The sequence below is a fragment of the Dehalobacter restrictus DSM 9455 genome, from assembly GCF_000512895.1.
Taxonomy (GTDB): domain Bacteria; phylum Bacillota; class Desulfitobacteriia; order Desulfitobacteriales; family Syntrophobotulaceae; genus Dehalobacter; species Dehalobacter restrictus.
Window position 1 is genome coordinate 799,400 of record NZ_CP007033.1, and the last position, 57,671, is coordinate 857,070.

At 43.0% G+C, this 57,671-nt stretch carries 53 protein-coding genes and 1 pseudogene (1 of these 54 cut by a window edge); 42 read left to right on the forward strand and 12 right to left on the reverse strand.

The genetic code is table 11. The features are described from left to right. Nucleotides 1–134 precede the first annotated feature (134 nt). From DEHRE_RS03860 to DEHRE_RS03885, 6 genes are all read left to right on the forward strand, one after another. Complete coding sequence (locus DEHRE_RS03860) at nt 135–446, forward strand: hypothetical protein (protein ID WP_025205291.1); 312 nt, start codon at nt 135–137, stop codon at nt 444–446. A gap of 45 nt (nt 447–491) precedes the next feature. Next, nucleotides 492–1,844, forward strand: coding sequence for a reductive dehalogenase (locus DEHRE_RS03865; RefSeq protein ID WP_038603121.1), 1,353 nt, complete (start codon nt 492–494; stop codon nt 1,842–1,844). Between the two features lie 334 nt (nt 1,845–2,178). Further along, a complete protein-coding gene (gene sppA, locus DEHRE_RS03870) occupies nt 2,179–3,159 on the forward strand; it encodes a signal peptide peptidase SppA (RefSeq protein ID WP_025205292.1) in 981 nt (326 codons plus the stop codon). A 17-nt stretch (nt 3,160–3,176) separates the two neighbouring features. Next, a complete protein-coding gene (locus tag DEHRE_RS03875) occupies nt 3,177–3,731 on the forward strand; it encodes an RDD family protein (RefSeq protein ID WP_025205293.1) in 555 nt (184 codons plus the stop codon). Further along, nucleotides 3,721–4,179, forward strand: a complete 459-nt coding sequence (locus tag DEHRE_RS03880; RefSeq protein WP_025205294.1) for a pentapeptide repeat-containing protein — start codon at nt 3,721–3,723, stop codon at nt 4,177–4,179. The genes DEHRE_RS03875 and DEHRE_RS03880 overlap by 11 nt, the downstream gene beginning before the upstream one ends. After that, complete coding sequence (locus DEHRE_RS03885) at nt 4,176–4,544, forward strand: YccF domain-containing protein (RefSeq protein WP_019226941.1); 369 nt, start codon at nt 4,176–4,178, stop codon at nt 4,542–4,544. The genes DEHRE_RS03880 and DEHRE_RS03885 overlap by 4 nt, the downstream gene beginning before the upstream one ends. A 184-nt stretch (nt 4,545–4,728) precedes the next feature. On the opposite strand, the gene DEHRE_RS03890 is transcribed toward DEHRE_RS03885, so the two are convergent. Both DEHRE_RS03890 and DEHRE_RS03895 read right to left on the reverse strand, forming a co-directional pair. Further along, a complete protein-coding gene (locus DEHRE_RS03890; RefSeq protein ID WP_025205295.1) occupies nt 4,729–6,198 on the reverse strand; it encodes an IS1182 family transposase in 1,470 nt (489 codons plus the stop codon). Nucleotides 6,199–6,489: 291 nt separating this feature from the next. Further along, nucleotides 6,490–7,182 (reverse strand): Crp/Fnr family transcriptional regulator, encoded by a 693-nt coding sequence (locus DEHRE_RS03895; RefSeq protein WP_025205296.1) that lies wholly within the window; start codon nt 7,180–7,182, stop codon nt 6,490–6,492. A 237-nt stretch (nt 7,183–7,419) separates the two neighbouring features. Here DEHRE_RS03895 and DEHRE_RS03900 point away from each other — a divergent pair, with 237 nt between their 5' ends. Genes DEHRE_RS03900 through DEHRE_RS03910 form a run of 3 tightly spaced genes read left to right on the forward strand, consistent with a single transcriptional unit; the run spans nt 7,420 to nt 10,259 of the window. After that, on the forward strand, nt 7,420–8,694 hold the full coding sequence (locus tag DEHRE_RS03900) for a reductive dehalogenase (RefSeq protein ID WP_038603124.1): 1,275 nt from the start codon (nt 7,420–7,422) through the stop codon (nt 8,692–8,694). Nucleotides 8,695–8,728: 34 nt separating this feature from the next. Beyond that, on the forward strand, nt 8,729–9,031 hold the full coding sequence (locus tag DEHRE_RS03905; RefSeq protein WP_025205298.1) for a hypothetical protein: 303 nt from the start codon (nt 8,729–8,731) through the stop codon (nt 9,029–9,031). Nucleotides 9,032–9,062: 31 nt separating this feature from the next. Then, nucleotides 9,063–10,259 carry a 4Fe-4S binding protein gene (locus tag DEHRE_RS03910; protein WP_025205299.1) on the forward strand — a complete coding sequence of 399 codons (1,197 nt, stop codon included), beginning with the start codon at nt 9,063–9,065 and terminating at the stop codon, nt 10,257–10,259. Between the two features lie 309 nt (nt 10,260–10,568). Here the strand turns inward: DEHRE_RS03910 and DEHRE_RS03915 are convergent, their stop codons facing one another. Continuing rightward, entirely contained in the window at nt 10,569–11,294 is a 726-nt protein-coding gene (locus tag DEHRE_RS03915) for a Crp/Fnr family transcriptional regulator (protein WP_038603126.1), read from the reverse strand. Nucleotides 11,295–11,617: 323 nt separating this feature from the next. Between DEHRE_RS03915 and DEHRE_RS03920 the strand changes: the two genes are divergently transcribed. The 3 genes from DEHRE_RS03920 to DEHRE_RS03930 are packed head-to-tail and all read left to right on the forward strand — an operon-like array spanning nt 11,618 to nt 14,520. Beyond that, nucleotides 11,618–12,910 (forward strand): reductive dehalogenase, encoded by a 1,293-nt coding sequence (locus DEHRE_RS03920; RefSeq protein WP_025205300.1) that lies wholly within the window; start codon nt 11,618–11,620, stop codon nt 12,908–12,910. Nucleotides 12,911–12,928: 18 nt separating this feature from the next. Continuing rightward, the gene (locus DEHRE_RS03925; RefSeq protein ID WP_025205301.1) at nt 12,929–13,231 is read left to right on the forward strand and encodes a hypothetical protein; all 303 of its coding nucleotides are present in this window, start codon (nt 12,929–12,931) and stop codon (nt 13,229–13,231) included. Nucleotides 13,232–13,254: 23 nt separating this feature from the next. Further along, nucleotides 13,255–14,520, forward strand: coding sequence for an FMN-binding protein (locus DEHRE_RS03930; RefSeq protein ID WP_025205302.1), 1,266 nt, complete (start codon nt 13,255–13,257; stop codon nt 14,518–14,520). Nucleotides 14,521–14,827: 307 nt separating this feature from the next. Here DEHRE_RS03930 and DEHRE_RS03935 read toward each other — a convergent pair whose 3' ends face one another. After that, nucleotides 14,828–15,517, reverse strand: a complete 690-nt coding sequence (locus DEHRE_RS03935; protein ID WP_025205303.1) for a Crp/Fnr family transcriptional regulator — start codon at nt 15,515–15,517, stop codon at nt 14,828–14,830. A gap of 253 nt (nt 15,518–15,770) precedes the next feature. Between DEHRE_RS03935 and DEHRE_RS03940 the strand changes: the two genes are divergently transcribed. From DEHRE_RS03940 to DEHRE_RS04020, 18 genes and pseudogenes are all read left to right on the forward strand, one after another. Further along, nucleotides 15,771–16,079 carry a hypothetical protein gene (locus DEHRE_RS03940; protein ID WP_025205304.1) on the forward strand — a complete coding sequence of 103 codons (309 nt, stop codon included), beginning with the start codon at nt 15,771–15,773 and terminating at the stop codon, nt 16,077–16,079. A gap of 13 nt (nt 16,080–16,092) precedes the next feature. Continuing rightward, nucleotides 16,093–17,487: a reductive dehalogenase gene (locus tag DEHRE_RS03945; RefSeq protein WP_025205305.1), complete on the forward strand. Its 1,395-nt coding sequence runs from the start codon at nt 16,093–16,095 to the stop codon at nt 17,485–17,487. Between the two features lie 520 nt (nt 17,488–18,007). Next, on the forward strand, nt 18,008–18,694 hold the full coding sequence (locus DEHRE_RS03950) for a Crp/Fnr family transcriptional regulator (RefSeq protein WP_025205306.1): 687 nt from the start codon (nt 18,008–18,010) through the stop codon (nt 18,692–18,694). Between the two features lie 205 nt (nt 18,695–18,899). Beyond that, on the forward strand, nt 18,900–19,601 hold the full coding sequence (locus DEHRE_RS03955) for a Crp/Fnr family transcriptional regulator (protein ID WP_025205307.1): 702 nt from the start codon (nt 18,900–18,902) through the stop codon (nt 19,599–19,601). Nucleotides 19,602–19,785: 184 nt separating this feature from the next. Next, complete coding sequence (locus tag DEHRE_RS03960; protein ID WP_025205308.1) at nt 19,786–20,094, forward strand: hypothetical protein; 309 nt, start codon at nt 19,786–19,788, stop codon at nt 20,092–20,094. Nucleotides 20,095–20,107: 13 nt separating this feature from the next. Continuing rightward, complete coding sequence (locus DEHRE_RS03965) at nt 20,108–21,529, forward strand: reductive dehalogenase (RefSeq protein ID WP_025205309.1); 1,422 nt, start codon at nt 20,108–20,110, stop codon at nt 21,527–21,529. A gap of 273 nt (nt 21,530–21,802) precedes the next feature. Continuing rightward, nucleotides 21,803–22,110, forward strand: a pseudogene (locus DEHRE_RS15190) (dehalogenase). A gap of 14 nt (nt 22,111–22,124) precedes the next feature. After that, a complete protein-coding gene (locus DEHRE_RS03970; RefSeq protein ID WP_019225050.1) occupies nt 22,125–23,501 on the forward strand; it encodes a reductive dehalogenase in 1,377 nt (458 codons plus the stop codon). A 427-nt stretch (nt 23,502–23,928) separates the two neighbouring features. Continuing rightward, nucleotides 23,929–24,642, forward strand: a complete 714-nt coding sequence (locus tag DEHRE_RS03975; protein WP_019225051.1) for a Crp/Fnr family transcriptional regulator — start codon at nt 23,929–23,931, stop codon at nt 24,640–24,642. Nucleotides 24,643–24,890: 248 nt separating this feature from the next. Further along, nucleotides 24,891–25,205, forward strand: coding sequence for a hypothetical protein (locus tag DEHRE_RS03980; protein WP_019225052.1), 315 nt, complete (start codon nt 24,891–24,893; stop codon nt 25,203–25,205). Between the two features lie 14 nt (nt 25,206–25,219). Further along, nucleotides 25,220–26,590 (forward strand): reductive dehalogenase, encoded by a 1,371-nt coding sequence (locus DEHRE_RS03985; protein ID WP_019225053.1) that lies wholly within the window; start codon nt 25,220–25,222, stop codon nt 26,588–26,590. 423 nt (nt 26,591–27,013) lie between these two features. Further along, on the forward strand, nt 27,014–27,196 hold the full coding sequence (locus DEHRE_RS03990; RefSeq protein WP_019225054.1) for a twin-arginine translocase TatA/TatE family subunit: 183 nt from the start codon (nt 27,014–27,016) through the stop codon (nt 27,194–27,196). Nucleotides 27,197–27,246: 50 nt separating this feature from the next. Continuing rightward, entirely contained in the window at nt 27,247–28,272 is a 1,026-nt protein-coding gene (locus DEHRE_RS03995) for an FAD:protein FMN transferase (protein WP_019225055.1), read from the forward strand. A gap of 55 nt (nt 28,273–28,327) precedes the next feature. Beyond that, nucleotides 28,328–29,101, forward strand: a complete 774-nt coding sequence (gene tatC / locus DEHRE_RS04000) for a twin-arginine translocase subunit TatC (protein WP_019225056.1) — start codon at nt 28,328–28,330, stop codon at nt 29,099–29,101. Continuing rightward, nucleotides 29,102–29,446 carry a Sec-independent protein translocase subunit TatA/TatB gene (locus DEHRE_RS04005; RefSeq protein WP_019225057.1) on the forward strand — a complete coding sequence of 115 codons (345 nt, stop codon included), beginning with the start codon at nt 29,102–29,104 and terminating at the stop codon, nt 29,444–29,446. Nucleotides 29,447–29,555: 109 nt separating this feature from the next. After that, nucleotides 29,556–30,719, forward strand: coding sequence for a DNA polymerase IV (gene dinB, locus DEHRE_RS04010; RefSeq protein WP_025205312.1), 1,164 nt, complete (start codon nt 29,556–29,558; stop codon nt 30,717–30,719). A gap of 39 nt (nt 30,720–30,758) precedes the next feature. Continuing rightward, nucleotides 30,759–31,532 (forward strand): ABC transporter ATP-binding protein, encoded by a 774-nt coding sequence (locus DEHRE_RS04015; protein WP_025205313.1) that lies wholly within the window; start codon nt 30,759–30,761, stop codon nt 31,530–31,532. 3 nt (nt 31,533–31,535) lie between these two features. Beyond that, a complete protein-coding gene (locus tag DEHRE_RS04020; protein ID WP_025205314.1) occupies nt 31,536–33,404 on the forward strand; it encodes a putative ABC transporter permease subunit in 1,869 nt (622 codons plus the stop codon). Here DEHRE_RS04020 and DEHRE_RS04025 read toward each other — a convergent pair whose 3' ends face one another. The 3 genes from DEHRE_RS04025 to DEHRE_RS04035 all read right to left on the reverse strand — a co-directional run bounded on the left by DEHRE_RS04025 (nt 33,405) and on the right by DEHRE_RS04035 (nt 36,352). Beyond that, nucleotides 33,405–34,124 carry a glycosyltransferase family 2 protein gene (locus DEHRE_RS04025; protein WP_025205315.1) on the reverse strand — a complete coding sequence of 240 codons (720 nt, stop codon included), beginning with the start codon at nt 34,122–34,124 and terminating at the stop codon, nt 33,405–33,407. A 51-nt stretch (nt 34,125–34,175) separates the two neighbouring features. Continuing rightward, complete coding sequence (locus DEHRE_RS04030) at nt 34,176–35,282, reverse strand: glycosyltransferase (protein ID WP_242837036.1); 1,107 nt, start codon at nt 35,280–35,282, stop codon at nt 34,176–34,178. A gap of 170 nt (nt 35,283–35,452) precedes the next feature. Then, a complete protein-coding gene (locus DEHRE_RS04035) occupies nt 35,453–36,352 on the reverse strand; it encodes a glycosyltransferase family A protein (protein WP_025205317.1) in 900 nt (299 codons plus the stop codon). A 289-nt stretch (nt 36,353–36,641) separates the two neighbouring features. On the opposite strand from DEHRE_RS04035, the gene DEHRE_RS04040 reads away from it, so the two are divergent. Together DEHRE_RS04040 and carB are read left to right on the forward strand one after the other, a co-directional pair. Beyond that, a complete protein-coding gene (locus DEHRE_RS04040; RefSeq protein ID WP_025205318.1) occupies nt 36,642–37,841 on the forward strand; it encodes a carbamoyl phosphate synthase small subunit in 1,200 nt (399 codons plus the stop codon). Beyond that, entirely contained in the window at nt 37,832–41,899 is a 4,068-nt protein-coding gene (carB, locus tag DEHRE_RS04045; RefSeq protein ID WP_025205319.1) for a carbamoyl-phosphate synthase large subunit, read from the forward strand. Before DEHRE_RS04040 ends, carB begins: the two co-directional genes overlap by 10 nt. Nucleotides 41,900–41,941: 42 nt before the next feature. Here the strand turns inward: carB and DEHRE_RS04050 are convergent, their stop codons facing one another. The 5 genes from DEHRE_RS04050 to DEHRE_RS04070 form a co-directional block, all read right to left on the reverse strand. After that, the gene (locus tag DEHRE_RS04050; RefSeq protein ID WP_025205320.1) at nt 41,942–42,178 is read right to left on the reverse strand and encodes a Ger(x)C family spore germination C-terminal domain-containing protein; all 237 of its coding nucleotides are present in this window, start codon (nt 42,176–42,178) and stop codon (nt 41,942–41,944) included. 140 nt (nt 42,179–42,318) lie between these two features. Further along, nucleotides 42,319–44,538, reverse strand: coding sequence for a hypothetical protein (locus DEHRE_RS04055; RefSeq protein ID WP_038603134.1), 2,220 nt, complete (start codon nt 44,536–44,538; stop codon nt 42,319–42,321). A 183-nt stretch (nt 44,539–44,721) separates the two neighbouring features. Further along, on the reverse strand, nt 44,722–45,588 hold the full coding sequence (locus tag DEHRE_RS04060) for an energy-coupling factor transporter ATPase (RefSeq protein ID WP_025205322.1): 867 nt from the start codon (nt 45,586–45,588) through the stop codon (nt 44,722–44,724). After that, nucleotides 45,573–46,412: an energy-coupling factor transporter ATPase gene (locus DEHRE_RS04065; RefSeq protein ID WP_025205323.1), complete on the reverse strand. Its 840-nt coding sequence runs from the start codon at nt 46,410–46,412 to the stop codon at nt 45,573–45,575. The genes DEHRE_RS04060 and DEHRE_RS04065 overlap by 16 nt, the downstream gene beginning before the upstream one ends. A gap of 16 nt (nt 46,413–46,428) precedes the next feature. Then, nucleotides 46,429–47,226, reverse strand: coding sequence for an energy-coupling factor transporter transmembrane component T family protein (locus DEHRE_RS04070; protein ID WP_025205324.1), 798 nt, complete (start codon nt 47,224–47,226; stop codon nt 46,429–46,431). Nucleotides 47,227–47,397: 171 nt separating this feature from the next. On the opposite strand from DEHRE_RS04070, the gene DEHRE_RS04075 reads away from it, so the two are divergent. From DEHRE_RS04075 to DEHRE_RS04125, 10 genes are all read left to right on the forward strand, one after another. Further along, nucleotides 47,398–47,946, forward strand: coding sequence for a Gx transporter family protein (locus tag DEHRE_RS04075; protein WP_025205325.1), 549 nt, complete (start codon nt 47,398–47,400; stop codon nt 47,944–47,946). 244 nt (nt 47,947–48,190) lie between these two features. Further along, entirely contained in the window at nt 48,191–48,397 is a 207-nt protein-coding gene (locus tag DEHRE_RS04085; protein WP_015044371.1) for a hypothetical protein, read from the forward strand. A 303-nt stretch (nt 48,398–48,700) separates the two neighbouring features. Beyond that, a complete protein-coding gene (locus DEHRE_RS04090; RefSeq protein ID WP_025205327.1) occupies nt 48,701–49,318 on the forward strand; it encodes a TetR/AcrR family transcriptional regulator in 618 nt (205 codons plus the stop codon). Then, nucleotides 49,311–49,676, forward strand: coding sequence for a response regulator (locus DEHRE_RS04095; RefSeq protein ID WP_025205328.1), 366 nt, complete (start codon nt 49,311–49,313; stop codon nt 49,674–49,676). The genes DEHRE_RS04090 and DEHRE_RS04095 overlap by 8 nt, the downstream gene beginning before the upstream one ends. A 30-nt stretch (nt 49,677–49,706) precedes the next feature. Continuing rightward, nucleotides 49,707–51,854: a chemotaxis protein CheA gene (locus tag DEHRE_RS04100; protein WP_025205329.1), complete on the forward strand. Its 2,148-nt coding sequence runs from the start codon at nt 49,707–49,709 to the stop codon at nt 51,852–51,854. 19 nt (nt 51,855–51,873) lie between these two features. Further along, nucleotides 51,874–52,383, forward strand: coding sequence for a chemotaxis protein CheW (locus DEHRE_RS04105; protein WP_015044367.1), 510 nt, complete (start codon nt 51,874–51,876; stop codon nt 52,381–52,383). Further along, nucleotides 52,380–54,050, forward strand: a complete 1,671-nt coding sequence (locus tag DEHRE_RS04110) for a methyl-accepting chemotaxis protein (protein WP_025205330.1) — start codon at nt 52,380–52,382, stop codon at nt 54,048–54,050. Before DEHRE_RS04105 ends, DEHRE_RS04110 begins: the two co-directional genes overlap by 4 nt. Nucleotides 54,051–54,153: 103 nt before the next feature. After that, on the forward strand, nt 54,154–54,969 hold the full coding sequence (locus tag DEHRE_RS04115; RefSeq protein WP_025205331.1) for a CheR family methyltransferase: 816 nt from the start codon (nt 54,154–54,156) through the stop codon (nt 54,967–54,969). Between the two features lie 22 nt (nt 54,970–54,991). Next, on the forward strand, nt 54,992–56,011 hold the full coding sequence (locus DEHRE_RS04120) for a protein-glutamate methylesterase/protein-glutamine glutaminase (RefSeq protein WP_025205332.1): 1,020 nt from the start codon (nt 54,992–54,994) through the stop codon (nt 56,009–56,011). A gap of 13 nt (nt 56,012–56,024) precedes the next feature. Continuing rightward, a protein-coding gene (locus tag DEHRE_RS04125) for a PAS domain-containing hybrid sensor histidine kinase/response regulator (protein WP_025205333.1) crosses the window boundary here: on the forward strand, nt 56,025–57,671 show its start. Its footprint extends 2,181 nt past the window's final position; 1,647 of the gene's 3,828 nt are visible here — the first part of the coding sequence; it begins with the start codon at nt 56,025–56,027; the stop codon falls past the right edge of the window.

Below are 57,671 nucleotides of genomic sequence, written 5' to 3' on the forward strand. Positions count from 1 at the left end.
TATTATCATTTTCAATTTAGATTGAATAAAATATTTCCATTTTCAATTTAGATTGAATCATTTAATTACCTTATTTTGTACAATGTACCTAGTCATCCGGATTGACCAAATCGCTGAGAGAGGAGGTGAAAATGATGGGTACATTGTTGATTTTTGTTGCTGGCGTGTTATTTTTAGCCGCAATTCTTTTTATTAAAGCTCGCGCCAAAATGGAGCAAATGTGGAGAACAGTAATTAATTGGGTCTTATTCGTGATTTGGTATGCTGTTACCTGGACGGGAATTTCCTTTATCTACATCAACGCATCCGTAGGGCATGTTAAAGCAACGAGTACTGCAATATTCCTATTTGGAGGATTAGCTATCGTCCTTGCAGTTGTACTGGCACGTTTGTTAGGCTTCATCACGATTGGAAAAACGAAAAAGGCAAATACTGAACAAGCTTGAAAAGAGGTGAACAAGAATGAGTAGTGAGCAAAAAAACAACTTCAAATCAACCGAAGGAATTTTCTGAAAGCCGGCGCTGCAGCAACATTCCTTGGTGCTGCCGGAATATTAAAAACACCTGGTAAGTTTGCAAGTGCAGCAAACAACTTCACTGTGCAGTACGCTGCTGCGCCAAAAGGACAATGGTCCAAAATTCATCCTGTGCACGATATGGGCAGTGCTGCAGTACGCTATGTGGAACATAATGATCAATGGTTGGGAACCACTAAGATCGTTGGAAAGATCAAAAATATGAGCGAAGCTGAACATGGTACTGCACTGGTAGTAAGACATCAACTTGGTGAACTTGGAGCTAACGGGGTTGGAGATAAGGCATTTCGAGGATACTTGACCCAAATTTCGAGACATCCTTTAAACACAGCAATTGGTCAAGCCGCTGCTCTTATTGCTAAGCCGGAAGTTGTGGCAGGAAAGCCTAATCCGGATAAATTGGCGATACCTGATCCCGCGCAAATGTCAATGCACATTAAAGATCTGGGTTACTTTCTGCATGCAGACGATATAGCAATTGGCAAAATGCCGGAATATGCCTATTATTCCTATCATTATTTAAACTTAAAGGAAATGGCGAAAAAACCTGTAGAGGAATGCATCGAACCTGTAACTGAACGGTTGCCATATGTCATCGGCATTTTGAAAGACCAACATTTAGAAACGATGCTGGGTTCCACTGGCTATGACGGGATCAGTGATGCGCAGTCCTATAATGCTTATGCCGCTACAGCTTTTATATCTGTCATCATAGCAAATTACATCCGCAGGCTTGGTTATAATGCAAGGGCCTCTCATGCTTTCAATAACATTGTGGCAGTTACCCCTTGTCTTGTCGCAGCCGGGTTGGGAGAGATGTGCCGCACAGGTAACACCAGTCTCCATCCCCGGCTCGGATTCCGCCATAAAGCTGCTGTCGTTACTACGGATCTGCCGCTTGCTCCGGATAAGCCAATCGATTTTGGCTTGCAGGATTTCTGCAGAGTGTGTAAAAAATGTGCGGAGGAATGTCCGGGTCAAGCCATTTCCCATGATGCCGATCCTGTGGAATATAACGGATATTTGCGCTGGAACGTCAATACTTTAAAGTGCAGTATATTCCGGGTATCAAACGAAGAAGGTGTTTCCTGCGGACGGTGCATGAAAGTCTGCCCATGGGATTCCAAAGAGGATTCATGGTTCCATCAGGCGGGAACTTGGATCGGAAGCCAGAATTCGGCAGGAGCCAGTCTCCTTAGATCGATTGATGATATGTTCGGATATGGCACCGAGCAGATCTTGGATTATAAATGGTGGCTTGAATATCCGGAAATGTACAAAATTCCGGAAACTATTGTATTGAAGTAAAGTTTTCATTACTTCGTTTAACAAAACATCTTCGCCAGCTATACTGGTGTGGCTGCCAATTACGAAAAAATCCTGAAACCTTGTTAAAAACGTGATAGAGGAAGATCCGTAAACCTCCTGGGTATGTGCTCCGGGAGGTTTATCGTCTTAAATATGGATATTTTGAAGGAAAGTGCAGAAATTTAGCGAATTATTCTAAAAGTTTATATTAACAGAAAAGGAAATAGTTCCGTTTTTAAATACGAAAGGTTTTGCATAGAATAACATCTAAGAGATACAAAATCATATCCAATCTTGATTTATGATCAATGTTGAAAAACAGTAGGAGGAGAGTATGAATAAAAAACGCTGGATTTCTATCGCGGTTATCGTTGTTTTGCTGGTGATATACGTACAGACAGATGTTATTTCCGGAGGAACAAACATGGGAAAATTGGAAAAATCCCTGTTGCCTTCGGAACCCTCATTCACCACCGGGACTTATCAGGAAGGAACCGGTAAAACGATTGCGCTGATTAACGTCAACGGAACCATTCAGTCGGGGACTGATTCATTGTCATCCACCGATACCTATAATCACCAGATATTTTTACAGGAAATCGAAGATGCCTTTACCAATCCTGAGATTCAGGCGGTTGTCCTGGCAGTTGATTCACCTGGCGGCGGGGTATATGAAAGTGATGAGATTTATCAGAAACTGATCAGTTTAAAAGAAAGATACCCAAAACCTTTGGTTGTTTCCATGGGTACATTGGCAGCCTCAGGTGGTTACTTTATTTCGATGCCTGCGGATGAAATTTTGGCGACTCGGGATACGCTGACCGGATCCATCGGCGTCATTATGAGCACGTATAATTACAGTGAGCTGGCAAAAAAATTGGGTGTTGAGGAAATTGTTTTCAAAAGCGGCAAAAACAAAGACATCATGAATCCGATGCGTGAAGCGACGGAGGAAGAAAAGCAGATCATACAGGGAATCATTGATGAGTATTATGGCTATTTTGTCGATGCAGTGGCTAAAGGAAGAAAAATGGACCGTCAGGCCGTCATCAAAGTCGCCGATGGAAGGGTTTATACAGCGATGCAGGCCAAATCGCTGGGACTCATCGATCAGATTGGCGATCTGGATGGAGCGATTGCCGAAGCAGCAAAAATGATTAACGAAAGTGATCCCACCGTTATCCAATATCAAAATGAAACGCTGTTTAATTTGAATCGGCTCTTCTCCATGGTGTCGCCCCAACTTGATTTCTTGGGGATCAAACAGAATTTGCAGGACAGCGCGGCCCCTACCGTGATGTACCTGTATCGCTAAAGGAGCGTGATTCAGCCATGGATATTGATAATATGACAAACAGCGGTGATCAGACAGCAGAAAGTGCCAATACAGTGGAAAGTGTCAATGTTGTAGATTTAAGAGTCGTTGGTTTTTGGACCCGATTTTGGGCCTTTATCATTGATCTGGCAGTCATTGCGATGAGCAGTCAGATATTTTTCCGGGTTATATGGCCGGCAGGTCTTGAAACGACAACCATCAAATCATTTTTTCTGATCAATGCACTCTTTCCAGGCATCTGGGGAAGTATATATTTCGTTTTGCTGACGATGTATTTCGGACAAACACTCGGGAAAATGATCATGGGAATTAAAGTTGTAAGCCAAGATGGCAGCCCGCTCAGCTGGTCTGCAGTCGCCATGCGGGAAGTCGTCGGGAGAACACTGGCACAGCTGCTCGGCACCTACCTGGGTTATTTGATTTGCGCGTTTCATCCCCGGAAACAGGCCTTAACCGATATCATCGGCGATACCTATGTGGTTTATGCTGGGGATAAAAAGAGGGGCAAATGGGTTCGGATCCCGGTAGCACTGAGTGCCAATGCAGAATAATCAATTTTATGCGACCCGCCCAATATTTGATAATGAACTGGAACCTGCCACGTTGGCAAGAGAGAATATCACAGACGAAGCAATGTTTTCCTACGTGGAAGTAAGCGACTGCACGCTTGATCATATTGAAGCGGACCGGATCATGTTTAAACAAGTCGTCTTTCAAAAAGTCATGTTTACTGAAGCAATCTTCCGGTATGCCGACCTGATGAATGTCCGGTTCCAGAATTGTGATTTATCCAATGCTGACTTTAGTGAAGCCATCCTGCATCGGGTCGAGTTTATTAACTGTAAGCTGATAGGGATTAACTTGAGTGAAGCCACGCTGCGGGATGTGACCTTTGAAAACTGCAATTGCCAATATGCTTTTTTCGGTTATGCGAATGGCAAGCAGAACGAAGACTATAGGCTTCGACATTCAATGCGGATTGGAGGAAAACAAAGATGAACTTCATCGGCAATCTGATTTGGTTGATATTCGGCGGCATTATCGGAGCAATTCTGTGGTTTGTGGCGGGCTTGGTTTTGTGTGTCACAATCGTCGGCATTCCTTTTGGCCTGCAGTGTTTTAAAATATCCTTGCTCGTTTTGTGGCCATTCGGCAAAGAAGTTATTCTCGGCGGCTTTGGGGTGGGGGGATTACTTTTAAATATTCTCTGGCTGGTTTTTCTGGGATGGGAGCTGGCCGTACATCATTTAATTATCGGCCTTATTTTCTGCATCACCATCGTCGGCATTCCGTTTGGACTCCAGCATCTTAAGTTTGCCCAGCTGGCTTTGATTCCCTTTGGGGCAAAAATTGTGGACAAATAAACCATTTCCATTAATATCCTGATTAATAACGCAGTAAAAAAGAACGCCATTTTAGGAGGCCACTGAAAAACACTTTGTTTTTCGCTTAAACCACACAACCAAAAAACCAGAAGATGAGATATATTGACTCATTCTCCTGGTTTTTCAATTCTTATATGTAATGGCTTAGTTTATCACTCTCTTTTTAACCCATTAAAGTTATAATTCTTTTTAAATTAACAGCAAATATTGTGGTCGCCGCTTGTAGCTGCATACCAAATATGCCTGAAGCAGATGCAACACCATACCCATGTCTATGTTTTAGCTCGCTGTTTTTTGCCTCAATTTTGTAACGTTCCTTTGACTTTTCTTTGAAATATTCGCTATCCTGAAATATGGCCTGTTCTTCATGCGTGTGGTGTTTTATCGTTACAGAATATGTTTTGGTTTTTGCCCCGTCTTTATAGCAGCCTGCTTTATAGGGGCAGATTTTGCATTTTTCCACGTCGAATAAGTAGGATTCTACCGTTCCTGTACCGTCTTTAGCATGTTTTTTAGGCCGGGTGCTTGTCTTTTTAAAGCTCATATGTCCAGCCTGACAAACATACATCTGACAATCTTTATTAAATTCAAATATATTGGGATTTATTCGGTTCGATTGTTGATGTGTCACTGTTTTACTCAGCTTAGAAACCAGATTGATGTTATTTTCTTTCGTATATACGATGTTATCTTTTTCGGAATAGGCTGCATCACCAATGATATCTGTAACTTCAATTCCTGCTTGTTCACTTTTTTCTACCAGGGCCTGAAGTTGTTTCCCGTCATGTTTTTCTCCTGATGTAACAACTGCGGCAGTTATGATCCGTTCTTCCGTCATGGCTAGATGAGTTTTATATCCGAAAAAGGCTGTATCCGCTGTTTTATGACCCATTTTGGCATCGGCATCCTTTGACATTAAGGCTAATTGTTCATGGTCATCCTCAACCACTTCTTTTAGCATATTTAGTTTTTCTCTTACAGCAGGGTAACCGGAAATGTGTTCTGCGTTTTCAATGACCGTTATTAGTTTTTGGCAATACGCTAGTTCATCTTCCAGTAAGCCATTATTAACTTTTGCCGGGAATTGCTCTTTCATCTTATCATCTATGGCATAGACGGCTTTGCGTAGCCTCTTAGAACATTCTATTAAATGCTCCCGAGGTGATTTTTGATTGTATCTTGCCTGGGTATGGGTAGAATCTACTATGATGGCTTTGCTTTTTATAATACCTTTTTCCAAAGCGATTCCAACTGTTTTTTGGATCAATAGATCCAGCAGGTTTGTATCTTTGAGCCGTAGCTTTCTGAACTTGGTCAGTGAACTGGGGTCAATGACTTCTTCTTCCGGTGTCATATCAAGAAAATATTTAAATGACATATCGTATTTTGATCGCTCCACCACATCAACATCTGATATGTCGAAAATGCTTTTTAGTAAAAGGTATTTGAACATCCGAACTGGATCTATTGCACCTCGTCCATTATTTTGACAATAGACATTAACCAACTCGTCGTAGATAAAATTAAAATCCACTAATTCGTTCATCTGTCGCAATAAATTATCTTTGGGTATGATCAAATCGTATATGCCCATATAGGGACTTAAGGCCAGGCTTGTTTGTTTCTTTATCATATGATTACCTGCGCTGAAGTTTTTTCTCTATTTAATTGTATCAAAAAAGAGCTGGAATTACTTCTTTCTTCGTAATTCCAGCTCTTTTGCTTTTGAGGTTCAGGTACCACTTTTTCAGTGGCCTCCATTTTAGGCGTTCTTTTTTTAGTAGTGCCTTTATCGAAAAGGTACTTTAAGCAATGGTAATAATGGAATAAATAAAAAATTAGTCAAGATTAATATAAAAAATATTTATCCGGTGTATTTGGGGACTTGAAGTCCTGGGGCAAGTTATCTTGAAGTATATCAGATTTAGAGTTGGGATTGTAACATCGTTTGATAGTCTCTTAACTTCTGGATGTCTTTGATATAGTAATACCCGTTCGTCTGTTCGATTAACATTAATTCCTTTAATTTCTTGATAATCCTTAATGTCGTTATTCGATTTATACCAAGAAGATTGCTGATAAACTGTTGGCTGATTTTAATATTTAATTTGATTTTTGTGTCTTCTTCTACCCCGAAATTCTCGGCAAATGTTAAAAAAAGGTTGCACATCCCCCATTCCGTATCATGATAGAGCAATTCATCAACATGGTTCATATTGGAATAAAATTTCTTTGTAAGGGATTGCAAGAGAAAAAGGGTTACATTTAAGTCTGTTGACAATAGATTCAATAGTTCTTCTTTCTTCAAAAAGACGAGAGTGGTATCCTCACTCGCTTCAAAGTAACAAAAGACCGGAACATCAAAAAGGACATTGGACTCCAAAAAAATGCTGCTCTTCTCAAGAATGCATATGATTCGTTCATTTCCTTTGGGCGAGAATTCCGAAGCAATTACTCTGCCTTCCTTGACAAAGTAAAATCCTTCCATGATATCCCCAGGAGACGCAATAACTGTGTTTTTTTTAAAGAATAATTCCTTGCCGTTTTCAATCAATGTTTTGGAAAAATTATCCAGCCTGTAAATTCTTGAGAATTCTTCAACGGATGTATGTTTCATAAAAATCAAACTCCCTAATATTGATTATAGTATCTCTCCTTTCTGCATTAATATTATCACATACTAATTATACTTTTATTAAAATAAATAAAAATGTAGTCTAGACTACATTTGTAGTGTGGACTTCTACTATTAATTTTGAGAAATGATAACTTATTAATAGAAAATATTTTTAGGGAGGAGTTGTACTATGGATTTGGGTAAAGAAAAACTGAAAGCACAGAACAAGAAAAGGCTATTTCCAAAAAATTTAGTAGACGGGGTTTCTTAAAAACCTCAGTCGGAATGGGGGTTGGGGCAGCAGGCGCAGCTCTGGTAGGTTACGATGGTAGCATAGCCAATGCTGCAGAGGTTGTACAGCATGATTCGTATCCGGTGGAAATTTCCGCAGATTACAAACGGTATGATCAAAAAAACAATGTAATTATGCGTGCATTGTCGGGAGATCCGGTAGTTAAACCTAATTTTGACACATATTTCGGAAAACACATGGGCTGGATACCAAATAAGGTAGCAGATGGTTACGGAAGACTTGAAGAAGCTATGAAAACCGGCGCCTTCGCGATTGAGGATGGTCTCAACGGTTATCATGCTCCAGGTTTTGCTAGTAAGGGACTATATGAGTGGAAGGAACCGCAAATTAGCGGCGTAGTAAACCCTGAGAAATACACTTTTGATACCCCTGAAGCTGCAAGTAAAGCTGTTAAAAGGGCTGCAAAATTCTATGGTGCGGATCTGGTGGGAATTGCCCCTTATGACGAGCGTTGGGTACTTTCGCGTGTATTCAATATCGAAAAGAACGATAGCGTTCCTAACGTACTCCCGTTTGAACCTAAAAGTGTTATTGTTATGGCTCTTCAAATGAGTTACGATGGTTTTCAAGCCGCTCCGACATCTCTTGAACTTGCTTCTGCCGGAAATATTTATTCCAGTATGGGTGTTGTAGTAAGTAAGGTTTCTCACTTTGTTAGAGCTCTAGGTTACCAAACCGTACCCTGCGGCAATGACACCGCCTTAAGTGTTCCTTTGGCGATTCATGCCGGGCTGGGAGAACTCAGCAGAATAGGGATTGCTATCACTCCGGAATTTGGACCGAGACAGCGGTTCTGCAAAATATTTACAGATCTCCCGTTGGCTGTGGATAAACCGATTACTTTCGGGGTTAAGGAATTTTGCATGACCTGCAAGAAATGCGCAGATGCCTGTCCTTCACAAGCAATATCCCATGATAAAGAGCCGAGTTTTCAAGCTGCAACGATCTCGACAAGTGGCGGTGTCAAAAAATGGGCTGCCAATGCTGAGAAATGTTTGGCACAGTGGGCTGACGCTGGTACTGACTGCGGAATCTGTATTAAAGTGTGTCCGTACAACAAACCGAGCGAATGGCATCATGACTTGGCAAAATTTGCTACAAAGACGCCTGCAAGACCGATTCTGAGGTACTTTGATGATCTGTTTGGATACGGAAAAGCAACGGTTGGTGAGGCCGTAAAGGATTTCTGGAAGAAATAAATAAGAATGTATTAATGAGAAGAGGAGAGATAAAATGATAATATTTTGGATGTTCCTGGGAGCATTAATAGCGTCATCATTTTGGTTTGTTTATATCAAATTCCAGGCCGCAGGCAAAATGTCCGTTGTCCGCTGGATTTTAACGTCCATATCCATACTGTGGGGAGCATTTACCCTGGCTTGGATCGTCAGCAGCATCGGCGAAGGTGAGATGCAGGCTGCTGGCATGGGACTGTTAATCTTCGGAGCGATTTTTCTTGTCCTAGTAATCGTTACGGCACGGTTGAATTCTTTGATACCTTCAAAAAAGAAAGCCAATAAAGTAGAGGCCGCGTAACAACAATAAGGACCTTTATCAGGAGCAAGAAATGAAAAACACAGCAAATAAAATGATTGTATTTGCAGCAACAGTTGTATTTCTCCTAACGTTGGGTTTCAGTTGGACTCATACTGATAACGATACCATACCGTTTATGAATCAAGTTTTTCCGGAAGCGCAATCTTTTCAAAAGATTGCGTCTTCCCCTGTTATTTATGAAGGAAGAATCCAAGGGAAAAACGGTGAGGAAGAAAAAATAGGTTACGTCGTAATCGAGCAAGCGGTTGCTTATGGCGGGCCGATTAAAATGGTCACCGGAATCGACCTTAAAGGAAAAATTGTAGGGACGGTTATTGCCGCCCATAAGGATACGCCATCCTTTATCGATAAGGTCATCGAACAGAAATACCTGGAGAAATTCATTGGAAAAGACATCACGGACCCCTTGTCCATTGACAAGGATATTGACCGTATTTCCGGTGCCACATTTTCTTCCCGGGGAATTGCCAAAGCGGTTTCCCAGGGAAGCCATGCCATAGCCAGGGGCGAGTTCGGGCTGGATGTGAAGGATGAAGTAGTGCCGTTTAAGTTCGGGGCAAAGGAAATAGCCGTTATCGCTTTGATCATCCTGGCGGTGATTGGCGTCGCCTTCAAACAGAGAAAACTGCGCTGGATTGCCCTGATAGGCAGCTTGGTCTTCATTGGCTTTCAATACAATACATCGATTTCCCTTGCCAACATTGCTGCATTATTAATGGGGAATTTCCCACCAATCCGTGAAAACCTCGTTTGGTATATCCTCTTAATCGGAATCCCGGTGATCACCTTGATATTAGGAAAGAATGTTTACTGTTTCTGGCTTTGCCCGTTTGGCGCCTTGCAGGAAATAACCGCAAAAGTAGGCGGGGGTAAATTCAAATGCTGCAATAAAACGATCGAAGCAAAAGCGGCTAAAATAAGATATATACTCATCTACCTGGCACTCATAGGGGCATTTCTGACAAAGACACCGAGTTTTGCCGGTTATGAACCATTTGCTACTTTATTTGGACGGCAGGGATTCGGTATCCAGTGGCTTATTTTGCCGGTCGTGATTTTTACTTCTTTCTTTATCAGCAGATTCTGGTGCAGGTTTTTCTGTCCGGGGTTGATACTCAATGAGATCATCTTACGTCCCAGAAGATATATCATGGGGATTCTGGGAAAAGGAACCAAAGGAATCGAGCAATTAAAGGAATCCAAGTAAGATTTGTATAAGGTTTGTAAATGAACTGAATAACATCGAGGTTAAACAATGAAAAGCAAATTAAGTATGGGGGATTTAGGATTTATTATCTTGATAGCCGCTGTCACTGTTATGATTGTAATAAGTGAATGGCACGCGTATCAGGTTGTTTATTAACCTAGCGACTAAAATTTGTACTTGATAATAAACTGCAAAAATCATCGTGACCTTGGCTTTTTAGCCTTGGTCATTTTTTTATTGGTGACCGAGATAACGGTTATGCAATATTTTTAAATGTTTGGTTAGATGATTTGCGTAATACATCAGCTATCATATGCCTTTATGAAGGCATATTTCGGCTTGATGATTTTTTAACCGCTGCAAGTCTTTAATAAAGTAATAGCCGTTGGTTTGCTCGATCAAATTCAGTTCTTTTAATTTATTGATCATCTTTATCGTCGTACCTCTAGTGACGCCCAGCATGTCACTAATAAACTGCTGGCTAATTTTGATATTCAGCTTTATCTTATTTTCTATTTCTATTCCAAAGTTATCGGCAAATGTTAATAATAGGTGACATATTCTCCATTCTGAGTCATAAACTAGTAGCTCATTTACACTATGCAAATTTGCTAAAAATTTGCAGGTAATCGATTGTAATATTAATAGCGTTACGTCAAAGTCAGTTTTTAATAAATTCAAAAGGTCTTCTTTTTTAAAAAAAAGTAAATTCGAAGGCTCTATTGTCTTAAAGTAACAATCACTAGGAATACTGAAAAGTGTGTTAGATTCCAAAAAGATACATCCCTTTTCGATAAGGCCTAGTATATTTTCATTACCCTTTGGAGAGTATGTACAAGCTTTGACCCGTCCATCTTTTAGATAATAAAATCCATCGGGGACATCTCCGGGAGAAACGAGTATCTTATTTTTGGCAAAGAAAAATTCTTCTCCTACATCCAATAATTTTTCAGAGATATTATCAAACAATAATTTTTCAGAGATATTATCAAATTTGAGAACTTGTGTGAAACTATCTTTTCTGATTTCTTCCATAAAAATCAAACTCCCTTTCGATAGATTTCCCTGAAATTCATCTGGCCTATTCAGACCATCTCAAAGATATCATAATTTCGTTGTTTCCTTTAATATCATCTTGACGATATTTAGTGTACACTGTTTTTTTGTCAGAGACCAGCTTAATTGTTATTTTTGTTACGCTCGATTTTCCCTATTCATATTGAAACAACAGATTCTATTTTGTCCTTAAAATTAATTAATGTTCTATAGTGAACACCTGTCAGATATAGATCTATTCATAATTTTTTATTTTATCTATGATATTTGTAGAGTCAAATATTTTAAGGAGGAGATAAGGTATGATTCCAGAAGATGACAAAGAGAAAAGAATTCAACACAAAAAAACCTTTTCCAAAGAATTTAGCAGACGCGGTTTTTTGAAGACCTCATTAGGAGTGGGGGTTGGCGCAGCTGGTGCCGCATTGTTTGGTTCTGAATTAATGGGCGGAAATGTCGCAAATGCGGAGACTGTAGAGCACGATACCATGCCGGTGGAGATCTCCAGTGATTACAAACGGTACAGTAAAACTTCCTTAGCTCCGGTTCTTACTTCTCCTGGAGGTAAACAATATTTCGGAAAAAGAATGGGGGTAATACCTCAAGATGGAGGAGAGGGCTGGGGACCGCTTGAATTCGCTTTTGATGACGCCTGCTGGTCGATTGAAAATGATATCAATCAGTATAAGGCTACCTTAGGCTATAAATCGCAAGGGCTCTTTTCTTGGGAAGGTAAAGTAAATCCTAACGTGTATCAATTTGAAAGCCCAGAAGCTGCAAGCGCTATTATCAAAAAAGCTGCAACCTATTGGGGAGCAAGTAAAGTAGGGATTGCCCCCTATGATGAACGGTGGGTCTATTCCGAAGTTTTCGATGCAAAAACAGATATGCCTGTTCCTAATGAGCTTCCGTTTATGCCGACACATGTTATTGTAATGGCTTTTGAAATGGATTATGACGGTTATCAGACTGCCCCGGCTTTGCCCCAAACGGCCGCTTCTGCCGATATCTACTCCAATATGGGTGTTACCTCTCATAAGTTGGCTACATTTATTAGGAAATTAGGTTACAAATGCCTGCCTTGTTCCAACGATACGGCTTTAAGTGTCCCGTTGGCTATTCAGGCCGGACTAGGGGAGATCAGTAGAATCGGTATTCTGGTCACTCCGGAATTTGGACCAAGAGTGCGGATATGTAAAACGTACGTGGATATGCCTTTAGCAATTGATAAACCGGTTAGCTTCGGAGTGATGGAATTCTGCAAAACCTGCATGAAATGTGCGGATGCCTGTCCTTCCCAAGCGTTATCCCATGATAAAGAACCAAGTTTTAAAGTATCTACCGCAACGAATCCAGGAGTCAAAAAATGGGCTCAAGATGGGTTAAAGTGCATAACACAGTGGGGAGCAGTCGGTGGTGACTGCGGGATTTGTATTAAAGTTTGCCCATATAACAAAAAGCAAGAATGGCACCATGATTTCGTGAAATTGGGAACAAGGACACCGGCTAGACCAGTCCTGAGATTCTTTGATGATTTGTTCGGCTATGGGAAAATAAGTGTCGAAGATGCATTAAAGAAGTTCTGGAATAAATAAGAAAAGGGGAGAGGTAATATGATTATCTTTTGGTTAATCTTAGGTGCACTCATGGCATCATCCATATGGTTTGTTTATATCAAATTTCAGGCTGCAGGCAAAATGTCCGTAACCCGCTGGGTTTTGACTTCCATATCCGTACTGTGGGGAGCTTTTACCTTGGCTTGGATCGTCAGCAGCATTGCCGAAGGTGAGATGCAGGCTGCCGGTATGGGACTGTTAATCTTCGGAGCAATTCTTCTTGTCTTAGTTATCGTAACGATACGGTTAAATTCCCTGATACCCTCCAAGAAGAAAGCTAATAAGGTAGAAGCAGCATAACATCAGGGTAACAGGAGCAGAAAATGAAAAACTCAGTAAATAAAATCATTGTGTTTGCAGCAACCGTTATATTCTTCCTAACGTTAGGTTTTAGTTGGACTTATACAGATAACGATATCATACCGTTTATGAATCAAGTTTTTCCGGAAGCGCAATCTTTTCAAAAGATTGCGTCTTCCCCTGTTATATACGAAGGGATAACGAAAGATCAAAACGGTAAAGAAGAAAAAACGGGTTACGTCGTAATCGAGCAAGCGGTTGCTTATGGCGGGCCAATTAAAATGGTCACCGGAATTGACCTTAACGGGAAAATCACAGGGACAGTTATCGCCGCCCATAAGGATACGCCATCCTTTATCGATAAAGTCATCGACCAGAAATATCTGGAGAAATTCATCGGCAAAGACATCACGGATCCCTTGTCCATTAACAAGGATATTGACCGTATATCGGGCGCCACCTTTTCTTCCCGGGGGATTGCCAAAGCAGTTTCCCAGGGCAGCCATGCCGTAGCCAGGAGCGAGTTCGGGCTCAATGTGAAGGATGAGGTTGAACCGTTTAAGTTCGGGTCCAAGGAAATAGCCGTCATCGCTTTGATCATCCTGGCGGTGATAGGCGTCGCCTTCAAACAGAGAAAACTGCGCTGGGTTGCCCTGATAGGCAGTTTAGTCTTCATTGGCTTCCAATACAATACATCGATTTCCCTTGCCAACATTGCTGCATTATTAATGGGGAATTTCCCACCGATCCGTGAAAACCTCGTTTGGTATATCCTCTTAATCGGAATCCCGGTGATCACCTTTATAATAGGAAAGAATGTTTACTGTTTCTGGCTTTGCCCGTTTGGCGCCTTGCAGGAAATAACCGCAAAAGTAGGCGGCGGTAAATTCAAATGCTGCAATAAAGCGATCGAAGCAAAAGTAGCTAAAATAAGGTATATACTCATCTACTTGGCACTCATAGGTGCGTTCCTGACGAAGTCACCGAGTTTTGCCGGTTACGAACCATTCGCCACTTTGTTTGGCCTGCAGGGATTCGGTATCCAGTGGCTTATTTTGCCGGTCGTGATTTTTAGTTCTTTCTTTATCAGCAGGTTCTGGTGCAGGTTCTTCTGTCCGGGCTTGATACTCAATGAACTAATTTTGCGTCCCAGGAAATATATCATGAGGATTTTAGAAAAAGGGATTCTAGAAAAAGGGACACTGAAAAAAGTTCCGGGAACCAAAGGAACCAAAGGAACCAAAGCAAGATCTACAAATGAATTGAATAAGATCGAGGTCAAAGAATGAAAAGCAAATTAAGCATGGGGGATTTATTATTTATTGTATTGATATCGGCGGTCGCCGTTATGGTTGTGATTAGTGAAATTCAGGCTTATCATGCTGTTTATTAACCTAATGACTAAAAATTGTACTTGATACAACTTTATTAATGTGAAGCCCATGAGTTGTGTGTTCTCTTCACGCTAAATGAACTGCAAAAATCATCGTGACCTTGGCTTTTTAGCCTTGGTCATTTTTTTATTGGTGACCGAGATAACGGTTATGCAATAAATTCCTAAATGTTTTGGTTAGATGATTTAACATAATACATCAGCTATGCCTTATGAACACATATCTCGGCTTGATGATTTTTTAACCGCTGCAAGTCTTTAATAAGGTAATAGCCGTTCGTTTGCTCGATCAAATTCAGTTCTTTTAATTTATTGATTATCTTGATTGTCGTACCTCGATTGACACCAAGAATATTACTAATAAACTGCTGACTAATTTTAATATTCAGCTTTATTTTATTCTCCACCTCTATCCCAAAATTATCTGCAAATGTTAATAACAGGTTGCATATTCTCCACTCTGTATCAAAAAATTGTAGTTCGTCGAAAAGATACTCATAAAAATGAAATTTACGGGAAACCGATTGCATTACATATAGTGTTACATCTATGTCTGTTGCCAGTAAATCTAAAAGGTCTTTTCTTCTAAAGAAAATTAAATGCGAGTCCTCCATAGTCTCAAAATAACTGTCAATCGGAATATCGAAAAGTACACCAGATTCTAAGAATATACTACCCTTTTCAAGAAGGGAAATTATCTGTTCATTACCCCTTGGAGAGTATTTATAACTTTTGATCCGGCCATCTTTAATATAATAAAATCTGTCTGGAACATCCCCCTGAGAAAAGACTACTTTATTTTTAGCAAAGAATAATTCTTCCCCTACGTCCAATAATTTTTCAGGAATATCACGAAATTTGACAATATGTGAAATGGATCCACACTCTTTCATAAAAATCAAACTCCTATATCGTGGATTTTCAAAAAGTATTTCCCTGATTATCACTGAACTATATTTAGTCTACACTATTTCTTTGTCGGATACCAGCTAAATTATTTAAAAATAAATTTTATTTTGTCATTAAATTGAAATAATGTTATCTAGCCAACACCTGTTGGCTAGAAATCTATACATTCTTGTTTATTTTTTATACAGTAATTACAGATTGGTATTAAAAAAGATAATTAAGGAGGTGAGGAAACAAATGAGTACAATACTAATATTTTTGGCGGGAATTCTTTTCTTAGCCGGTGTCCTTTTTATCAAACCTCGTGCAAAGCAGGATAAGATTTGGAAGACCGTGATTATTTGGACCTTATATGTTATTTTCTTTGTTATCGCTTGTATGGGGATTTCCTTTGTTTACATCAATGCCAGTGTCGGACATGTCAAAGCGACAAGTACAGCGATATTCCTGTTTGGGGGGATTTCGCTAATTCTGGCTGTCGTCTTAGCCCGTGTATTAGGATTTATTGGTGCAAAGAAAAAGGTCAATGACTCATTACAAGCTTAAAGGAGGAAAATTAATGTCCGTAAATTCAGGTAATAAAGAAAAAGGACCCCGGCAGGAAGTTTCAGTAAGCCGTCGTGGTTTTCTGAAAACCGGGGTAGCCGCAGCAGCGATGGGCGTCATGGGGGCGATTGCAGCGCCATCCAAGATGGCCAACGCAGCATCAGCTAGTTTAACCTATCAGCCCGCCAAAGGACAATGGTCGAAATTGCGTCCTGTTAACAACTATGGCGGTGCTTCAGTACGTTATGCTGAAATTAACAATCAATGCTTAGGTACATCCAAGATTGTTGGGCCAGTAATTCAAACAAACGAGAAAGACGCTGGATTTGCTTTAGCTTTCAGAGGATTATTAGGCGATAAAGCAAAGTACGGAATAATGACACAAGGCAAAAGATATCCTATGGCGGCTTCTTTTCAAATACCGATGTCACCCCTCGCGGCAATGGTCAGTGGCAAGCCAAGTCCAGACAAATTCCAGATTCCGGACCCGGAACAGATGTCCCAACATATTAAAGATTTCGGGTATTATCTTCGCTGCGACGAGGTGGGTATCGGCGTTATGCCTGATTACGCTTATTACAAAGGCACCCAGGCCCCGCCTCTAGGTGCTTATGTTTCCGGCGCTGTCCCACTTCAGACGCCAATGACAGATGTTCCTATCAAAGATAAATTACCTTACGTTATTTGTTTGGCAGTAGAGCAGCATTTGGAAACGAGTATGGCTTCTACAGGGTATGACGGTATTTCAGTTGTCCAATCCATGCGGTCCTACCATGCAGCTGCCAATGCGGCGGTCATCATGGCGAATTATATTCGCAGCCTGGGTTATAATGCCAGGGCACAGCATTATGTAAATTACGAGGTTGTTATGACGCCTTGTCTAATCGCTGCCGGAATGGGCGAGCTTACTCGAACAGGTGATTCTGCCGCCCATCCCCGTATAGGTTTCCGCCATAAATCTTCAGCAGTAACGACAGATTTGCCTTTGGTAGCAGATAAACCGATTGATTTTGGCATGCAGGATTTCTGCAGAGTTTGCAAAAAGTGTGCGGATAATTGTCCTGCCCAAGCGATTACCTTTGATGATGATCCTATACCGCACAATGGTTACCTCCGTTGGAATACCGATTCTAAGAAGTGTGCAGTATTCCGTTGCGCTAACGATGAGGGTGTTAACTGCGGAAGATGTATCAAAGTATGTCCCTGGAATTCCAAGGAAGACTCCTGGTTCCATGAAGCCGGACTGTGGATTGGCAGTAAAGGCGAGACAGCTTCAACATTTCTTAAAACAATTGACGACATGTTTGGCTACGGAACTGAAGATCTTACCCAATATCAATGGTGGCTGGAGTGGCCGGAAAATTATAAATTTCAGATACCAGCTGTACCAACTGTACCAGCTAAGTGATATTGCTTAATTTCTGATTTATTTAAGAGGGTGTCCCGAAAGTATTAAGAAACTTTTGGGACATCTTTTTTATGTAGCGAACCTTTAAAAGATCGTCCGAACCGCATAGGGCTTTCAGAATCCTTATTAATAGAACAAATTGTCAAGTATTCTTATAAATCGCAACGCTTATAAGAGGGATGCAACTAAATTATAATCCTCTACTAATTTGTATATTTTAGTGTTTGTTAATATTTGCATGAATTTTTTTTTAATACAAATACATGCTATTATTTATAATGACTGCTTTCCAAATGGGGCTTTAATATGACCTTTTTATATGACCTCTTCCAACTCGGTGCAGTTACATTAGAAGGTCAATTAATATACAAAATTTTTCTTAGCAATAATATTATCGTACGCTAATATCATTGATTCCTTTTTTGGTGTACGCTATGATTAATTTAGCATATGCAAACAATTATCCTAAAGATGACATAAATTTTTTGGTATGTTTAAATTTTTTAAGGGGTGAATGATTATGAAGGAAACTCTTAAAGAGCAACTTATCCCAGATTCTTTTCATCCTATAGAAAGATTGCAGAATTTTGTCCATATGGGGGTAGTCCGTAATTATCAAAAAGGGGAAACCGTTGTATTACCTGGAGAAACAATAGATAGGATAATATATGTACTTTCCGGTAAACTCACTGTAAATTTTCTGAATGATGACGGAAGGCAAAAATTGATGTACAAGGCTGGACAATATTCCATAGTTGATCGACTATTTCCGTTAGAAAATTGTTTTGTTCATGTTATTTCAGAAGAAAAAAGCAAAATCTGTTTTTTTACCAAAGAGCAGCTTTTTATAATCTTTAAACAGGATGATGAAATTCTTAATGAATTTCTCGTAAACTATTCATCAAAATGTTTTCATTTTATGAATGGATCAAAGGAGATGGCCCTTTACAACCCATCGATTCGCGTTTTACGATTGATTCATGAATTATGTCTTACTGAAGGTAAAGTAGTTGACAACGTCTATGAAATAGATGTGAAATTATCTCAAAGGGCAATTTCAGAAATGACGGGTGTCCATTTTGTTACAATTTGCAGAGTATTTAGCTGGCTAAAAAAAGAAAATATTTTGCAAAAAACAACAAATAAAATTATTATTAATGATTTGGAACGGCTTAAGGAAATAATCAATGAGAACAGTAAAAACTAAACACCGGCAGCGGTGTTTTTTTTATCTCCGGCAATGGTATGTAGGAATGTGATAGTATAAATAAATATTGAATTGATTTTGAGAACTTAGTAGGGATTAATTTTTTTTATAACTTCTGCCGAGATCTTAGCCTATGCTAAAAAATGATATTAAGGAAGTTATTAGAATTTGCTTTGGAGACTCTTTTGGCGGGGAGGGGACAAAAATGGAAAGGGTAATAAGCAATCACTATAGTATTCTGCCAGGTAATTTTTATCCGATTTTGAAACTATGTAATTATACGCATTTGGGGGTCATACGTAATTATCGCAAAGGAGATACGATTGTTTTGCCTGGAGAGATCATTAATAAAGTTGTCTTTGTGCTTTCGGGAAAATTGGGTATTAGCTTTATGAATGATGATGGAAGGCAAAAGTTTATGTTTTACGCTGACCCTTTTACTTTTGCGGACCGATTATTTGCCATTGAGGAATGTTTTGTTCATGTTGTTTCAGAGGAAAGGAGTACGGTTTGCTTCTTTGATAAAGAACAACTTCTTAGTATATTTCAACAGGATAAAGAAGTTCTTATTGAATTTATTACCTGTTATGCATCGAAATGCACTTATTTTATGCGTGAATCTAAAGAAATGGCAATTTATAAACCATCAGTCCGGGTCTTAAGGTTGCTTTATGAACTCTGCCGTCAGAAGGGAAAAGAAGTTGACCAGGTTGACCATGTTTATGAGATTGATGAAAGAGTATCACAAAAGGCGATATCCGAAATAACCGGTGTTCATTTTGTGACAATCTGCAAACTATTTCGCTATTTGAAGAAAGAAAATATTCTGAAGAAAAATTCAGGCAAGATTATTATCTATGATTTGCCACGGTTACATGATTTGATTGAAGAGTGGATGAAAACTTGAACGCAGCCGAAAGACCATTAGATTGTCGACAAAGTCATTGTCGGCATTTTTTTTATTTATATCATTATAAAAAAATAAACTGTAAAGAAAAATTCTTATACTAGACTAAGTCTGGTTTTGTTAAATCTAATACAATGTTAATTAATTAAGATATTACTAACGAGAAGATAGGAGGTGTAAAACAATGAGTACTTTTTTGATTTTCTTAGCGGGTGTCCTTTTTTTAGCCGGTATCCTTTTTATCAAGCCGCGCGCTGCTAAAAATAAAATTTGGCAGACAGTGCTGGTATGGGCTCTATTTGTCGTTTGGTATTTCATCACATGGATTGGAATTTCGTTTGTTTACATTAATGCCAGCGTAGGGCACGTCAAAGCGACAAGCACCGCAATCTTCTTATTTGGAGGAATTTCCGTGGTGCTGGCTATCATCTTAGCGCGTATCTTGGGATTCATCACGATGAAGAAAAAAGTAGATCATACGTCACAAGCCTAAAGGAGGAGAACTAATGTCAGAGATTCCGGAAAAAGGAAATAAAAAACCCAATCAGCAAGCGCACGTAAGCCGCCGGGGTTTTTTAAAAGCAGGTGCAGGGGCCGCTGCAACGGCCCTCGGCGTGATGGGAGCAATTGCAAGTTCGCCCGGAGTGGCAAATGCTGTAATTGATCTCGGGTACAAAAATTCATTATATAAACAAATGGAGTATACACCCATCAAGGGCCAATGGTCAAAATTAAAGCCGAAGATGGATTACGGCGGCGCCGCAGTCCATTTTGTAGAGCATAATGATCAGTGGCTTGGAACCTCTCAGATTCTGGGAAAGGTAGAAAGAACAAATGAATCTGACGGTGGATTTCCATATGCAATTAGAGGATTACTGGGAAAGAAGTCCCAATATGGATTTGTTTCGCAGGCGATAAGATATCCACTCGGAGATGCCCTGATGCTTCCAACGCAGGAAATAAGCAAAGAAAACATTGTAAACGGCGTTCCGAAGCCGGATAAACTTCCGATTCCTGATCCGGAGCAAATGTCTCAGCATATCAAAGATCTTGCGTATTATCTGAGAGCGGATGAAGTAGGGATCGGGAAAATGCCAGCCTATGGCTACTATAAAGCGGTTATGGATCCGCCTGAAGGAGCCTATGCTGCCGGCATTGTTACCCTTGAAACCCCTTATGATGATGTACCTGTTACGGAGTCAATGCCTTACGTTATTTGTGTTGCTGTGGAACAGCATTGGGAGACGTATGCGGCTTCAACGGGGTATGACGGAATTTCCCTTGAGCAGTCCTTCCGCAGTTATCATGCTACAGCCAATATTTCTGTCGTCATGGCACAATACATTCGTAACTTAGGCTATAATGCCAGGGCCCATCATTTCGGGAATTATCATGCGGTTATGGGACCTCTTTTGATTGCAGCCGGTATGGGAGAACTGACCCGTACAGGGGACTGTGTGGCGCATCCCCGGATGGGATTCAGAAATAAAGTAGCCGCAGTTACGACAGATTTGCCTTTGGTACCGGATAAACCGATCGACTTTGGTATGCTGGATTTCTGCAGGGTATGTAAAAAATGCGCCGAAACCTGCCCGAACCAAGCGATAACCTATGATGTAGATCCCATACCATTTAACGGCTACATGCGCTGGAATACCGATGCCTATAAATGTGCAGCGTTTAGAACCGGCAACGAGGAAGGCGTTAACTGTGGCAGGTGTGTAAAAGTCTGTCCGTGGAATTCCAAGGAAAGATCCTGGTTCCATGATGTCGGAATATGGATTGGAAGCAGGGGACAGACAGCTTCATCACTGCTCAAAAAAATTGATGATATGTTTGGTTACGGAACGGAAGAAATTGCTCGATATAAGTGGTGGCTGGAATGGCCGGAAATGTATAAAATCAGAATACCGGCAGATAAACAATAAATACTGTTTTCTCGAAAGAAGCTGCTGCCAGCAATTTTATGGATTGTTGGCAGCGGCTTCTTATTTTTAAGCACCTATTTAAGGCCTGCTGAAATACGCCATCAATCTCAGTATCATATCTGTCGAGATAAGAGATGGCCTTATATTAACAATGATAAAAAATATTCGTACAAGGATAGAAAAGATTAACAGTCGATAATGCCCAACATTTAAAAACGAGTACAATAAAGCTTGGCAAGGGATATAATTTGTGAAATTAAAGGAGGTGAAAAAATGAGTACTTTGTTAATTTTCCTGGCTGGTATTCTTTTTTAGCGGGAGTTCTTTTCGTCAAACCCAGAGCCAAGCAAAATAAAACATGGCAGACCGTGACTGTTTGGGTAACTTTTGTTATTTGGTTTTTTATTACATGTATAGGGGTATCATTTGTTTACATTAATGCCAGTGTAGGACACGTCAAGGCCACAAGTACTGCTATTTTCCTGTTTGGTGGGATCTCGGTGGTTCTGGCCGTAGTGTTAGCCCGCGTATTAGGGTTTATTGGAATGAAAAAGAAGGTCACCGAGTCTTCACAGGCTTGAAAGGAGGAAAATTGATGTCGGATCATTCCGAAAGTAAAAAGCTGCCTGGGCAGGTAAGCCGCCGCGGCTTTTTAAAAAGCGGTGTAGCTGCAGCAGCCATGGGTGTAATGGGAGCGGTCGCAGCTCCATCGAAGATAGCAAATGCGGCTGTAAGTAACTTTGGCTTAGACTATACGCCGGCAAAGGGACAATGGTCAAAACTGCGTCCTACTGTCAACTATGGCGGCGCTTCGGTAAGTTTTGCCGAGCATAACGACCAGTGGTTGGGAACAAGCAAGATTGTGGGGCCGATTCAGAGATCAAGTGAATACGACTCAGGTTTTACTTTGGCGCTTAGAGGGTTACTCGGAGAGAAGGCCAGATGGGGATTTCTTACCCAGACCAAGCGATATCCGCTTACAGATGGAATTGGCTGGGCAATAGCGACGGTTAGCCCGGATGAGATTTGTATCGGTGTCCCGAATGCCGAGAAACTTCCGATACCCGATCCGGAACAAATGTCCCAGCATATGAAAGATGTTGCGTATTATCTCAGGGCAGATGAAGTCGGTATCGGCAATATGCCGTCCTATGCTTATTATGGATTTAAGCAGGTTCCGCCCCAGGGGCTGTTCCCCGCGGGTATCGTTCCGCCGGATACGCCGATTCACCAGATCCCGAACACAGAACCGGATTTGCCCTATGTTATTACGTTTGCTGTGGAACAGCATTTGGAAACTTATCTAGCCTCGACCGGCTATGACGGAATATCCGTATCCCAGTCATTCCGGTGTTATCATGCCGTAGCAAATATTGCGGTCATTATGGCGCGGTACATTCGGAGTCTAGGTTATAATGCCAGGGCGCATCACTTTGGCAACTACGATCTGGCCGTTCCGCCGGCGCTTATCGCTTCCGGAATGGGTGAGCTCAGCCGTACGGGAGACTGCGTTGCTCATCCCAGAATGGGATTCCGCAACAAATGCGGCGCAGTCACAACCGATCTGCCGCTCGTGCCCGATAAACCCATTGATTTCGGATTGCTGGATTTCTGCCGGGTTTGTAATAAATGTGCGGACAATTGTCCGGCCGGTGCCATTACCCATGATAAAGATCCTGTTGTACAAAACGGTTATCTGCGCTGGAACAGTGATATGAAGAAATGCGCGACCTTCCGGGCCGGAAATGACGAAGGTGTCAATTGCGGCCGATGTGTAAAAGTCTGCCCGTGGAATTCCAAGGAAGACTCCTGGTTCCACGAAGCAGGCTTGTGGATCGGCAGCAAAGGCGAGACCGCCTCAGCATTGCTTAAGAAAATTGATGATATGTTCGGTTACGGTACAGAAGAGATTACCCAATATAAGTGGTGGCTGGAATGGCCCGAGCTTTATAAAATCAATATTCCCAGTTAATTGAATTAACTTAATTTCTAAGTATTACTAAGAGGCACGTTACTGAACGTGCCTCTTAATAATATTTAATCTAATAGTAGAAAGAATTATCTTTTTCTGAGTGTCGAATACCTGATCAGAGGAAATATTAAAAGTGTAAAACTTGAGGTTTTAGTTATATGTTAAATTAAAATAGCAAAAATAATTGTATAATAAATTTAAGTATAATGTAAAATATATGCATTGAATTTGCATTGCTTTTTAAGTACGGTATTTGGTTAATGTGTTCTTCCTGGCGCGGACTAGATTCAATTGTTACGTTTTTAATTGTTTTTTGGTGTAGAATTTAGTTGCGGGACGTACATCTGTTATTACAAGAGGGATTTAGTGGGTGGCAAAATAAATCCTGGGCTGGTAATGGTGGTGAATAATTGGAAGGAGGAAGCGTATGCAATACGATTATGGAAGATGCGAGGGGGCAAGGGCTATTCCTGACACTTTCTATCCGATTGAAAAACTGAGGGATTTCACGCATATAGGAGTAGTAAAAACCTATGCTAAGGACAGTAATGTAATCTTACCGGGAGGTAAGGATTATATGCTGGTTTATGTGCTTTCCGGAAGGATAAGTTTGAACCTGATGACGGAAGACGGCAGGGAAAGAGTGATTTATTTTTCAGGAGAAAATGGAATTTTAGGTCGTTTGTATAAGATGGAAAATGAAAATGATACTTATGCGGTTGCCATAGAAGATTCTAAAGTATGTCTTTTTTTCGAAGAGCACCTCAGAATTATTTTCCGTCAAGATGAAGACATGATCTTTGAAGTGCTTAGAAATTGTCTTTCCAAAGTAAGTTATTATATGAGACAAACGATAGAAAGAGACTTTTACAATCCAACGATTAGAATCTTAAGATTGCTGCATGGACTTTATCTTACCAATGGAATATCGGTAGGAGATTCTTACGAAATACGTATGGACTTATCATTGCAATTTATCTCTGAGATAACAGGAGCACATTATGTTACAGTCTCCAAAGTATTAAAGTATTTAAAGGAGCAAAAAATTATTGAAAAGAAAAAAGACAAAATAATTATTCATGATCTGGAAAAACTTAAAGAATTAACCCATGAGAAGCATATTTATAAATATATTTATTAGAATTAAGTTTGACAATTCATTTTGTACAAATTATTTTTTGAATTCCATTTCATTAGAGAAATGGAGTATTTTTTTGTATTATTTTAAATTACCTGTGTCTCTATTCAATTTTCTAGTCAACAGTTTAAAACAAAAAAATATTTTGAAGATGTATAGTTTTAGTTATACAACTAAACTTCACTCAAAATTATTAAATACAATGTACCTATAGTCATAAAAATGACTGAATTATCAAAAGGGAGGTGAAAATGATGGGTACATTCTTAATTTTTTTAGCGGGCGTATTATTCTTAGCGGGTATTTTATTTATTAAACCTCGTGCTAAACGTGAACAAATGTGGAAAACAGTAGTTAATTGGGCCTTGTTTGTTATCTGGTATGGGATTACCTGGATGGGGGTTTCCTTTATCTACATTAACGCATCGGTTGGACATGTCAAAGCCACAAGCACAGCAATATTCCTGTTTCTGGGGATATCTGTGGTTCTTGCCGTTGTTCAGGCCCGCCTGCTGGGATTCATTGGTGTGAAAAAAGCGGGGAATACAGGTGAATTACAAGCTTGATAGGATGTGAAAATATGGTGATTAATGAACAAGAGAAAAAGTTTCAGCTAAGTCGCAGGAATTTTCTCAAAGCTGGCGTTGCAGCCTCTGCGATGGGAGTGATTGGAGCGATAAAAGCTCCTGCCAAAGTAGCTAACGCAGCCGGAGCAAGTCTGAAGTATACTGCTGCAGCAAAGGGACAATGGTCCAAACTTCATCCTGAGCATGACTATGGCAGTGCGACAGTACATTTTGCGGAAAATAATGATCAGTGGTTAGGTACTACAAAAATTGTCGGAAAAGTTAAGAACTTCAGCGAAGCTGATATGGGATTCAATTTGGCTACCAGGGGGTTGCTTCCTAATAAAAAGACACAAGCGGCGTCTTTGAGTTTCTTTTTCAGGCATCCTTTTGGAGCGGCAATAGCCAATGCAGGCATGTTCATTGCTCCGCCCGCTGCGGTTGAAGGAAAGTCGTCTCCCAAAAAACTGGAGATCCCTGATCCGGAACAAATGTCCCAGCATATTAAAGATGCCGCCTATTTTTTGCGCGCTGATGAAGTCGGTATCGGCAAGATGCCAGAATATGCTTATTATTCCCAGAAACTTACGGATAAGGCTGGTTTGATGACCAAACCTGTAGAAGAATGTGTCATACCGGTAACAGAACGCTTGCCTTACGTCATCGTCGTGATGGTTGACCAAAATCTTCAAACCATGTTGGGATCCACTGGGTATGACGGAATCAGCGGTGCAATGTCTATGAAGAGTTATCATGCAACCGGTAATATAGCAGTTATCTTAGCCACTTATATCCGGAGCCTTGGATATAATGCCAGGGCAAATCATGCTTTCAATTATAACGCGGTTATGCCACCGGCAGTAATTTCAGCTGGGTTGGGGGAGCTTTCCCGTACCGGTGACTGTTCAATTCATCCCCGCTTGGGGTTCCGGCATAAAGTTGCTGCTGTTACTACTGATTTACCGCTGGCGCCCGACAAACCGATTGACTTTGGACTGCAGGATTTCTGCAGGGTCTGTAAAAAATGTGCTGAAAACTGTCCCAACCAATCCATTACGTATGATTCGGATCTTGTGGAGTATAACGGATACCTGCGTTGGAACAGCGATATGAAAAAATGTGCAGAATTCAGGATACTTAACGAAGACGGAGTGTCCTGCGGACGGTGCATGAAAGTCTGCCCCTGGAACTCCAAGGAGGATTCCTGGTTCCACCAGGCTGGAACCTGGATTGGAAGTAAAAATGAAGCTTCCGCAAAATTGCTGAAAACAATTGACGATATGTTTGGGTACGGCACAGAAAGCATCGATAAATACAGATGGTGGCTGGAGTGGCCGGAGATGTACAAGTATCCGGCGGTTGCTCAAGCGCCACAGACGCATTAATAATTAAAGGTTCTCTGTTAAATGTTGGGGCATCCCCCTAAACAAGAGTAATTCTAAATTGATGTAATGCTGGTAATAGCCCTTACAGACTATTATCAGCATTTTTATAAATTTTGCTGCGGGTGGCACCATGCCGTTAGTATCTGGCCTAATTAACCTATCATACTAGAGAATGCGGGATCTGAATAACCATTTGTATAAGGAATGCTCTTTCTTAAATCATTTTTTGTGCTTAACATCAGGAACAGTTAGATGGTTTTTAGGAGCTTTTGGTGGACGAATATTGACACTAACTCTACAAACAATTATTATTTACTTTAGGATATATTGAATAATACTTTATATCTTGCGATAATCTATAAACAGGGGTTTCTTAATATTTTTGTGAGTTTATACTAATCATATAAAATGGAGGAGATAAAAATGCAATTGATTTTTGGAATGATTACCCCAACTGTAGCTGTAATAGGTTTGGTCATCGCTCTAATCGTATTTGGACCAGGAAAGCTGCCCCAATTAGGAAAAGCTTTAGGCGGAGGTATCAAGGAATTCAGGAGTGCTTCTGAGGGCGAAAAGGAAGAGAGTGAAACAATAAAAGAGGCATAGGCATAACGCAATAAAGTATTATTCAAATGCAAATAGAGGATAAGTTCAGCATGTACCATAAAAAGAGCTTTAAGATACTTTTATTTCTGTTGATTATTATCGGTATATCGTCTTGGCAAGGTTATGAGTATTATCAACGTAATGTTAATTATCAAGAAACCAAATTGTTTTTTGACACAGAAGTATATGTTGAGGCTCATGGCTGGGGAGCAAAGAAGGCAGTAACAGAAGCTCTCGGCATTATGGAAGAAATAGATTCCAAGCTTAATAAGTTCTCGCCTGATAGTGAGGTATACGCCATCAATATTCATGCAGGAGAACAACCTGTCGCGGTATCGGAGTTAACGTTTGATGTTATTGAACAGTCCTTGAAAATTGCGGATTTGAGCAATGGCGCTTTTGATCCGACCATTAGTCCCTTAGTTAAATTGTGGGGATTTGGAGAGAACGGCATTCAGAAATCTGTACCTCCACAGGAACAGATTGCCGAAACCATTCATTTTGTTGATTACAAGAAAGTAATATTGAATAAAGAACAAAGGACCGTTTTTTTAGTTGAGAAGGGGATGAGCTTAGACCTCGGAGCGATTGCCAAAGGTTATGCCGTAAGCAAAGCGCTAGATGCTTTTAAGGATCGTAATATTCCATCAGGGATGGTATCGGCAGGCGGAAATATTTATGCCATAGGCAAAAAAGACGGAGGAACGCCTTGGCACATTGGAATTCGAGATCCTTTAAACAAAGGACAGATCATTGGCTATGTTGAGTTGGAGAATCTCACAATCGATACATCAGGCAACTATGAACGATTTTTTACTGTTGATGGAATACAATACAGTCATATTCTTGATCCTCGTACTGGGTATCCTTCAAAAGAGGTCAGTGGTTGTACTGTCGTCACGGAGAATCCGATAATGGCGGATGCTTTGGCTACAGCAGCTTTCGTATTAGGTCCTGAAAAGGGCTTGCAATTAATCGAAAAGAATAACGCATGGGGCCTGATCATTGATACTGACGGCAAGATGGTATTATCTGCCAAAATGAAAGAAATGTTTAAACCAGAGACTCCTGAGTAACCGTATTTGGAAAAATTAGTTTTAATTAGATCAGGAAAAGGAAGGGGTTTGTACTGTGCAACGTAGGAAGAAGCAAAGTGACGAAATGTCTTTCTTTAGCCACTTTAAAGAAATGCGCAAAGTGCTTTTATTTTCTGTATATGCGATCGCCATCGGAGCAATAGTGGGATGGGCGTTCAGTGATTATGCATTTCGTTTCCTGGCTATACCAATGTCCGGTCTCAGTGAGGTGCATTTCATTACGACAACACCGATGGAACCATTAATGGTTAAATTAAAAGTATCACTCATTGCGGGTGTAGTTGTGGCTTTGCCAATCATCATATGGCAGTTATGGAGTTTTATCCTGCCGGCTTTGAAATCTAATGAACGAAAATACCTCTATTTCATCTTTCCTTCATCTCTTCTTCTCTTTTTTGCAGGCGCAGCCTTTGTTATTTTATTTGTGCTGCCTCTCTGCTTAAAGATCTTACTCTTTGCAGGGATAGGGGCAATCGATACAACGCCATTTGTCACCAAGTCTTCCTATATTAATTTTGTTTTCACTTTGGCACTTAGCTTTGGGTTATTTTTCCAATTGCCCGTTGTATTGATACTGTTAATCCGAATAGGCATCATATCTCCTCAGGCTCTCGCAAAATATAGGAAATGGGCCTTTTTTGTGATTGTGATATTGGCTGTTGTTCTTTCTCCAACACCCGATCTGATGACCCAGGTTTTGATCATCGGTCCGATGTATCTTCTCTATGAAATCAGTATTTGGGTAGGCTATATTGTAGTAAGAAGAAGAACAAAAATGCTGAAGCGAGAAGAGGAAGAGGTGATTTAAATGGGTTTAACAGAAATTGCATTAATCTTATTTGTCGCCTTGATTCTTTTTGGCCCCGATGATTTGCCCGTAATTGCAAAAACAATTGGAAAATTGGTTAGACAAGGTCGCAAGATGATGAACGAATTGACAAGAGAATTTTCAAATACGATTAGTATGCAGAGTGACACGATAATGGACAGCTTAAAGGATACATCTCCCAAAGAAAAGGTTTCCCAAGAAGAGCCTAAACAAAAGGAAGACACGAATGTGTTACAGAACAATGATGAAGAAGCAGAGAAAAAAGCTGAGGATAATGGGGTCGCTGTAAAACATGATGAAACCAATGAAGTCGACCCTATGTGAAGGATAATTTAAAAGGCATGATGCACTTAGAAGATGATTTCTGTCTTGCGCGGGGGTCATCTTTTTATGATTTAGCTCAATTATGAGCGCATAGTGGTATAATTGATTTATGGAAGAATGGCAAAACCATCGAAAAATACTCCATATCGATATGGATGCTTTCTATGCTGCGGTAGAACAGAGAGATCATCCAGCCTTACTCGGAAAGCCTGTTATCGTGGGCGGCAAGCCAAACAGCCGGGGTGTTGTTTCTGCTGCTTCTTATGAGGCCCGTAAATTTGGCATTCATTCTGCGATGCCCATGACCGAGGCCTTCAGACGCTGTCCGCAGGCCGCATTTCTCCCTGTCAATATGCAAAAATATCAGGAAGCCTCAGACCGGATACACGAAATATTTTTGTCCTACACGCCGCTCGTCGAGCCTTTGTCCCTTGATGAAGCTTTTTTGGACGTTACGCGATCAACGGCTCTTTTTGGATTTGCCCAAGATATTGCCGTGCTGATCAAACAACGTATCCGGCAGGAACTTGGCCTGACGGCTTCAGTGGGTTTGGCCCCCAATAAATTCCTCGCCAAGATTGCTTCCGATCTGCAAAAGCCGGACGGCTTTGTCGTTGTCCCTCCGGATAAAGTACAGGAGTTTCTCGATCCTCTGGCAGTGGAAAGGGTGTGGGGGGTCGGCATCAAAACGGCGGAACAGCTGCATGAGCTTCGGGTCAGAACAGTGAAAGATCTGCGTGCTTTGGATGAAAGTGCTCTCTCGAAACGATTCGGTGTCATGGGCAAACAGCTTTACGAACTCGCCCGAGGTATTGACAATCGCTCCGTAGAAACCGACAGAATGGCGAAATCCGTTGGCAGGGAGACGACATTCCCATCAGATATTGCTGATGTCGACGTACTTGAAAAAGAGCTGCTGAAGCTTGCGGTGGATGTGGGAAGACGCCTGCGCAAACATGCGCTGAGAGCGAAAACAATTACGCTGAAAGCACGTTATCCGGATTTCAGAACCCTGTCGCGTTCCAGCACCCTCCCTCAGGCCACAGATCTGGATGATCTGATCTACCACGAAGCCTGTTCGCTCTTACGCGAGCTCTCCATGAATCAGCCGCTTAGGCTAATTGGAATCACCTTGAATAACTTAACGGATCAAACTGAGCAACTGACGTTGTTTGATGAACCTCAAAAAGATATGGGAAACCTGACAAAAGTGATCGATCAAGTCAACGCGAAATATGGAAAGAACAGTATCACAAGGGCACGATTACTATAATGAAGCGTGAGGAACGAGAAAGTTAGCAGGAGGTACGCAATGGAAAGGGTCTTGATCAGAACAAATCGTTTAACCAAAAGGTATGGTTCAGTGCCGGTTGTCAATGATCTAAACCTGGAGGTAAGAAGCGGGGAGATTTTCGGTTTCTTGGGACCGAACGGTGCCGGTAAAACAACAACGATTAAAATGCTTACCGGATTGCTGGATCCTAGCGAGGGAGAGATCTCCATCTGTGATTACGATATCCGCAGGCAGCCCACTCAGGCCAAAGCCTTAATGGCTTATGTACCGGACCAGCCAAAATTGTATAACAAACTGTCAGCCCGTGAATTTTTGCACCTTATTTCAGCCCTGTACCGAGTCCCAAAAGGCATTGCCAAAGAGCGGGCTGAGCAGCTCTTAGGAATGTTCGGTCTCATGGAGCGCGCGGATGAGCTGTTAGAGGGCTACTCTCACGGTATGAGACAAAAGGTTGTTCTGGCGGGGGCCTTAATTCATCAGCCCAAGGTGATTCTTTTGGATGAGCCGACTGTGGGTCTTGACCCGGCCAGCGCACGCCTCCTCAAAGATATTCTTCAGGAAATGGCCCGGCAGGGTGCCGCGGTATTTGTTTCGACCCATATTCTTGAGATTGCCGAGAGAATGTGCCACCGGGTCGGTATTCTGAAAGATGGCATGCTGATCGCGCAGGGCAGCCCTGAAGAACTCCGGCAAAAAGTTGGAAACGGTGGGGAAAGCCTGGAAGATATTTTCCTGGAACTTACCGGAGTCCGTGAGAATGCTGAATTAATCAAAAGCCTGGAGGAGGAATAAACGGTGAAAATGATCATACCGCCGCCTCTGGATACCCCGCCTGCGGAAAAGTCGTTTGTTCAGGATTTTGTCCTGCTGCTAACAAATCAGCTGCGGGTGACACTTAACACGCTAAAACATCAACGGAAGAGAACTTTCATCGGAATGGGTATCCTGATGATTGTGTTTTTGAGTTTTCTGATTTCCATGGGGGCCATATCCTATGGGATGTTGAAATCGATGCAGCCTGAGACCGTCCAGGGTTTTCTCTCCCTGTTCTTTCTGATGGGACTGGCCAGCCAGATATTCTTTGGTCTTACGGCAGCTTTTGCAGCGCTGTATATGTCTGAAGATTTGGAACTCCTTTTCATGGCACCGGTTCCTCTGCGGGTCGTTTTTGCCGTGAAAACAGTCTCTGTACTTGTGAGCAATCTTTTAGTTGCGTTCTTGTTTGTTTTTTTGCCGGGGGTGTTCTGCGGTCTGCTTTTTGAGGCCAAAGCATCCTATTATCTTCTTGTTTTTCTGTCAGGCTGCGGTTTATGGCTTAGCGGGACAGCGCTGGCCGAACTGCTGAACCTTTTGGTTATGCGTATTGTTCCGCCTCACAGGAGCAAAGAAGCCGTCGGACTCATGGGAGGGCTGGCAGGTGTCTTGATCGCGTTAGTATTTCAGATTCCGGGAATGATGCTGGGAAGCCAAGGTAACTTGGATATTGGGGCCATGCTGGCAGGCAAAGAGCAGCTGATCCACGTCATGAATTTTTTCCCGTGGGGATGGGTTTCACTTGCTTTAACCAGCGGAATAACCGATAGCTTTGCCGCTGGGCTGGGATGGAGCCTTCTGGTCCTTATTTTCAGTGCGTTTCTTTTTTTGATTGCCTTGATTCTTTTGGAACGGGGATTCCGACAGGGCTTCATTTCCATCAGCCAGGGAGATGGCGGAAGACGGCGCAAAAGACGTTCAGTTTCCAGCGTTGATACGACGAACCGCCAACAGGAAAAGATCTTCTTCGGGACTGTTGGCCAGGAGCAGGAAACAGTAGTCTTGCTGGCCTCGACGTGGGCAGGCATGTGGGCCGTGGCCAAAAAAGATCTGCTGACCTTGAAAAGGGATACCAGAGAATGGTTTAGCTATTTGATCCCACTGATCATTATGGCCTTCTTTGTGGTTCAGTTTCTGTTCAATGCTTCGGCATCGAGTGTATCCAGCTTGGTAATGGTTCTTATCATGTACACGATTATGTTCAGCGGCAATTTGGCCTTGCAGGCATTTGGCAGGGAAGGGGAGTCTGACTGGCTGCTAAATAGTGTTCCCTTGGCAGGGTGGCCTGTCGTCTGGGGGAAATTAACTGCAGCTGTGCTTCCAACGTTACTATTGATGGAGGCTCTTCTGGTTGGCACTTCATTGGCAGTCGGAGTTTCAACGAGCTTAACGCTTATCCTGGCGCTGGCGGCGATTTTCTTAAGCCTGGGTTCCAGTGCCATCGGGCTGTATTATTCCATCAAGAACTGCCGCTATAATCCGGACAAGCCACAAATGCGGATATCGCCAAGTGCTTCGCTAATGATGTATCTGATCAATTTTTGTTTCATCCTTATTCTGGGTTTAAGTCTATGCTATTTATTCCCTCCTGCTGAGTTGGTCTCAGCGCTTCAGATGCTTCCGCCGGTCACCTTCGAATGGAATGTACAGTCAGGACTGCTCAGTGGATTGTATTTTCTCAGCCGTCCGTTATTTTGGCCCGTTCTGTTCAGGACTTTACTCGGAATTCTGTTGACCGGCGGGCTGTGGTTACTTATTTTCTTCGGATTTATGACTGCGACAGTCCGGCAAAGCCGCAAAGGTTTCCGGGTGGAGCTCGTGACGACCAGCAGCAAGAACCGGCTCAGGTAATCAACAAGCATGAAAAGTAAATGACCCTAATACCCAGGGCTTAAAGTCAGAAACCTGTGCGACAACCTGACAATATTGTTCCATTAATTGCTGATTATCTAATTTGTAGGTATGCAGGCTGAGATCATTTCGGCGAATATAAGCAAAATTGTATTTATCAATCGCATAAATTTTGATGCCGTTTTTGGTACAGTCTGCACCAAATTGTTCGTCCGCAATATTGGCATCAATAAACTGTACTTTTTCAAAAATATTTTTTTTCATAAAAAGGGTACAGCCGATAAGATAGTCAACATAGCTGTTTTCTCTGCCAGGATGCAAAAGCGCCAGGATTCTTTGCTCTTCAAAAAAGACGAAGTGCGTTTTCTTTCCGAAAACACCCGCCTCGCTGGAAGGCGCTATTTTCATAAAATCATTCAAGTATTCTGGAGCATAATAATCGTCATGATCAAAATTAGCGATGTAAGGATAATGGGTCTGCCTGACAGCATAATTTAAACACGTTCCTGCCGAGCAGCTTTCAGGCAGCTGAATGATCCTTACATGAGGATGCAATTCCGCCCTCTTGTAAAAATCGGAAAGATTAATACCAGGGCCATTCAGGATGATAATAAGTTCCTTGACAGGGTAGGTTTGTCTGGCATAATTCGCGAAGATATTGTCCAGGTAAAAAGGGAAGTGCGTACAGGTAATAATGGATATGCCATCCGGCTTTGTCATTGGTGGCTCCCAAATTGAATGATTCTATTTGATATTTGTTCGATTATTTGATTACACATATTGTTCAATGACTGATACTCTGTCTCTCATTTGTTTTTCAAAGTCAAAGATCTCTCTGAATTTTGCCTGTCCGCACGCCGACATACTGTATAACTTTTCGGGGCTTTGGTAATATTCCATGATACTTTCAGCAATCTTGCCGGCATCAGCGTGGATAATAAAAAGGTCCTTTTTGTGTTCAAAATGGTCGTTCATATTCAGTTCGTCGGTACAGAAAACAGCAACGTTGTGCAAAGCAGCATCGATGCAGCAGCCTGTAGGGAAGCCGTCAAAGTTCTTACCCGGTATCAGGACAAAAGGAAGATTCGGTGAAACGATCATGTCCATTCCGGAAAAGAATTGTGGGAAAAAGCTTTTATCTCTAAGACCATAAAATACGATCCGACTGCCCAACTCACTGACATCAATTTCATCCCGGTCAAAATTGCCGACGACATGGAACCTGATATCCTCTGTTATTGAAGCGAGCTTTTTGCACATCTCGATAAATATGGGATACCCCTTATCCATTCCTGTTGGCATATATTTGTGAGCCACAAAGCAGATGTCGAGCGTATTTTTATCTTTTCCGTAGAATCGCTTGGGTACGGTCGAGTGGAAATACTCCGGATACGTCACCATCCCATAAATATAGGCAATCTTGTCCGGCGTAACAAAACCGCGGCTGGTAATATAGTCGTACGTCCTCTTCTGCGTAACAATGACTTTTCTCAAAAGAGGGGATTGCAGGACTTTGATCAGCCTGGCATCAATTTCGTCATCATTGATCCAAAATCCCCCTCCGGGATAGAGTTCAAATATAAACGGCGTGTTAAACATTTCATAGACAAAATGAAAAGCAGCGGCGTTACTTAAAAATACCATATAATACAGCGCGTAAGACTGGCCGGTCCAGTCAAACTGGGTAAACGGCTTTACTTTATCCTTATACTGCGGATATACGGCAGCATATTCATGATGATGCATGTCATATCTGGTCGCGTACACTTCACAGTTCGGATACTTCTCCAAATAGTAATTAAATTCAGATATCCTAAAACCCGTCGTCAGATTAGGAAAATAGTCATCGAGAATTGCTATTTTTTTTTGATTGATCATTAATTTTTGTCCTTTCATTCTTCTTAATATTATTCTTTGCAATGCTTTTTTAATTTCTATTTCTCTAGAGTAACGTTGATTTCATTAGCTTCCAGACCAAGTCTCTGTAATGGATAGCCAGCATTGAGCGGAGCATGGAGTGTGAAGCGCCGGATTTACGAATCAATCTACTAGTTGGCATTACTTACATAGAAGTTGAAATTCTCCAGGGCCCAATCCATATGGTAAAGGTGATTCTTGTAGGATTCCGGATCATGAATTGATGCGCAGTATACTGTTCGCTTACCTTCACGAAGTTCCTTGAAGCATTCAAGGTATTTCCATCCGTGGGTCAAGACAAAAGATTCATTCTTATGCTTGGTGTTTCTAAGGTCAAAACAGGTAAGATTTATTCTATTGCAGATGCACCATCGGCTGCCCTCACAGGTCGCACAAGGTACAGTCTGGAGCATATCAATCGGGATGTCGATTGCATATCCTGCTTTAAACGGCGTATATTTATTAATTCTGAGCGACAGTTCGGCATCCCCGTAGCCGTTTTCCTCGGACCAATAGCCGATAAGGTTAATAAGCTCAGGTCTTAGGATCTGGCATTGCCCGGGTACAAAATCAAGGACATTACCGACCTCAGTATGCATTAACTGCAGGTAGCTTACACCGCTTCTCTCTTGAAGGGAAACCTCCGGATAATAGGCTGGATACGGGTGGGCCTTGGACAACCCCAGCAGCCCTACCTCCGGGAAAGTTTTAAATATTTTCATAAACCGGCTTATCCAATCTGGGACATAAAAATACACATCACTTTCGAGGACAATAAAATACTGGTCTGGTTTTCTGCGGGCCAGATTGTAATTAAGCGCGTAAATGGGACCATAATTTACGGGTAGCCTTGTTTTAGATTTGATGCGGCTGTCATTAAGACTTTGAATATAATCCCATGTTCCGTCCTGCGAATTGCTATCAATGATATGGAGTTCAAAATCATCTGTGGTATTGAATAGGGAGTTTAAATTTCTAGCATTTAACCCCAGCCTGTGAAATGTCGAATAGGTGATAAAAGGTGGTGTCATATTTATTCTACCTCCAATTTTTTCCAATAACATCATATGTTGTTCTGTGGACAAGAGGTTACAAAAATTTTCTCAATTTATGTTGCTATAAAAAGCTTGGTATTCGATTTCGGCACCAAGAGAATACAGTATTCATGAAAGGGCGTCGTTTTATCTTCAGCGATTCCCGTGATATAATGCTATTTGGAGAACTCTATTCCATTGATTTTACTCTTCAGATCATTTTACTTAGCGACGGCAAACAGGCTGATGATCAGCCGATCGAAATAAGAACAACGGAGGGATCCGCGTGCAGCAGAATGTGTATATTATCCTGGCCAATGGCCAGGTTTTTAAAGGGAAGCCTTTCGGGGCAGCAGGAGAGGCAGTCGGTGAGATTGTCTTTACTACTGCAATGACCGGATATCTAGAAACCCTGACTGACCCGAGCTATTACGGGCAGATTGTGGTTCAGACGTTCCCTTTGATCGGAAATTATGGGATTATTCCGAACGATTTTGAAAGTGATTCCCCGAAATTGAAAGCCTATGTTGTCCGGGAGTGGTGTCAAGTTCCCTCCAACTTTCGCTGTGAGGGTGAGCTTGACGCTTTTTTAAGAGCACAGAATATTGTCGGGGTTTATGGGGTTGACACCCGGGAACTCACCAAGATCATCCGCGAGGTCGGCGTAATGAACGCCAAAATCACCGCAACCCTGGACAATCTTGAGAAAGATCTGGCTGAAATCAATGCTTATAAAATTACGGACGCGATCCAGACAGTTTCCTGCAGGGAAACAATACCGACCGAGAACACCGATGTAACACGGAAGAGTATCTCATCCATTGAAATAGTCCCAACCAGAGACATAGGTAAGCCCGTTGACGTTGCCACATCTAGAGATGTAGCGACCGCCAAAGAAGTAACCGGCAAATACCGGGTGGTCCTGTGGGATTTCGGAGCGAAGGAAAATATCCGGCGTGAGCTCATTAAACGCGGCTGTGAGGTTATCACGGTGCCTGCTGAGACATCCACCGAAAGTATCCTGGCTTTGCACCCGGACGGGATCATGCTTTCCAACGGACCGGGAGATCCGGCCGACAATAAGGGAATTATCGCAGAACTGAAGAAGCTTTCTGCCTCCGGTCTGCCGATCTTCGGGATATGTCTCGGACATCAGCTGCTGGCGCTGGCGCAGGGTGCCGAAACGTCCAAGCTGAAATACGGGCACCGGGGCGCCAACCAGCCGGTGAAGGATTTGAAAACCGGCAGGGTCTACATTACAAGCCAGAACCATGGCTATGCGGTTGTTGCCAACAGCCTTCCTGCTCATGCCCGCATGCGTTTTGAGAATGCCAATGACGGGACTTGCGAAGGAATTGAATATCTGAATATGCCAGCTTTCTCGGCACAGTTTCATCCGGAAGCTTCGGCAGGACCCTTGGATACCAGCTATTTATTTGATCAATTTATTGATTTGATGAGGAAGGACTGCTCAACATGCCGTTAAATAAAACAATAAAAAAAGTACTGGTCATTGGCTCAGGTCCGATCGTCATCGGGCAGGCTGCTGAATTTGATTACGCGGGGACCCAGGCGTGCAGGGCCTTGAAAGAGGAGGGGCTGGAAGTCGTTCTGATCAACTCCAATCCAGCTACGATCATGACGGATAACGCAATGGCCGATCAAATTTACATCGAGCCGTTAACGCTGGAGACCATCAAAAGAATCATCATCAAGGAAAGACCGGACAGCATTTTATCTACGTTAGGAGGTCAGACCGGTCTGACACTTTCCATGCAGCTTGCCAAAGAAGGATTTCTAGAAAAGCAAGGTGTCAAGCTGTTGGGCGCAAATCCGGTAACCATCGATAAAGCTGAAGACCGGCAGATGTTTAAGGATACCATGGCAGCGATCAGCGAGCCTGTCATCCCTTCTCTGGTCGTGACGGATGTCCCTGCTGCCCTCGCCTTTGCGGAGGAGATCTCCTATCCGGTCATCGTCCGTCCAGCCTTTACGCTGGGTGGAACAGGCGGGGGGATTGCCTATAATGAAATTGAGCTGCAGGAAATTGCGGCCAACGGTCTGAGGCTTTCACCGATTACCCAGGTCCTAATTGAAAAATGTATTTCCGGGTGGAAAGAGATTGAGTTTGAAGTGATGCGGGACCGGGTGGGGAATGTTATTACCGTCTGCAGTATGGAGAATTTCGATCCGGTCGGGGTGCATACCGGGGATAGCATCGTTATCGCGCCGGCCGTTACGCTTTCGGATAAAGAATACCAAATGCTGCGTTCGGCTGCGCTGAATATTATTACAGCCCTGGAAGTGGAAGGCGGCTGCAACTGCCAGTTCGCGCTGCATCCGGACAGCTTTGACTATGCCGTCATTGAGGTGAACCCGAGGGTATCCCGTTCCTCAGCTCTGGCCTCCAAGGCGACGGGGTATCCGATTGCTAAGGTTGCCGCAAAAATTGCGGTCGGCTATACACTCGATGAGATTAAAAACGCCGTTACAGGGAAGACCTATGCCTGTTTTGAACCGGCGCTGGATTATGTCGTGGTGAAACTGCCCAAGTGGCCGTTTGATAAATTTGTTTACGCGAAACGCACACTGGGTACGCAGATGAAAGCAACCGGTGAAGTGATGGCGATCGGCGTGAGCTTTGAGCAGGCCATTATGAAAGCGGTCAGGGGAGCGGAGATTTCCCTGGACAGCTTAAACCTGCCCAAACTCAAGAAACTGACGGATGCCGAGATTGAACAGCTGCTTGCGGTGTGCAACGATGAACGGCTTTTTGTGATATTTGAAGCGTTGCAGAGGGACATTTCTTGCGAATTGATTCATGAGATCACCAAGATTGACCTCTGGTTCTTATACAAACTGGCTCACCTTAAAGCTTTGGAGAAAGAGCTAGCCGTCGGACCTCTAACGCAGGAGCTGTACGAAGAGGCCAAGAAACTTGGGTATCCTGATAAAGTGATTGAACGGCTTTCAGGCTGCAGGATTGAACAGGGGATTGCGCAGGGGATCTATCAGAAACGCTGGGCTTCTTACAAAATGGTCGATACCTGCGCAGCCGAATTTGAGGCGGAGACCCCGTATTTTTACTCGACGTACGATGAAGCCAATGAGGCTGAGCAGTTTATCCAAGCCCGGAATAGCGGCAGGAAAACAATTATTGTCTTTGGATCAGGACCAATCCGAATCGGCCAGGGGATCGAGTTTGACTATGCTTCCGTACATTGTGTGTGGGCGCTGAAAAAAGCAGGCTATGAGGTCGTGATCGTCAACAATAACCCGGAGACCGTATCGACCGATTTTGACACGGCCGACCGCTTGTATTTTGAACCGCTGACCAATGAGGACGTTCTGAATGTGATTCATACGGAGCAGCCCTATGGCGTCGTCGTGGCTTTTGGCGGACAGACGGCCATTAAGCTGACGAAGTTCTTGGAAGCCCAGGGGGTACGGATTCTGGGCACACCGGCCGACAGCATTGATGCGGCCGAAGACAGGGAACGGTTTGACGCTTTGTTGGAACGACTCTCCATTAAACGGCCTCAGGGACATACCGTGATGAACACCGATGAAGCGTTGCAGGCGGCGAATAAGCTCGGCTATCCGGTTCTGATGCGCCCTTCCTATGTGCTTGGCGGACAAAATATGATTATTGCGTTTAGTGATCAGGATATCTGTGAATACATGGACATTATCCTAACTTACAACATCGAAAATCCCGTACTGATCGATAAGTACCTGTCAGGTATTGAAATCGAAGTCGATGCGATCTGTGACGGTGAAGAGATTCTGATCCCCGGGATCATGGAGCATATTGAGCGGGCCGGTATCCATTCCGGTGATTCAATTGCAGTCTATCCCGCCTGGAACTTAAGCGGAGAACTGACGGAACGGGTCATTGACTATTCCAGGAAACTGGCCCTGGCCTTAAACACCCAGGGGCTGGTCAATATTCAGTATGTCGTTCATGCCGGAGAAATCTACGTCATCGAAGTGAATCCGCGTTCCTCAAGGACCATCCCGTATATCAGCAAAGTGACCGGCGTGCCGATGGTTGACCTCGCGACCCGGGCGATGCTTGGCGAAAAACTGACCGATATGAGCTATGGCACAGGGCTGTATAAAACCCCGCCTTATGTCGCGGTTAAGGTTCCGGTGTTTTCGTTTGAAAAACTGATCGACGTCGATGTGCAGCTGGGCCCGGAGATGAAGTCGACGGGCGAGGTGCTGGGTATCGGCAAATCGCTGGCCGAGGCGCTTTATAAGGGACTGGTGGCTGCCGGGTACAAGATGGTGAAGCAGGGTGGCGTTTTAATTACGGTTCGCAACGGCGATAAGCCGGAGATGGTTGATATCGCCAGGAAATACAGCGAGCTGGGCTTTAAACTCTATGCGACCGGCGGAACGGCCAAAGTGCTGGAGCAAGCGGGTCTGCAGGTAATTTCGGTCAAGAAGATTCATGAATCAGAGCATGACAATATCCAAACGCTGCTGGAAAGCGGCAAGATCCATTATATTATTTCGACTTCCGCCAAAGGCAGGCTACCCGGTCTGGACAGTGTCAAAATCCGCCGCAAGGCAGTTGAGACAGCAATTCCGTGCCTGACCTCGCTGGATACCGCCAATGCGTTAGCCAACAGTCTGAAGAGCCGGTATTCCCAGAACAACACGGAGCTTGTGGACATCAACCATATGCGCAGCGAACGGCGGCAGCTTACCTTTACAAAAATGCAGTCCTGCGGCAACGATTATATCTATTTCAACTGCTTCGATCAACAAATCGTCAGCCCGGAATCCCTGAGTGTTTATTTATCTGATAGGCACTATGGTATCGGCGGGGACGGGATCGTGCTGATCTGCCCGTCCGACAAAGCGGATGCGAGGATGCAGATGTTCAATCTGGATGGCAGCGAAGGTAAAATGAGCGGCAATGCGCTTACATGCATCGGGAAATATCTGTACGACAACGAGATCATCGTTAAGGATCGGATTTCGATTGAAACCTTGAGCGGGACTAAAAAACTGAAACTCTATATCCAAAACGGGAAAGTCGATTCGGTCTGCGTGGATATGGGGCCGGCGGAGTTGGAACCTCAGAAGATTCCGGTTAAATTGCCGGGAGAGGTTATCGTGAATCAGCCGGTTACGATTGCCGGTCGCGATTACCGCATCACCTGTGTGTCCATGGGGAATCCGCATAGTGTGCTTTTTGTGGAGAACCAGGAAAGCATTCAGATGGATATTGAAGGACCGGCCTTCGAATATTCTCCGTTATTTCCGGAAAGAGTCAATGTGGAATTCGTCACGATGATTGACCGAAATACCCTCAAAATGAGGGTCTGGGAACGTGGCAACGGCGAAACGCTTGCGGCCGGTACCAGCGCCTGCGCGGCTGTCGTTGCTGCAGTGCTGAACGGTTTCTGCCAAAAAGACCAGCATATTCTGGTGAAGCTAAAAGGCGGCGACCTGGTTGTTAAATATACGGATGAGACGGTCTATATGACAGGAAAACCGGAAAAGGTATTCGAAGGAAGCGTAGAGATTTAATTAACGATACAATATCAATTGTAATTGATATTGCATTATAATTTATTCACCCATCATCCCGGTTTGGACGATCATAGCATCGACCACGATTTCTACTTCCGCTGTAAGAAAAGCTTTCCGCCAGTCCGATCCTAGCGTCTGCCATGCTGAGAGGTTAGTATGATGGAGTTTTTCTGTAAAACCAAGAAAATCTGAATTGTATTCCTTGGCTTTATCAACTGCCTGCGTGGAAAGATCCCGCAGCCTGTCTTCGATAATATTATGGGCTGAGCAATTCAAAGCAGATTCTGAACATTTACGCTGCTGCCACTAACGTCCGCTTGTGGATCTGTGCAAGTCTGGTTTTCCCTGAGGGTCATCTCAGCCTCTGTTTAAAAATTCGGCTGTTTTAAGATTAATTACACTAGTGTAGTCAAATCTCAAAAACGGCAATTTTTAATCATATCCTCAGACACGGCCTTAATGACATCCTTCCATAGATTGACCGGTTCCTTCTTAAGCTCCGCCTGCACTGTCTCAGCTAACCGGGTTTGGCTGTCGCCGCAGCGCTCTTTAACTTGCCGGACTGCTTGCGTAACCTGATCAGCATAGTGGTTTTGTTCCAATATTTCCGCTGCAAGCTTTTGGCCGAGTTTATCCTGAAGGCTGTGATCCAGGCTCTCCAGCATGGTACTTTCGGGCGGTATCACTTTGCCTTTATCGTAAAGCCTGATTTTTCCCTCCAGCCAGGCAAGAAACTGCGGCGTACTCATGGCGTTCAGTTCCACTCTGTAGTCCTGCAGCCAGCTCTCCCACTCGGGATCAATATAGCTGGCCACGCCCTTCTTGCGGCCTGTTTTTCCTGCCTTTTCGATTTCCAGCCCCATGCTGACGGCTTCTTCCGGGTCCAGCCCCAGATTGATGATCTTCACTTTTCTGCCGGGCCTGGCTTTGGTTTCATTTTGCAGGGTATCATAGATCGTCGTGCCATATGCGTCCGCGTCATGAATGCAGAAAAAAGTAATCTCTTCCTCCGAATTCTCTCCGAGCGCATCAAGCAAATCCTTGACCGCTCCACTAGCATAACCTTTGCTGGTGAGTAAAGCCATATCATATTTCTCCGGGATTTTCTTTTCTTTGAGCACATTGAAGAAGCCTTCTTTTTCAATATACAGGATTTTATTGAACGTCCAAACGGGCTTCTGATAGTTTTCCACCGCGATCGTGCCGATGGAAATATCCTGGCCTGAGTGGGGATGGTACAGCGTCCCCCGCTCATCCCGGTACATTAGCGGAATGTCACCGTGCTGTGCTTCATAACTGCTGATCAATTCCGTGCAGAAATAGGCGTAATCCGGTTCTTTGCCACTTTCTTTGATCACATACGGCCGGACGGCATAATAAAGCTGACGCAGGCTGAAACGGTATTCGCCGTTGCCGCTGGCTTTAGCAATGGCTTGTTGCAGGCATGCCGCCACGACTTCTTTTTGGGATTTCTTTCGTTCCACCACATCGCCCGGCAGGGATTTTTGGGCTCTACTGACCGCCTTTTGAATGCTTTCTGCCATGGTGTCGCTGATGATCGAGAGATCCGGTTCTTTCCCATCTGTCACAACCGGGATATAGGGCGTTATGATATTGATCAGAATAACGGCAGGTTTGGCTTTCACACATAGGATTAAACCGCAGCCGAAAATACTGAGCAAATTTTTATTGTGGTAAATATTGACATTGCCGGTCACAGGGGATTTATTGAGCAGTACCGTTATATGGGGCGTATCGGAGGGTATCGCGTACACTTCAAGGACAAACGCTATTTCCGCGTCGTGTTCCCCTTTGACGGTCCTGGCCTTAAAGGTGCCGGCTGATTTACAATAGCCGCTGTACCCATCCAGCTTGCCGATCCGCCCCAGCCTCTCGGGACTGACATTTTTAACCGCTGCTCGGAGCTCAGCCAAAAGCGCTTCCGTCTCATCGAACTCCAAGGCTGCGGCAGACGTCTTGGTATATTCTGCGGCTATCTTCCCGGCTTTCCCACCGGTACAACCGTCGAACTGCGTGATTAGTTCCCGGACCGATCCGCTATAGGACTGAAACAATTCAAAAAAGTTTTCACTGGTATACCAATAGGGCGAGGTCTTTCCCCGGTAGGTTTCACCTTGGGCATATTCCATTGCCAGGCTTGCCCAGCTTGAATCGATAGGCATTTCGCCCAGAGTAAATCTAATTTTTGTCCCGGCTTCGTCATAATCGCTTAAGCTTTCCGGGAAGGCTGTACCGTCATTTTGAAAATGGATTTTATAATTTTTGCCTCGGGTTGAAACATAGAGTTCGCCGCCCGACGCCACTACCGCCCCGGCTACCACGCGCAGACCGTTACCCAATGCCCCCCGGGTTGGCAGTCTTAAATACTTGGAGGACCGTAGCGGCCTGTTGATGGAAAACAGTTCCGGATCGAGGCCGCTGCCGTGATCCTTAACATAAAAAAAACCGCCCTCATAACCGATTTCACAATCGCCGCCCAGATCCAGCGCATTATCCGTGAGTTCCTTGCAAACCAGCCTGGACAATTTACTTCTCGGCACCCCCGCTTTTTGGGGCAAGGTTTCCATATTTCTGAATAATTTCCAGTCTTCCCGTTCAAAAAACATGCTCTGCATTCATCCTCCTGAAACAAAAAAAATATTCCAAACATTTGCTGGAATATGATATGTTCAGGCTTAGAAAATGGACAAAACATAACCACCCCTAAAGGAGTATTCTATCGATTTATTTTACTTTTTGCCGTTTTCGAAGCTTATAACAGAAACATGGGGCACATCGAAACTTAAACTAAAGTTTCGTTACGCCCCATGTTTATTTTCTTGAAGAAATCTTAGGATTTCTTCGCTGGCTTCTTGCATACTGCTGATGTCCGTTTTGATAGCAAACCCTTTCTCAGCCAGCCGATAAACAACTTGCAAGTACTCCGGCAATTCCAGTTGATATCGACCAAGAATTTCAGGTTTCATCAGCAGGTCTTTAACGTCTCCGAAAAAGATTATGGATCCACTGTCCAAAATAGCAATCTTATCCGTGATGGCCATGATTTCTTTAAGGTTATGAGAGATCATGACCGTCGTTTCTTTTTTTTCGTGACGTTTTTTGAGTATATCCGAAAGCAGCTTCCGGCCGGCAGCGTCCAAACCTGCCATGGGTTCATCAAGGATGAGTATTTCCGGCTGAATGGCCAGCATCCCGGCAATGGCGACCCTTCTTCGCATGCCGCCGCTCAGTGTGACCGGGGACAGTTGGTTGATATTTTCCTGGTTTATACCAACCTGCCGCAGAGCATCATAGACTCTTTCTGCGACTTCTGTTTCAGGCAGGCCTAAGTTCCTCGGGCCATAGGCCACTTCATCAAAGACCGTAACTTGAAAAATCTGCTGTTCGGGATATTGAAAAACCAGCCCTGCTTTTTTCCAAAGATCTTTACTTAATTTGGGGTCCGAAGTTGGAATCCCGCATACAGTCATATGACCGGAGGTAGGCCGGATCAATCCGTTAAAATGTTGGGCAAGTGTCGATTTACCGGAACCGTTAGGTCCGAGTATGCCAAGGAATTCTCCTTTTGTTAGAGAGATATTAATGTCTTTGAGGGCTTGATGTTCGTAAACTGAACCGGGTAAGTACGTATAAGAAAGATGATTCGTTTCTACAACTGCAGGCATAGATAATCCACCAACTCCCGGACAGATTTGACATTTTCGGGAACAGAATATCCGTTTGATCCTAATTGGTTGATCAATTGGTAAACCGTTGGGGTATCCAGTCCCAGTTCTGCCAACTTTGCACTGGCATAGACTTCCTTTGGGGTTCCCTGTAAAAAAATTGATCCGTGATCCAGAACAATCAGCCTGTCTGCCTGGACCAAATCCTCGGGATTATGACTGATGATCAGAATGGTCATGTCTTCCTGTTTATTTAAGACCTTCAGCTGTTCGAGCAGTTCCTTCCTTCCTGTCGGATCCAGCATCGAAGTCGGCTCATCAAGAACGAGGTATTCCGGCAGCATCGCCAAGGCCGAGGCCAGAGCCACTTTTTGTTTTTGTCCGCCTGAAAGCAGATGCGGTGCATGATGCCTTTTGTCTTCGAGGCCGCACACCTGGAGTGCCCAATTAATCCGGCGATTGATTTCTGAAATTGGTAGCCCTAAATTTTCAGGGCCAAAAGAAATTTCTTCCTCAATGACAGGACTGATTAATTGATTATCGGGGTTTTGGAAAACCATACCGACAAGTCTGCGGATTTCAGGCAGTTGTTCAATGTTTGCCGTATCAAGCCCATTGATAAAGACCTTTCCATCCGTTGGTTTAAGCAGGCCATTTAATAGTTTGGCCAGGGTAGATTTTCCCGAACCATTCATCCCAAGCAAACCGACATATTCGCCCTTCCTGATCGACAAGGAGATATCTTTCAGCGCAGGTGTTTTCCCTTGAGAGTAATCTATATAATGCTTTGTGACATTGACGAATTCGATACCTTGAGCAGTCATACTTTCGGCTCCTGACTTATAGAAGAATGCTAATCGTAATACCTGTACCTAAAACGGCGGTCATTTGGATTAAGAACAGGATATCCCGACGTTTCATTTGCAAACGGTTTAACCTTAACTGATTGGGATGGGAAGTAAAGCACCTGCTGTCCATCGCTTCACCCAAGTCAGCGGCCCGAACCAGGGACGCTTCAAATAAGGGGATGAGAATGGCAGTATAGCTCTTTATCCGGACGGCAATATTTGATGAATCAAATTGGGCTCCCCTTGATTTTTGAGCATTTTTTATGATGGCCGCTTCTTCAAATAAAGTAGGAAGAAAGCGAAAAGAAATGCTGAGGATGGTTGTATAATTATGAATAGGAATATGTAATTTCCTTAATGGTAGCAGCAAGTATTCGATTCCTGCGGATAATTTGAGGGATGATGTTGTCATCAGTAAAATCATAGAGCCTAAAAATAAAATAACCAGCCGCGATATATTGATCAGCCCTAAGATCAGACCTTCTCTGGTCATACTGAGCTTTCCAACCATCAAAACGGTCTCGCCCGGCGTGAGAAATCCCTGGAAGACCAGCGTAAAAAGAAGCAGATATCTTAATTTCAATAAACTGCTCAGAATTAATTGATAGCTTAATCCGGAAGAAATAATGGCAGCAGCCATTAATAGAATCAAGAAAAGCAGAAAATACAAATTATCGGTAATTATGACGGAAAAAATGACCAATAAGCAGCTCAATATTTTCGTTCGGGGATCCAACAAATGGAGCAGGGAATTCCCATAGACGTATTGGCCTAATTTCATACCGATCATTGAAAAGGCTCCTTTGACAATTTCTGTTTCGTATGAATAATAGTACTTATATGGGTTTAATGCAAATAAAATAAATCTATTTGATTAAAATAAGACTTCGATTAAAACAAGACATCAAATAAAAATTGCATGATCTGAAGGGGATTGCATAATTCGGAGGAAGATCCAGTTATGGAACATGTCAAAAATGTGATATCAACAAAGAAACTGGCTGTTATTGCCATTCTCGTGGCGCAAGCCTCCGTTCTTCATTATCTTGAGAGTATGTTCCCTAGTCCGCTGCCTATACCGGGAGTGAAGCTGGGTTTGGCCAATATTATTACCCTGGTGGCTTTGGTTGTCTTTGACTTTAAGACGGCCCTACAGATTACCGTACTGCGGACAATTCTCGGCTCTCTGCTCAGTGGGACCTTATTCGGCATGGGTTTTTTTATGAGCTTTTTAGGCGCTGTTGCAGCTGCGATCGTCATGGCAGTGCTGTTATATCTATTTACAGGTCTGAGTATGGTTGGTATCAGTGTAGCAGGGGCTGTAGCCCATAATCTCGGGCAATTGGCCATGGCAGCCTTGGTTCTAAGGTTTTCAGGGATCTTTTTTTACTTGCCTGTTATGCTACTTTTTTCAGTGCCTACCGGAATCATAACCGGAATTATTATTAATGAACTGGTGAAATATATCAAGGCAACAAACCGGTTTAATACGCTGCTTGAGGATACGTAAAAATCTGCTAATTAATTAGACATACTACAACTTTTCAATTTGTTTTTCAATCAGTTTTGACAAGCATTTCTCATTCATGTAATATGAATAATGATTGTCAGACTAAAAAGGAGGTGCGATTATGTTTGAAGTTACTGAAATCGCGGCCAAGAGAATTAAAGACATCATGGTGACTCAGAATATGGATGATTCTTACTTGCGGCTCTATGTAGCCGGCATTGGCTGAAGGGGGCCGAATTACGGCATGACTCTGGATGAGTCAAAGACCCCTGACGATATATTTGATGAACAGCATGGACTAAAAATTGTCGCAGACAAGCAATTTACAGAAGTTCTTGAGGGTGTTGTAATCAATTATATTGACACCCCCGATGGGGACCAATTTGAAATCAAATCACCCTTAAAAGGTGAGTGCGGATCGGACTGCAGTTCAGGAAGCTGCGAATCATAAAGCTCAAAAAAGAGATTGAATCAATCAAATTGCATCAATCTCTTTTTTGATTCCTTTAATCCAAATTCAACGAAAAAATATTAAATAGGGAAACAGGCTTATCTGATTTAACAGGAAGCCTTTTTTTATCCCCTAAAATTGTATGTAAGCCAATCCAAATATATATTTAGCCATACGAAGAATATATCAAAATATTTAAAATATTATGTCAAAAATTGTAGACATTCGACAAATTATGCAGTATATTAGGTGTAAAAGATGGTAAGTAAACACTTACTTTCCAAGATAGGAGTTTATTACCATATGAATTTACTAATACATCGGAAAGAAAGCATCATCTTAACGACAATTGATCTGATCGATAAATACGGAATCCACCAAATTTCAACACGCGAGATTGCCAAAAAGCAGAATATCACCGAGGGAGCCATCTATAAGCATTTTAAAAGCAAAAATGAACTGATGCTCGGCGTCCTGGATTATTTCTCGCAGTATGACAGCGACCTGTTCCTTACGGCCCAGCAGAAAGAAACCACGGAAGAAGCGATTATTTTTCTTGTCGAATCATTTTCTTCGTATTACGAAAATTACCCGTCAATCACCGCAGTACTTCTATCTTTGGAAATTATGCGCTATGACGAAGCGTTAAAATCAAAAGTCGAAGACATTTATTCAACGCGATTTGTTTTTTTAAAGAAAATTATTCAGAAAGGCCAGGAGACAGGGGAAATATCTCCGAAACTATCGAGTGAGATGCTGACTGATATTATTATCGGAACCTGCGTAGCGCTTTGCGCGAGGTGGAGACTACAGCAGTATTCTTTCTCTTTACGGGGAAAATGCCTGGAGGCAGTTAACACGATCCTGGGTTCTTTCATTCAAGACAAGATTAATCCTCAAAGGAGGGAGTCCATTGATTAAAGTACTGATTGTAGATGATGCGGCATTTATGCGGCTGGCGATCAAAAATATGCTTCAGAACAACGGTTTTGAGGTCGTCGGTGAGGCTGCGAACGGGTTGGAAGGCCTGGAAAGCTATAAACAATTGCAACCTGATGTCGTTACCATGGATATTACGATGCCTGAAATGTCCGGTTTGGAAGCATTACCTGAAATCATGAAATTTGATCCGAAAGCCAAGGTCGTGATGGTTTCCGCGATGGGACAGGAAAGTATGGTAAGGCAGGCTGTTGCGCTTGGTGCGAAGTCCTTTATTATCAAACCGTTCAAAGAGGATGTCGTAGTCAAAACCTTAAATCAGGTGAATGCATTAAAATAGTCAGTTGATATGTTTGGGGGGCAGATAAAAATGGCTGGTAATTATTCCAATGAATCCATGTTAGACCTGTATATTTTCGAAACGTCCAATCTGCTTGAACAGCTAGAGCATTCCATTCTGGCCAGTGAAAAATCCAATCATATTTCCAAAGACGATGTCAATGAGATCTTCCGGATCATGCATACCATTAAGGGTTCATCTGCAATGATGCTTTTTGACAACATCGCTTCTCTTGCCCATTCAATCGAGGACTTGTTTTATTTCATCCGCGAAAACGATCCCAGGGAGGTCGACTGCTCCGCGCTTTCGGATATTGTGCTCGAAGGTGTCGATTTTCTCAAAGTCGAACTGGAAAAAGTCAAAGCCAAAGACCCCGTTGACGGAGATGCACAGCGTCTGAAAGAGACGATTGCAGATTTCCTGAACAAACTGAAATTACAAAATTCTTCAGCAGAAAAAGTATTTACATCCAGGAAAGAAACGAAGAAAAATTCAGTAGAAGATCTGAAGGACATGCCGGAAGACATAGAAGAAATAACTGAAAAAATACCTGAAGAAAAACCCAGATATTATATTGCCCCGAACATAACAGAGCCCCCGGCGGCCCTGTCTAAAAAGAACTGGTACAAGGCTGTAATTTTCTATCAGGACGGCTGTGAAATGGAAAATATCAGAGCCTACACCGTCATCCATAATTTGAAAGAAATTGTGGACAAGTACATTTTCACCCCGGAAGATATTATTGAAAATGATCTGAGTGCTCAGGTCATTAAAGAACAGGGCTTTACAGTAGTCTTAAGGACAGATAAAAGCTATGAAGAAATGCATGAATTCTTCATGCAGACGATTTTCCTCAGAGAGCTGAAGTTGGAGCAGATCGAAGATCAGGAAGACGAACCGGTGATGAATCAACATGAGAATGCTTTAACCCCACAGATTCCTGTCCTACAGACAGTTGAAAGGGAGGAAAAGGCCGAGAAGGAAGTCTCTCTTTCTTCTGCCCAGCAGAGCATCATCAGTGTCAATGTCGCCAAGCTGGACAGACTGATGGACCTGGTCGGAGAAATGGTGATTGCCGAGGCCATGGTTACCCAAAACCCTGACCTTAAAGGGCTGCAGCTAGATAATTTCTATAAGGCAGCCCGGCAGTTCGGAAAAATCACCGGGGAATTGCAGGATATGGTCATGGCGATCCGGATGGTTCCGCTGTCGACGACCTTTCACAAAATGCACAGAATCGTACGCGATATGAGTAAGAAGCTGAACAAAGAAGTGCGTTTAGAGATCATCGGTGAGGAAACGGAAGTTGACAAAAATATCATTGAACATATTTCTGATCCGCTGATGCATCTGATCCGCAACGCGATTGATCATGGGATTGAGGCGGCTGGGGAACGGGTTGCGGCAGAGAAGTCCAAAGCTGGGACAATCACCCTGGAAGCAAAAAACGCTGGAAGCGATGTTCTGATCATTGTCAGGGATGATGGTAAAGGACTGAATAAAGAAAAAATCCTGAGCAGAGCCAGACAGAATGGCCTTCTGACCAAATCGGAACAGGAGATAAGCGACCGCGAAATCTTTAATCTGATCTTTTTGCCCGGATTTTCAACCAAAGAGAACATCACGGAATTTTCCGGAAGAGGCGTCGGCATGGATGTCGTCTCCAAGAATATCCAGACGGTAGGCGGATCCGTTTCGGTAGACAGCACTGAAGGTGCAGGCACTGCCATTACGATGAAGATCCCATTAACATTGGCGATTATCGGCGGAATGAATATTAAAGTCGGAAATTCAAGGTATACCATACCGACAATATCCATCAGAGAATCATTCAGGCCGAAAGAATCCGATATTATCAGAGACCCTGACGAAAATGAAATGATTATGGTAAGGGGTGAGTGTTATCCGGTTATCAGGCTCCATACGCTGTACAAAGTCAAAACTGAAATTACGGAATTAAGCCAGGGCATATTTATCATGGTTGAAGATGAAGAAACATCTTGTTGTATATTTGCTGATGAACTGCTTGGAGAACAACAGGTCGTTGTTAAAGCACTGCCGTATTACATTCAAAATTTTAAAAAAGATAACGTGTTAGGAGGGTGTACGCTTTTAGGTGACGGAAGCATTAGTTTAATCCTTGACATCCAGAGTATAACCAGACTTGTGAAGAAATAACAAGAAAGGAGTGATTTTAATGGCAGAAATGATTGCAGAAGATTATTTGGAAGAAGATACTCAGAAAAACAAGTTTTTGACCTTTTCTCTAGGCAACGAAATCTACGGGATTGAAATTAAGTACGTGACAGAAATTATCGGTATCCAGCCGGTTACTGAAGTGCCGGAGCTGCCCAATTATGTTCGTGGAATTGTCAATTTGAGAGGGAAGATCATTCCGGTCATCGATGTGCGCCTGCGTTTCAAAAAGCCATTTATGGAATACAGTGACCGGACCTGTATCATCGTGATCGACATTCAGGAAATATCAATTGGTCTGATCGTGGACAGCGTATGCGAGGTGCTTGTCATCCCTGAAGACGAAATAGTGCCTCCTCCCAGTGTTAACGGAGGTGCCAGTAACAAATACATTAAAGGAATCGGCAAGGTCGATAACAGTATCAAGCTCATTCTTGATTGCGACAAATTATTAAAAGAAGAAGAACTGTCTAATCTGACATCTACACTTAGTGAGGGGGTAATATCATGAATTTCAACAAGCTTCAAACCAAGATTTTAGCTGGCTATATTGTCATTGTCGTCATCCTGGCAGTCATTTCTGTAGTCACTTATACCCAGGTTAATTCTATGGTCAAAGATGTTAATCAGATGACCGAAGTCGAATTTGTGAAATTCCAAATTAATGAAGACCTGGCCTTAAGCTTCACCGATGGAGCAAGTCTTGCCAGAGCCTACATGTTGTATGGAAAACAGTCCTATGTTGACGATTTCAATGCGATTTCCCAGAAGTGCACCAAACTGCAAGAGGAATTGTTAGCCATGGAGAATACGCCTGAGAACAAGGCCATGGTAGAGAGAAGCAACGCCTGGACCGCTGCAGTAAGTGGAGAGCTGTTTGCGGCAGTCAAAGGAGGCAATGCTGCACAAATCACGGCAGTTGGAGCAAAAATTGCACCGGAAACAAAAGCCCTAATCGAATTAAATACGCAAATGGCAGAGCAAAGAGCTCAAAACATTGGTGCGGCAAAGGATCGTATTGCATCCAAAGAAACCAGAACTATAATTATACTGGCCGTCTCCACCTTGACCGCAATCGTTCTGTCGATCATCCTCGGATTTTTTATGGCTCGCTCGATCACAAACCCTGTCCGCAAACTGGTAGGAGTTTCCGATAAAATTGCTGACGGCGATTTGAATGTCGATATCGATGTCCACGGCAAAGATGAGATCGGAGCGCTTGCCAAATCGTTCTCGACCATGACGCTGACCCTGAATGAAGTGATCAGTAATATCAACAGTGCTTCCGAGCAGGTCGCTTCAGGCTCGAAGCAACTGTCCGATTCCAGTATGGCCCTTTCCCAGGGCGCAACCGAGCAGGCTAGTTCGATTGAAGAGCTGACGGCCTCTCTGGAAGAAATCAGTTCCCAGACCAAACTCAATGCCCAAAATGCCAATGAAGCAAACCAGCTGGCGGAAGAAGCCAAGAAGAATGCGGCCCAGGGCAACAGCCAGATGAAGGAAATGCTTAGCGCAATGGATGAAATCAATAATTCTTCCAATAATATCTCCAAAATTATCAAAGTCATCGACGATATTGCCTTCCAGACCAATATCTTGGCCCTGAATGCTGCTGTTGAAGCTGCAAGGGCAGGACAGCACGGCAAAGGGTTCGCCGTTGTGGCAGAAGAAGTCAGAAACCTCGCAGCTCGCTCAGCCAACGCTGCTAAGGAAACAACGGATATGATCGAGGGTTCGATCAAGAATGTTGATAACGGTACCCGGATAGCAAGCGACACGGCAAAAGAATTAAACAACATTGTCGAAGGAATTTCGAAGGTAGCCAACCTGGTGAACAACATTGCAGTGGCTTCCAATGAACAGGCCATTGGCATCAACCAAATCAACCAGGGTATTGCTCAGGTCGCGGAAGTCGTTCAGACCAACTCGGCAACTGCTGAAGAGAGTGCCGCTGCAAGTGAGGAACTGGCGAGCCAGTCCGAGCTGCTGAATGTTCAGGTTGCCAAATTCAAACTGCGGAAAAACGGCCAGTACGCTTCCTTAAAAGGAATCGAAAACATGAGCCCGGATATTCTGAAAATGCTCGAGAATATGAACAGTAGTAGTCCGACTCTTGCACCAAAGGAAAAGCCAAAAAAGAAAATTGTCCTGAGTGACGACGAATTCGGCAAGTACTAAGTGAAATGCAAGAGAAGAGAGGGCCTGATTCGAGGCCCTCTCTTCAGAATAACAGAAATTAGAAGTTTCTATAAAAAACGCCTGGAGAAGATGGTGGTCTGTTATGATAACAATAACGGAAAAAGAATTTGTGAAGTTTGCAGCGTATATCGAAGCTAATTATGGGATTCATCTAAAAAAAGAAAAGCAATCGCTGATTAACGGCAGACTGCAGGGTGTCCTTATCGAGAACGGCTTTAAAAGTTTCTCGGAATATTACGATTTCATTACTTCACATAACGGCGGGGAGGCCATGACCACCTTTATTAATAAGATTACCACCAACCATACGTTTTTTATGCGGGAAGCGGAGCATTTTACTTTCTTAAAAGAGAACGTTCTGCCTGTGCTGGCGGCCCATTGCCGGGATAAGGATCTACGGATATGGAGCGCGGCGTGCTCCAGTGGTGAAGAACCGTATACCCTCGCGATGATCATTGATGAGTTTTTTGGCAGAGAAAAAGTCTGGTGGGATACGAAGATTCTTGCAACGGACATTTCCGATAAAGCCTTAACGATTGCCAGAAATGGCGAATACGCCAATGATAAGGTTGCGGCGCTGCCAGCGCTGTGGAGAACAAATTATTTTAAAAAGCTCGACAGGGAAAGTTCGATCGTTGTAGAAAAAATTAAGAATGAAGTGATCTTCCGCAACTTTAATCTGATGGAAAAGGTATTTCCTTTTAAAAAGAAGTTCCATGTGATCTTTTGCCGAAATGTGATGATTTACTTTGACGGGCCAACCAAAGAACAGCTTGTTCAGAAATTTTATGACATGACTGAGTATGGCGGCTACCTGTTCATCGGTCATTCGGAATCACTCAACAAAGATACAACCCAATATAAATATGTCATGCCAGCCGTATACAGAAAAGAATAATATTTAGAAGTAGGTTGATATCATGGCCAAAAAAAAGATTAGGGTTTTAATTGTAGATGATTCCATCGTTTTCCGGGAGATTCTGGCCAGAGGAATCGCCAGTGACCCGGAGATCGAAGTTGTGGGTATGGCCGCAGACCCGTTTGAAGCCAGGGATAAAATCCTGGAAGTTGAACCGGACGTCATGACCTGTGATGTCCAGATGCCCAAAATGAACGGGATTGAATTTATCTGCAAGCTGCTGCCGCAATATCCGATTCCGGTGATTGTGATCAGTACGGTGAGCGATGCTGTTTTTGATGCGATGAATGCCGGGGCTGTCGAATTTGTCGGCAAGCCGGATATGAAGGCTGCGCAGAGAGTGGAAACCTTTTTAAATGAGTTGAAGATTAAGATCAAGGTAGCCTCCGTCGCCCGGATTATCCCGTCGATGAAGGATACGACTGAAAAAGTTGAAAGCCAGCATGCCGAGAATTCGGAAAAAATCATCGCGATCGGCGCTTCCACCGGCGGAACGGAAGCCGTCTGCAATATCATGAAGCGACTGCCTGCGAATATGCCCGGGATCGTTATCGTCCAGCATATCCCTCCTGTTTTTTCCCGGATGTTTGCCGAGCGGCTGAATAATCAGACCAAACTGAAGGTCCAGGAAGCTCGGACCGGGGATTACCTGGAACAGGGAATGGCCTTAGTTGCGCCTGGAGACCAGCATGTCAGAATCAAAAAGATAGCCAATCGATACAGGATTGAGTGCTTCGCAGGAGAAAAGGTCAACGGTCATTGTCCTTCCGTTGATGTCTTATTTGAATCCGTGGCCAAGGAAGCAGGCAAAAATGCGCTGGGTGTCATTTTGACCGGTATGGGATATGACGGGGCCAAGGGACTCCTGCAGATGAGAAGAAAAGGGGCCAGAACGATCGGTCAGGATCAGGATTCCTGTGTGGTCTACGGCATGCCGAAAGTTGCTCATGATATTGGGGCCGTTGAAAGACAAACTTCTTTAATGAACATCCCTCAGTTAATTTGTACGATGCTGAAGTAAGGAATGAAGGCCAATGAATAAAAGCAAAAAAAGCTACAATGTCACAACAAATGAAATGGCGTTGGCTTTGGCGTGCATCGGAGATGGTGTCGTGTATACGGATCATCTGGGAACCATTTTATACATCAATGATTCCACTGCCAGGCTTTCGGGCTGGTTGCCAGAAGAGGCTCAGGGTAAAATATTTGAAGAAGTCTTTCCAGTTATCAATAAAGAAACCGAAGAAATAATGGATTCTCCGATAGAGCTGACCATTAAAAAAAAGAAAGCTCTGGGCTTAAAAAACCATTCGGCACTGATCAAAAAAGATGGCCAAATCATCTGCATTTCGGCCAGCAGTTCCCCAGTGATCGAACAAGACGGCCAAGTCAGAGGGGTCATCTTTGTCTTCAGGGACATCACCAGAATCAAAGAAATTGAAAACGACTATAAAAATGAAGCAGAAAATTTTAGGACAATCTTTTATTCGTCTCCAGTTAATATGGTTATTATCGATGAGCTGGCGCACATTAGCTGCGTAAACAACGCAGCACTCGAACTGATGCATGTGGAAAAACAAGATGTGCTTGGTAAAACATTTGGCGAAGCTTTCAAATGTGCAGCCAGCTTTGAACATCCCAGGGGTTGCGGCTACGCAGCGAAATGTAAGCAGTGTGAGATTACACATGCCGGCTTGCGGGCGCTTAAAAACAATGAATCTATCGAGGGGTTGGAGTTCTCCCAATCATTTATCCTTAACGGCAAGACAAAACAATTATGGTTTCATGTCAGCATCTCCCCGCTGATGGTAGACGGCAAAAAAAATATCGTTATTGCGTTAAATGACATCACCGAAGAAAAGATACTTGAAGAGTCACTGGTTAAGTCCCGCGATTTCCAGCTGAAGCTGCTGGATTATTTCCCGGTTTCTATCTGGCGTTCCACAGAAAAAGAAATAACTTACCTGAATAAAAATCTGCTGGATTTTTTGGGTATGAACTTTGAAGAGTGCATGAATATTCACTGGTTATCAGTCATACATCCCGAAGACAAATCCGCTTATAAAGAAATACTAAAAAATGCAGAAGCGAACCATACATCTTTTGAATATGAGCATCGCTTAAGATATCATGACGGGGAGTATCGATGGTGTCTCAGTTCAGGCGGCCCATATTATGATCTTGAAGGAGAGTATGCCGGCCTAATCGGCATTATACTGGATATCACCGACAGAAAGATTGCTGAAGACGCTTTAAAGCGCTATCAACTGTTGTCGGAAAATGCCAGGGATATGATTATGTTCGTCTCACAGGATGGGAAAATTCTCGAAGCCAACAAAGCAGCTTTGAAAGCTTACGGCTATGATCATCTTGAAATTGTGCAAAAAACAGTTTTTGATTTTGCAGAAGATGTGACGTTTGCCGGAGAACAACTGAAGATTGCCGTGGAAAAAGGATTCTTTATTGAAACAAACACGAAACGGAAAGATGGAAGTATAGTTCCTGTTGAAGTGAGTGCACAGACCACGATGATTAATGGCCACCAGGTGTTGTTGTGCGTGCTTAGAGAAATAACCGAACGTAAAAAAATTGAAAAACAGCTGCTGGACAGTGAAACCCGGTATCGAAATTTATATAACAATGTCACGGATGCAATCTACATCGTTGAAATTATCGAGAAT

Bases quoted from the DNA above. Each gene is read 5' to 3' on its own strand.
- DEHRE_RS03860 (WP_025205291.1), top strand. From the start codon at position 135: ATGGGTACATTGTTGATTTTTGTTGCTGGCGTGTTATTTTTAGCCGCA.
- sppA (WP_025205292.1), top strand. From the start codon at position 2,179: ATGAATAAAAAACGCTGGATTTCTATCGCGGTTATCGTTGTTTTGCTG.
- DEHRE_RS03875 (WP_025205293.1), top strand. From the start codon at position 3,177: ATGGATATTGATAATATGACAAACAGCGGTGATCAGACAGCAGAAAGT.
- DEHRE_RS03880 (WP_025205294.1), top strand. From the start codon at position 3,721: ATGCAGAATAATCAATTTTATGCGACCCGCCCAATATTTGATAATGAA.
- DEHRE_RS03885 (WP_019226941.1), top strand. From the start codon at position 4,176: ATGAACTTCATCGGCAATCTGATTTGGTTGATATTCGGCGGCATTATC.
- DEHRE_RS03890 (WP_025205295.1), bottom strand. From the start codon at position 6,198: ATGATAAAGAAACAAACAAGCCTGGCCTTAAGTCCCTATATGGGCATA.
- DEHRE_RS03895 (WP_025205296.1), bottom strand. From the start codon at position 7,182: ATGAAACATACATCCGTTGAAGAATTCTCAAGAATTTACAGGCTGGAT.
- DEHRE_RS03905 (WP_025205298.1), top strand. From the start codon at position 8,729: ATGATAATATTTTGGATGTTCCTGGGAGCATTAATAGCGTCATCATTT.
- DEHRE_RS03910 (WP_025205299.1), top strand. From the start codon at position 9,063: ATGAAAAACACAGCAAATAAAATGATTGTATTTGCAGCAACAGTTGTA.
- DEHRE_RS03915 (WP_038603126.1), bottom strand. From the start codon at position 11,294: ATGGAAGAAATCAGAAAAGATAGTTTCACACAAGTTCTCAAATTTGAT.
- DEHRE_RS03920 (WP_025205300.1), top strand. From the start codon at position 11,618: ATGATTCCAGAAGATGACAAAGAGAAAAGAATTCAACACAAAAAAACC.
- DEHRE_RS03925 (WP_025205301.1), top strand. From the start codon at position 12,929: ATGATTATCTTTTGGTTAATCTTAGGTGCACTCATGGCATCATCCATA.
- DEHRE_RS03930 (WP_025205302.1), top strand. From the start codon at position 13,255: ATGAAAAACTCAGTAAATAAAATCATTGTGTTTGCAGCAACCGTTATA.
- DEHRE_RS03935 (WP_025205303.1), bottom strand. From the start codon at position 15,517: ATGAAAGAGTGTGGATCCATTTCACATATTGTCAAATTTCGTGATATT.
- DEHRE_RS03940 (WP_025205304.1), top strand. From the start codon at position 15,771: ATGAGTACAATACTAATATTTTTGGCGGGAATTCTTTTCTTAGCCGGT.
- DEHRE_RS03945 (WP_025205305.1), top strand. From the start codon at position 16,093: ATGTCCGTAAATTCAGGTAATAAAGAAAAAGGACCCCGGCAGGAAGTT.
- DEHRE_RS03950 (WP_025205306.1), top strand. From the start codon at position 18,008: ATGAAGGAAACTCTTAAAGAGCAACTTATCCCAGATTCTTTTCATCCT.
- DEHRE_RS03955 (WP_025205307.1), top strand. From the start codon at position 18,900: ATGGAAAGGGTAATAAGCAATCACTATAGTATTCTGCCAGGTAATTTT.
- DEHRE_RS03960 (WP_025205308.1), top strand. From the start codon at position 19,786: ATGAGTACTTTTTTGATTTTCTTAGCGGGTGTCCTTTTTTTAGCCGGT.
- DEHRE_RS03965 (WP_025205309.1), top strand. From the start codon at position 20,108: ATGTCAGAGATTCCGGAAAAAGGAAATAAAAAACCCAATCAGCAAGCG.
- DEHRE_RS03970 (WP_019225050.1), top strand. From the start codon at position 22,125: ATGTCGGATCATTCCGAAAGTAAAAAGCTGCCTGGGCAGGTAAGCCGC.
- DEHRE_RS03975 (WP_019225051.1), top strand. From the start codon at position 23,929: ATGCAATACGATTATGGAAGATGCGAGGGGGCAAGGGCTATTCCTGAC.
- DEHRE_RS03980 (WP_019225052.1), top strand. From the start codon at position 24,891: ATGATGGGTACATTCTTAATTTTTTTAGCGGGCGTATTATTCTTAGCG.
- DEHRE_RS03985 (WP_019225053.1), top strand. From the start codon at position 25,220: ATGGTGATTAATGAACAAGAGAAAAAGTTTCAGCTAAGTCGCAGGAAT.
- DEHRE_RS03990 (WP_019225054.1), top strand. From the start codon at position 27,014: ATGCAATTGATTTTTGGAATGATTACCCCAACTGTAGCTGTAATAGGT.
- DEHRE_RS03995 (WP_019225055.1), top strand. From the start codon at position 27,247: ATGTACCATAAAAAGAGCTTTAAGATACTTTTATTTCTGTTGATTATT.
- DEHRE_RS04005 (WP_019225057.1), top strand. From the start codon at position 29,102: ATGGGTTTAACAGAAATTGCATTAATCTTATTTGTCGCCTTGATTCTT.
- dinB (WP_025205312.1), top strand. From the start codon at position 29,556: ATGGAAGAATGGCAAAACCATCGAAAAATACTCCATATCGATATGGAT.
- DEHRE_RS04015 (WP_025205313.1), top strand. From the start codon at position 30,759: ATGGAAAGGGTCTTGATCAGAACAAATCGTTTAACCAAAAGGTATGGT.
- DEHRE_RS04025 (WP_025205315.1), bottom strand. From the start codon at position 34,124: ATGACAAAGCCGGATGGCATATCCATTATTACCTGTACGCACTTCCCT.
- DEHRE_RS04030 (WP_242837036.1), bottom strand. From the start codon at position 35,282: ATGATCAATCAAAAAAAAATAGCAATTCTCGATGACTATTTTCCTAAT.
- DEHRE_RS04035 (WP_025205317.1), bottom strand. From the start codon at position 36,352: ATGACACCACCTTTTATCACCTATTCGACATTTCACAGGCTGGGGTTA.
- carB (WP_025205319.1), top strand. From the start codon at position 37,832: ATGCCGTTAAATAAAACAATAAAAAAAGTACTGGTCATTGGCTCAGGT.
- DEHRE_RS04055 (WP_038603134.1), bottom strand. From the start codon at position 44,538: ATGCAGAGCATGTTTTTTGAACGGGAAGACTGGAAATTATTCAGAAAT.
- DEHRE_RS04060 (WP_025205322.1), bottom strand. From the start codon at position 45,588: ATGCCTGCAGTTGTAGAAACGAATCATCTTTCTTATACGTACTTACCC.
- DEHRE_RS04065 (WP_025205323.1), bottom strand. From the start codon at position 46,412: ATGACTGCTCAAGGTATCGAATTCGTCAATGTCACAAAGCATTATATA.
- DEHRE_RS04070 (WP_025205324.1), bottom strand. From the start codon at position 47,226: ATGATCGGTATGAAATTAGGCCAATACGTCTATGGGAATTCCCTGCTC.
- DEHRE_RS04075 (WP_025205325.1), top strand. From the start codon at position 47,398: ATGGAACATGTCAAAAATGTGATATCAACAAAGAAACTGGCTGTTATT.
- DEHRE_RS04085 (WP_015044371.1), top strand. From the start codon at position 48,191: ATGACTCTGGATGAGTCAAAGACCCCTGACGATATATTTGATGAACAG.
- DEHRE_RS04090 (WP_025205327.1), top strand. From the start codon at position 48,701: ATGAATTTACTAATACATCGGAAAGAAAGCATCATCTTAACGACAATT.
- DEHRE_RS04100 (WP_025205329.1), top strand. From the start codon at position 49,707: ATGGCTGGTAATTATTCCAATGAATCCATGTTAGACCTGTATATTTTC.
- DEHRE_RS04105 (WP_015044367.1), top strand. From the start codon at position 51,874: ATGGCAGAAATGATTGCAGAAGATTATTTGGAAGAAGATACTCAGAAA.
- DEHRE_RS04110 (WP_025205330.1), top strand. From the start codon at position 52,380: ATGAATTTCAACAAGCTTCAAACCAAGATTTTAGCTGGCTATATTGTC.
- DEHRE_RS04115 (WP_025205331.1), top strand. From the start codon at position 54,154: ATGATAACAATAACGGAAAAAGAATTTGTGAAGTTTGCAGCGTATATC.
- DEHRE_RS04120 (WP_025205332.1), top strand. From the start codon at position 54,992: ATGGCCAAAAAAAAGATTAGGGTTTTAATTGTAGATGATTCCATCGTT.